The organism is Streptomyces sp. SAI-127 (assembly GCF_029894425.1).
Lineage (GTDB): Bacteria > Actinomycetota > Actinomycetes > Streptomycetales > Streptomycetaceae > Streptomyces.
This window is the reverse complement of the sequence record NZ_JARXYJ010000001.1, coordinates 8,967,889-9,024,168: the sequence shown is the minus strand read 5'-3', so window position 1 is coordinate 9,024,168 and position 56,280 is coordinate 8,967,889. Positions and strand designations below refer to the sequence as shown.

Annotated in this window: 54 protein-coding genes (2 of these 54 cut by a window edge); 32 read left to right on the top strand and 22 right to left on the bottom strand. The window is 70.9% G+C overall.

The genetic code is table 11. The features are described from left to right. The 3 genes from M2157_RS41475 to M2157_RS41465 all read left to right on the top strand — a co-directional run. Positions 1-712, top strand: the 3' portion of a protein-coding gene (locus M2157_RS41475; RefSeq protein ID WP_280867720.1) for an AAA family ATPase. The gene continues 506 nt to the left of window position 1, outside the view; 712 of the gene's 1,218 nt are visible here — the last part of the coding sequence; its start codon lies off the left edge, out of view; it ends in the stop codon at positions 710-712. After that, positions 709-1,971, top strand: coding sequence for a VWA-like domain-containing protein (locus tag M2157_RS41470; protein ID WP_280867719.1), 1,263 nt, complete (start codon positions 709-711; stop codon positions 1,969-1,971). Before M2157_RS41475 ends, M2157_RS41470 begins: the two co-directional genes overlap by 4 nt. Positions 1,972-2,097: 126 nt before the next feature. After that, entirely contained in the window at positions 2,098-2,997 is a 900-nt protein-coding gene (locus M2157_RS41465; RefSeq protein ID WP_280867718.1) for an amidohydrolase family protein, read from the top strand. Here the strand turns inward: M2157_RS41465 and M2157_RS41460 are convergent. Then, entirely contained in the window at positions 2,981-3,415 is a 435-nt protein-coding gene (locus tag M2157_RS41460; RefSeq protein WP_280855984.1) for a GNAT family N-acetyltransferase, read from the bottom strand. The two genes, M2157_RS41465 and M2157_RS41460, sit on opposite strands and share 17 nt — an antisense overlap. 26 nt (positions 3,416-3,441) lie before the next feature. On the opposite strand from M2157_RS41460, the gene M2157_RS41455 reads away from it, so the two are divergent. The 4 genes from M2157_RS41455 (at position 3,442) to M2157_RS41440 (ending at position 6,710) form a co-directional block, all read left to right on the top strand. Beyond that, entirely contained in the window at positions 3,442-3,969 is a 528-nt protein-coding gene (locus M2157_RS41455; RefSeq protein WP_280867717.1) for a CGNR zinc finger domain-containing protein, read from the top strand. Positions 3,970-4,099: 130 nt separating this feature from the next. Beyond that, positions 4,100-5,041, top strand: a complete 942-nt coding sequence (locus M2157_RS41450) for a zinc ABC transporter substrate-binding protein (RefSeq protein WP_280867716.1) — start codon at positions 4,100-4,102, stop codon at positions 5,039-5,041. After that, on the top strand, positions 5,038-5,838 hold the full coding sequence (locus M2157_RS41445; protein WP_280867715.1) for an ATP-binding cassette domain-containing protein: 801 nt from the start codon (positions 5,038-5,040) through the stop codon (positions 5,836-5,838). Before M2157_RS41450 ends, M2157_RS41445 begins: the two co-directional genes overlap by 4 nt. A gap of 14 nt (positions 5,839-5,852) precedes the next feature. Further along, positions 5,853-6,710, top strand: a complete 858-nt coding sequence (locus tag M2157_RS41440) for a metal ABC transporter permease (RefSeq protein ID WP_280868342.1) — start codon at positions 5,853-5,855, stop codon at positions 6,708-6,710. Here M2157_RS41440 and M2157_RS41435 read toward each other — a convergent pair. Beyond that, positions 6,626-7,501: an AraC family transcriptional regulator gene (locus tag M2157_RS41435; protein ID WP_280867714.1), complete on the bottom strand. Its 876-nt coding sequence runs from the start codon at positions 7,499-7,501 to the stop codon at positions 6,626-6,628. The genes M2157_RS41440 and M2157_RS41435 overlap by 85 nt on opposite strands. A gap of 70 nt (positions 7,502-7,571) precedes the next feature. Here M2157_RS41435 and M2157_RS41430 point away from each other — a divergent pair, with 70 nt between their 5' ends. The 5 genes from M2157_RS41430 (at position 7,572) to M2157_RS41410 (ending at position 11,722) form a co-directional block, all read left to right on the top strand. Next, positions 7,572-8,393, top strand: a complete 822-nt coding sequence (locus M2157_RS41430; RefSeq protein WP_280867713.1) for a phytanoyl-CoA dioxygenase family protein — start codon at positions 7,572-7,574, stop codon at positions 8,391-8,393. Further along, positions 8,390-8,677, top strand: coding sequence for a hypothetical protein (locus M2157_RS41425; RefSeq protein ID WP_280855991.1), 288 nt, complete (start codon positions 8,390-8,392; stop codon positions 8,675-8,677). Before M2157_RS41430 ends, M2157_RS41425 begins: the two co-directional genes overlap by 4 nt. A gap of 91 nt (positions 8,678-8,768) precedes the next feature. Then, the gene (locus M2157_RS41420) at positions 8,769-10,526 is read left to right on the top strand and encodes a SpoIIE family protein phosphatase (RefSeq protein WP_280867712.1); all 1,758 of its coding nucleotides are present in this window, start codon (positions 8,769-8,771) and stop codon (positions 10,524-10,526) included. Between the two features lie 267 nt (positions 10,527-10,793). Beyond that, positions 10,794-11,168: a hypothetical protein gene (locus M2157_RS41415; protein ID WP_280855993.1), complete on the top strand. Its 375-nt coding sequence runs from the start codon at positions 10,794-10,796 to the stop codon at positions 11,166-11,168. A 155-nt stretch (positions 11,169-11,323) separates the two neighbouring features. Beyond that, complete coding sequence (locus tag M2157_RS41410) at positions 11,324-11,722, top strand: metalloregulator ArsR/SmtB family transcription factor (protein WP_059207433.1); 399 nt, start codon at positions 11,324-11,326, stop codon at positions 11,720-11,722. Here M2157_RS41410 and M2157_RS41405 read toward each other — a convergent pair. The 3 genes from M2157_RS41405 to M2157_RS41395 are packed head-to-tail and all read right to left on the bottom strand — an operon-like array spanning position 11,688 to position 14,385. Next, a complete protein-coding gene (locus tag M2157_RS41405; protein WP_280867711.1) occupies positions 11,688-12,236 on the bottom strand; it encodes a hypothetical protein in 549 nt (182 codons plus the stop codon). The two genes, M2157_RS41410 and M2157_RS41405, sit on opposite strands and share 35 nt — an antisense overlap. Continuing rightward, entirely contained in the window at positions 12,233-13,693 is a 1,461-nt protein-coding gene (locus M2157_RS41400) for a HAMP domain-containing sensor histidine kinase (RefSeq protein ID WP_280867710.1), read from the bottom strand. Before M2157_RS41400 ends, M2157_RS41405 begins: the two co-directional genes overlap by 4 nt. Further along, on the bottom strand, positions 13,690-14,385 hold the full coding sequence (locus M2157_RS41395; protein ID WP_059207436.1) for a response regulator transcription factor: 696 nt from the start codon (positions 14,383-14,385) through the stop codon (positions 13,690-13,692). Before M2157_RS41395 ends, M2157_RS41400 begins: the two co-directional genes overlap by 4 nt. A gap of 97 nt (positions 14,386-14,482) precedes the next feature. On the opposite strand from M2157_RS41395, the gene M2157_RS41390 reads away from it, so the two are divergent. The 4 genes from M2157_RS41390 to M2157_RS41375 all read left to right on the top strand — a co-directional run bounded on the left by M2157_RS41390 (position 14,483) and on the right by M2157_RS41375 (position 19,728). Continuing rightward, a complete protein-coding gene (locus tag M2157_RS41390; RefSeq protein ID WP_280867709.1) occupies positions 14,483-15,310 on the top strand; it encodes a DUF3152 domain-containing protein in 828 nt (275 codons plus the stop codon). Positions 15,311-15,341: 31 nt separating this feature from the next. Then, a complete protein-coding gene (locus tag M2157_RS41385) occupies positions 15,342-18,302 on the top strand; it encodes a S8 family serine peptidase (protein WP_280867708.1) in 2,961 nt (986 codons plus the stop codon). After that, on the top strand, positions 18,286-18,696 hold the full coding sequence (locus M2157_RS41380) for a hypothetical protein (protein WP_280867707.1): 411 nt from the start codon (positions 18,286-18,288) through the stop codon (positions 18,694-18,696). The genes M2157_RS41385 and M2157_RS41380 overlap by 17 nt, the downstream gene beginning before the upstream one ends. Before the next feature lie 207 nt (positions 18,697-18,903). Then, the gene (locus tag M2157_RS41375) at positions 18,904-19,728 is read left to right on the top strand and encodes an SAM-dependent methyltransferase (RefSeq protein ID WP_280867706.1); all 825 of its coding nucleotides are present in this window, start codon (positions 18,904-18,906) and stop codon (positions 19,726-19,728) included. Positions 19,729-19,747: 19 nt separating this feature from the next. Here M2157_RS41375 and M2157_RS41370 read toward each other — a convergent pair whose 3' ends face one another. Both M2157_RS41370 and M2157_RS41365 read right to left on the bottom strand, forming a co-directional pair. Further along, positions 19,748-20,584, bottom strand: coding sequence for a helix-turn-helix transcriptional regulator (locus M2157_RS41370; RefSeq protein WP_280868341.1), 837 nt, complete (start codon positions 20,582-20,584; stop codon positions 19,748-19,750). Positions 20,585-20,764: 180 nt separating this feature from the next. Next, entirely contained in the window at positions 20,765-22,045 is a 1,281-nt protein-coding gene (locus M2157_RS41365; RefSeq protein WP_280856000.1) for an MFS transporter, read from the bottom strand. Between the two features lie 194 nt (positions 22,046-22,239). Here M2157_RS41365 and M2157_RS41360 point away from each other — a divergent pair, with 194 nt between their 5' ends. Then, positions 22,240-23,139, top strand: a complete 900-nt coding sequence (locus M2157_RS41360) for a S1 family peptidase (protein WP_280867705.1) — start codon at positions 22,240-22,242, stop codon at positions 23,137-23,139. A 31-nt stretch (positions 23,140-23,170) separates the two neighbouring features. Here M2157_RS41360 and M2157_RS41355 read toward each other — a convergent pair whose 3' ends face one another. Continuing rightward, the gene (locus M2157_RS41355; RefSeq protein WP_280867704.1) at positions 23,171-24,610 is read right to left on the bottom strand and encodes a tannase/feruloyl esterase family alpha/beta hydrolase; all 1,440 of its coding nucleotides are present in this window, start codon (positions 24,608-24,610) and stop codon (positions 23,171-23,173) included. A 318-nt stretch (positions 24,611-24,928) separates the two neighbouring features. On the opposite strand from M2157_RS41355, the gene M2157_RS41350 reads away from it, so the two are divergent. Then, entirely contained in the window at positions 24,929-26,416 is a 1,488-nt protein-coding gene (locus M2157_RS41350; protein WP_280867703.1) for a PHB depolymerase family esterase, read from the top strand. Between the two features lie 170 nt (positions 26,417-26,586). Beyond that, a complete protein-coding gene (locus M2157_RS41345; protein WP_280856004.1) occupies positions 26,587-27,261 on the top strand; it encodes a polysaccharide lyase family 7 protein in 675 nt (224 codons plus the stop codon). A gap of 23 nt (positions 27,262-27,284) precedes the next feature. On the opposite strand, the gene M2157_RS41340 is transcribed toward M2157_RS41345, so the two are convergent. Next, complete coding sequence (locus tag M2157_RS41340) at positions 27,285-27,713, bottom strand: secondary thiamine-phosphate synthase enzyme YjbQ (RefSeq protein ID WP_266524271.1); 429 nt, start codon at positions 27,711-27,713, stop codon at positions 27,285-27,287. Positions 27,714-28,043: 330 nt separating this feature from the next. Here M2157_RS41340 and M2157_RS41335 point away from each other — a divergent pair, with 330 nt between their 5' ends. The 4 genes from M2157_RS41335 to M2157_RS41320 all read left to right on the top strand — a co-directional run bounded on the left by M2157_RS41335 (position 28,044) and on the right by M2157_RS41320 (position 31,978). Then, a complete protein-coding gene (locus tag M2157_RS41335; RefSeq protein WP_280867702.1) occupies positions 28,044-28,967 on the top strand; it encodes an ABC transporter permease in 924 nt (307 codons plus the stop codon). Then, on the top strand, positions 28,940-29,758 hold the full coding sequence (locus tag M2157_RS41330) for an ABC transporter ATP-binding protein (RefSeq protein WP_280867701.1): 819 nt from the start codon (positions 28,940-28,942) through the stop codon (positions 29,756-29,758). Before M2157_RS41335 ends, M2157_RS41330 begins: the two co-directional genes overlap by 28 nt. A 44-nt stretch (positions 29,759-29,802) precedes the next feature. Then, a complete protein-coding gene (locus M2157_RS41325) occupies positions 29,803-30,828 on the top strand; it encodes an ABC transporter substrate-binding protein (RefSeq protein WP_280867700.1) in 1,026 nt (341 codons plus the stop codon). 73 nt (positions 30,829-30,901) lie between these two features. Next, complete coding sequence (locus tag M2157_RS41320) at positions 30,902-31,978, top strand: NAD(P)-binding domain-containing protein (RefSeq protein WP_280856008.1); 1,077 nt, start codon at positions 30,902-30,904, stop codon at positions 31,976-31,978. 13 nt (positions 31,979-31,991) lie between these two features. Here M2157_RS41320 and mltG read toward each other — a convergent pair whose 3' ends face one another. Further along, on the bottom strand, positions 31,992-32,840 hold the full coding sequence (gene mltG / locus M2157_RS41315; RefSeq protein WP_280867699.1) for an endolytic transglycosylase MltG: 849 nt from the start codon (positions 32,838-32,840) through the stop codon (positions 31,992-31,994). Between the two features lie 62 nt (positions 32,841-32,902). Beyond that, positions 32,903-34,738: an ABC transporter ATP-binding protein gene (locus tag M2157_RS41310; RefSeq protein WP_280856010.1), complete on the bottom strand. Its 1,836-nt coding sequence runs from the start codon at positions 34,736-34,738 to the stop codon at positions 32,903-32,905. Positions 34,739-34,832: 94 nt separating this feature from the next. Between M2157_RS41310 and M2157_RS41305 the strand changes: the two genes are divergently transcribed. Further along, a complete protein-coding gene (locus M2157_RS41305) occupies positions 34,833-35,270 on the top strand; it encodes a MarR family transcriptional regulator (protein ID WP_280856012.1) in 438 nt (145 codons plus the stop codon). A gap of 65 nt (positions 35,271-35,335) precedes the next feature. Here M2157_RS41305 and M2157_RS41300 read toward each other — a convergent pair whose 3' ends face one another. The 3 genes from M2157_RS41300 to M2157_RS41290 all read right to left on the bottom strand — a co-directional run bounded on the left by M2157_RS41300 (position 35,336) and on the right by M2157_RS41290 (position 39,262). Then, positions 35,336-36,691, bottom strand: coding sequence for a cation:dicarboxylase symporter family transporter (locus M2157_RS41300; protein ID WP_280856013.1), 1,356 nt, complete (start codon positions 36,689-36,691; stop codon positions 35,336-35,338). 169 nt (positions 36,692-36,860) lie between these two features. Further along, positions 36,861-38,480 (bottom strand): peptide-N4-asparagine amidase, encoded by a 1,620-nt coding sequence (locus M2157_RS41295; protein ID WP_280867698.1) that lies wholly within the window; start codon positions 38,478-38,480, stop codon positions 36,861-36,863. Between the two features lie 56 nt (positions 38,481-38,536). Then, positions 38,537-39,262, bottom strand: coding sequence for a L,D-transpeptidase family protein (locus M2157_RS41290; RefSeq protein WP_280867697.1), 726 nt, complete (start codon positions 39,260-39,262; stop codon positions 38,537-38,539). Positions 39,263-39,439: 177 nt separating this feature from the next. Between M2157_RS41290 and M2157_RS41285 the strand changes: the two genes are divergently transcribed. The 4 genes from M2157_RS41285 to M2157_RS41270 all read left to right on the top strand — a co-directional run bounded on the left by M2157_RS41285 (position 39,440) and on the right by M2157_RS41270 (position 44,160). Next, complete coding sequence (locus M2157_RS41285) at positions 39,440-41,242, top strand: ABC transporter ATP-binding protein (protein ID WP_280867696.1); 1,803 nt, start codon at positions 39,440-39,442, stop codon at positions 41,240-41,242. Continuing rightward, complete coding sequence (locus tag M2157_RS41280; RefSeq protein WP_280856017.1) at positions 41,239-43,020, top strand: ABC transporter ATP-binding protein; 1,782 nt, start codon at positions 41,239-41,241, stop codon at positions 43,018-43,020. The genes M2157_RS41285 and M2157_RS41280 overlap by 4 nt, the downstream gene beginning before the upstream one ends. A gap of 330 nt (positions 43,021-43,350) precedes the next feature. Next, positions 43,351-43,821 carry a DUF5709 domain-containing protein gene (locus tag M2157_RS41275; protein WP_280856018.1) on the top strand — a complete coding sequence of 157 codons (471 nt, stop codon included), beginning with the start codon at positions 43,351-43,353 and terminating at the stop codon, positions 43,819-43,821. Between the two features lie 78 nt (positions 43,822-43,899). After that, complete coding sequence (locus M2157_RS41270) at positions 43,900-44,160, top strand: type B 50S ribosomal protein L31 (RefSeq protein ID WP_062051008.1); 261 nt, start codon at positions 43,900-43,902, stop codon at positions 44,158-44,160. Positions 44,161-44,183: 23 nt separating this feature from the next. On the opposite strand, the gene M2157_RS41265 is transcribed toward M2157_RS41270, so the two are convergent. Beyond that, positions 44,184-44,978, bottom strand: coding sequence for a metal-dependent hydrolase (locus M2157_RS41265; RefSeq protein WP_280856019.1), 795 nt, complete (start codon positions 44,976-44,978; stop codon positions 44,184-44,186). A gap of 145 nt (positions 44,979-45,123) precedes the next feature. Between M2157_RS41265 and M2157_RS41260 the strand changes: the two genes are divergently transcribed. Beyond that, positions 45,124-47,637, top strand: coding sequence for a DEAD/DEAH box helicase (locus M2157_RS41260; RefSeq protein ID WP_280867695.1), 2,514 nt, complete (start codon positions 45,124-45,126; stop codon positions 47,635-47,637). Between the two features lie 19 nt (positions 47,638-47,656). After that, a complete protein-coding gene (locus M2157_RS41255) occupies positions 47,657-48,523 on the top strand; it encodes an acyl-CoA thioesterase II (RefSeq protein WP_280867694.1) in 867 nt (288 codons plus the stop codon). Between the two features lies 1 nt (position 48,524). On the opposite strand, the gene M2157_RS41250 is transcribed toward M2157_RS41255, so the two are convergent. Both M2157_RS41250 and M2157_RS41245 read right to left on the bottom strand, forming a co-directional pair. Next, positions 48,525-49,409 carry a DUF6397 family protein gene (locus M2157_RS41250; RefSeq protein ID WP_280867693.1) on the bottom strand — a complete coding sequence of 295 codons (885 nt, stop codon included), beginning with the start codon at positions 49,407-49,409 and terminating at the stop codon, positions 48,525-48,527. 125 nt (positions 49,410-49,534) lie between these two features. Further along, entirely contained in the window at positions 49,535-49,948 is a 414-nt protein-coding gene (locus M2157_RS41245) for a roadblock/LC7 domain-containing protein (protein WP_280856023.1), read from the bottom strand. A gap of 94 nt (positions 49,949-50,042) precedes the next feature. Between M2157_RS41245 and M2157_RS41240 the strand changes: the two genes are divergently transcribed. Further along, positions 50,043-50,471: a PPOX class F420-dependent oxidoreductase gene (locus tag M2157_RS41240; RefSeq protein ID WP_280856024.1), complete on the top strand. Its 429-nt coding sequence runs from the start codon at positions 50,043-50,045 to the stop codon at positions 50,469-50,471. Positions 50,472-50,499: 28 nt separating this feature from the next. Here M2157_RS41240 and M2157_RS41235 read toward each other — a convergent pair whose 3' ends face one another. From M2157_RS41235 to M2157_RS41215, 5 genes are all read right to left on the bottom strand, one after another. Continuing rightward, positions 50,500-51,102, bottom strand: coding sequence for an ATP/GTP-binding protein (locus M2157_RS41235; RefSeq protein ID WP_266524313.1), 603 nt, complete (start codon positions 51,100-51,102; stop codon positions 50,500-50,502). A 198-nt stretch (positions 51,103-51,300) separates the two neighbouring features. Next, complete coding sequence (locus M2157_RS41230; protein WP_266524315.1) at positions 51,301-51,714, bottom strand: DUF742 domain-containing protein; 414 nt, start codon at positions 51,712-51,714, stop codon at positions 51,301-51,303. A 22-nt stretch (positions 51,715-51,736) separates the two neighbouring features. Next, positions 51,737-52,180, bottom strand: a complete 444-nt coding sequence (locus tag M2157_RS41225) for a roadblock/LC7 domain-containing protein (RefSeq protein ID WP_266524850.1) — start codon at positions 52,178-52,180, stop codon at positions 51,737-51,739. Between the two features lie 26 nt (positions 52,181-52,206). Then, positions 52,207-54,732, bottom strand: coding sequence for a nitrate- and nitrite sensing domain-containing protein (locus tag M2157_RS41220; RefSeq protein ID WP_280856026.1), 2,526 nt, complete (start codon positions 54,730-54,732; stop codon positions 52,207-52,209). Between the two features lie 62 nt (positions 54,733-54,794). Then, entirely contained in the window at positions 54,795-55,568 is a 774-nt protein-coding gene (locus M2157_RS41215) for an MHYT domain-containing protein (RefSeq protein WP_280856027.1), read from the bottom strand. A 153-nt stretch (positions 55,569-55,721) separates the two neighbouring features. Between M2157_RS41215 and M2157_RS41210 the strand changes: the two genes are divergently transcribed. After that, a protein-coding gene (locus M2157_RS41210) for a class I SAM-dependent methyltransferase (protein ID WP_280856028.1) crosses the window boundary here: on the top strand, positions 55,722-56,280 show its 5' portion. It continues 41 nt past the right edge of the window; only the first 559 of its 600 coding nucleotides appear in the window; the start codon lies at positions 55,722-55,724; its stop codon lies off the right edge, out of view.

The window sequence follows — 56,280 nt, the reverse complement described above, 5'->3', positions numbered from 1 at the left end:
GGAGCTGAGCCCGCCGCTGGCCAACCGGTTCGTCCATCTCCAGTGGACCCACGACCACGAGACCGTCGTACGCGGGCTCGGCGGGACCTGGCCGCGGGCCACCCTGCCACGGCTCGACCCGCGCAAGCTGCCTCAGGCCGTGGACTTCGCCCGCCGCGCGGTGTGCGGGCTGCTCGCCGCGCGGCCCACGCTCGTGCACCGGCTGCCCACCAACGAGACCGGACGGGGCGGACCCTGGCCGTCGCCGCGGAGCTGGGACATGACCCTGTCCCTGATCGCCTTCGCGACCGCGGCCGGTTCCGCGCGGGACGTTCTCTCCTCGCTGGTCCGGGGCACGGTGGGCGACGGCCCGGGGCTGGAGCTGCTGGCGAGCCTGGACCGGCTGGACCTCCCGGACCCGGAGGACGTGCTCGCCGATCCCGCGGGGGCCGTCCTGCCCGAGCGGGGAGACCTGCGGCAGGCCGTGCTCGACGGTGTGGTGGCTGCCGTACGCGCCCGTCCGGACCGGACCCGCTGGGATTCCGCGTGGGCGGTGCTGGTGCGGGCGCTGGAGACCGGGGCCCCGGACCTGGTGGTCGTGCCCGCGACCACGCTGGCCTCGCTGCGGCAGCAGAACTGGGACGTGCCGGCGGCGATCGAGAGGCTCGCCGGGACGGTGGCGCTGTCCCGGCGGGCAGACCGGGCGGCAGTCGCCTCCAAGGCCCGCCGATGAGCACGAACGCCCCCGAACAGGCGGGACACCTGGACCGCGACAAGCTCTTCGCCGCCCGTCTCCACGCCGCCCGGGCCCGCCCCTATCTGGCCACCGCGCTGTTCGCCCTGCACACCGTCGAGTCGAAGCAGGTGCCGACGATGGCCGTCGACCGGCACTGGCGGTGCTATGTCTCACCGGCGTTCGTGGACCGCATGCCGGTGGAGGAGCTGGCGGGCGTGTGGGTGCACGAGGTGTCCCATCTGCTGCGCGACCACCACGGGCGCGGCGACCGGGTGGCCCGGGAGCGCGGGCTGACCGGTGTCGGGGACCGGCTGCGGATGAACATCGCCGCGGACTGCGAGATCAACGACGACGTGTACGGCGACGGACTGGTCGCGCCCGAAGGCGCCGTCCGGCCCTGGCGGTTGAAGCTGCCCGAGGGGCAGCTGATGGAGGAGTATCTGAGCGGGATCAGCTTCGGGCCGCTCACCCTCGACCTGTCGTGGCTGGACTGCGGTAGCGGTGCCGACGGCCTGGAACGCGAGTGGGACCTGGGCTCCGACGGGGCGGACGGTCTGAGCGAGCAGGAGCGGGACGCGGTCCGCTTCCGGGTGGCACAGGGCATCAAGGCGCATCCGGGGAACACCCCGCAGGGCTGGCGGCGGTGGGCGGAGGAGGCGTTCCATCCGCCGCAGCCGTGGCGGGACCTGCTGGGCGCGGCACTTCGTTCGGCGGTCTCCGGCTCCGGCGCGGGCGACGACTACAGCTACGGCCGTCCGTCGCGGCGCTCGGCGGGCGTGCCCGGCGCGGTGCTGCCGAGCCTGCGGCGCCGGCCGCCGCGGGTCTGCGTGATCATCGACACCTCCGGCTCGGTCAGCGACGGTGAACTGGGCAGCGCGCTCCTGGAGGTCGCCGCGATCTCCCACGCCGTGGGCGGCCGACGTGATCTGGTCAACGTGCTGTCGTGCGACGCGGCGGCCGGGGTCGTGCGTCCGCTGTGCCGGGCCGAGGGCATCCCGCTGATCGGCGGCGGGGGTACGGATCTGCGCACGGGCTTCGAGAAGGCGCTGCGCTCGCGGCCCCGTCCGGACGTCGTCGTGGCCTTGACCGACGGGCAGACACCCTGGCCGAGCGCGCGGCCCTCATGCCGTACGGTGATCGGTCTGTTCCCCCGGCCGGGGAGGGCACGACGCGAGAACCATCCCGAGTACGTGCCGGACTCACCGCCCGCCTGGGCCCGCGTGGTGGAGATCGGCTCGGCGTCAGGAGCTCGGTGAGCCACGGTTCCGAGCAGGCCGGCCGACCTCACGGCCGCCGCGGGGTGGACGTGGAGGTGGTCGGCCACGAGATCATGGGGGCCGGGGAGTCCGGAGCACATCGCGGGCCTGGGTGGGAGGAGCGACATGACCAATGTCGACGTACACCAGCATCTGTGGAGTCCGCAGTTGGTGGCGGCCTTGAGGGCGCGCCGCGAGCCACCGTACTTGGACGGCTGGACGCTGTATCTGGACGGCGAGCCGCCCTACGGCCTCCCGCCCGCCGACCACGACGCGGCCCGGCGCGCGGAACTCGCCGCCACCGACGGGCTCGGCCTCGCGCTCGTCTCCCTCTCGGCGCCGATCGGCGTGGAGTGGCTGCCCGCGGCCGAGGCACGGCCGCTGCTGGACGCCTATCACGAGGGCGCGGCCGCGCTCCCCGCGCCGTTCGGGGCGTGGGCCGCCGCCTGTGTGCGGGACATCGACGCCAGGGCGACGGCGGCCTGTCTCGACCAGGGGTTCGCCGGCCTCCAGCTGCCCGCCGACGCCCTGGCGGACGCGGCCGGTTACGCCCGGTGTGCCCCCCTGCTCGAGCTGCTCGAAGAGCGCGACCTCCCGCTGTTCGTGCACCCGGGGCCCGCGGCCGGTGGCTCCGAGGGGCCGGGTTGGTGGCCCGCGATGGTCCCCTACGTCCAGCAGATGCATGCCGCCTGGTTCGCCTTCCGCGCCTACGGCCGTCCCCGCCATCCGCGGCTGCGGGTCTGCTTCGCGCTGCTGGCCGGGCTCGCCCCGCTGCACGGGGAGCGGTTCGCCGCGCGCGGGGACGGCGGGACGGAGCCGGACCCGTTGGTCTTCGTCGAGACGTCCTCGTACGGGCCGCGTGCCGTCGAGTCCGTGGTGCGCGCGCTGGGCGTGGACGCCGTGGTCCAGGGTTCGGACCGGCCGTACGCGGAGCCGCCGCAGCACCCCGGTCATGGGCTCGGCGGAGCGGCGGCCTACGCCTTCCGTATCGCCAACCCGCGGCGACTGCTCACCGGGAAGGAATGACGGCGCGATGGAGGGGCGCGTTCTCCACGGGAGCGCGCAGTTCCACCCGGGAGACGTCGCGGTCCCGGAACCAGGCGAGCAGGCCGCCGATGACCGTCCGGCTGTGGCCGTGCCGCCGGTGGTCCGGATCGGTGACGACTCCGATGACGTGCCCGGTCCGGCCGCTGTGCAAGCCCGGTCGGGCCGGGTGTCGGTCGATGGCGCCGATGCCACAGGCGGCCAGCCCTTCGTCCTCGGCGTCCACCACCAGTACGCGCACGTCGTCCGCGGTGAGCTGCTCCCACAGCGCCACGGCCAGTGAGTCCAGTTCGTTGCCGTCGAGATCCCCGGATCGCAGGGCCTGCAGACGTACGAGTTCCACGAGGTCGTACTCCACCGCCTGCCGTACGGCGGCTGAGCTTCCGGTGCCTTGTCCCATACCGACCACACTGATGTAATGCCCTTGTGCATCTCAACCCTTACGGCGAGGATCCCGTGAAGCTGGCCGCGGATCTGGCCAACCGGCGTCCGGCCGACGTCACGGAGCTCGCGGACCGCTGCCTCGCCGCCGGGGTGGTGCTGGACGGTCCGGTCACCCCGGCGGACCTGGTCCGCACCGGGGAGGTGCTGGACGCGTGGGAGAAGGTGGTCGACGCCACGGACGAGGAGGAGCGCGCCGAACTGCTCAACCGCATGCTGGCGACGGCCGCCGCGTATCCGCGGATGACCAACCACGTGGGCACGGGGTGGCATCTGCACTACCGCGACGAGGGCCAGTCGCTCGGTGACGTGCTGTACTCCCTGATCTCCGTGGGCACCGCCCTGCACCTGGCGGGACGCGGCATGCACCGCCTGCGGCGCTGCGAGGTGACGGAGTGCGCCATGATCTTCGCCGACACCTCTCGCACCGGCCGGCAGCGCTACTGCTCCCCCCGCTGCGCCAACCGGGACGCGGTCCGCCGCCATCGGGCCCGCACCGCGTCCTCGGACTGAACAGACGAGGTCCGGACCAGGGACGAGTCAATTATTGGCAACGGTTTTCACATACCGGTCGCCAGACCTGTTTACGACAATCATTTCCATCTAGCGTGACGGGGCAATCAGAACCGCGCTTGGAGGATCCATGTCCACGTCCCCGTCATCCCGCCGCTTGGTGCTGCTCGTCGGTGCCTCCGTCACCCTGCTGGCAGGCTGCGGCAGCTCCTCGGACTCCGGGAGCGACGGGAATGCCTCCGCGGCCCCGGCCGCCTCGTCCAAGGTCGCCGTCGTCGCCTCCACCAACGTGTACGGCGACATCGTCTCGCGCATAGGCGCCGACAAGGTCTCCGTCACCTCGGTCATCAGCGACCCCGACCAGGACCCGCACTCCTACGAGGCCAGCACCCAGAACCAGCTGGCCCTGTCGAAGGCGAAGGTCGTCGTCGAGAACGGCGGCGGCTACGACGACTTCGTGGACCGGATGCTCGAGAGCGCCGGCAACTCCTCCGCCGAGGTCATCAACGCGGTGAAGGTCTCCGGCAGGACCGCTCCCAAGGGCGGCGAGCTCAACGAGCACGTCTGGTACGACTTCCCGACGGTCGCGAAGATCGCCGACCGCATCGCGGCCGCCCTGGGCAAGGCCGATCCCGCGAACGCCGCGACGTACACGAAGAACGCCGACGCATTCAAGGCCGAACTGAGGCCGCTGGAGGCCAAGGAGGCGCAGATCAAGAAGGAGCACGGCGGCGAGGCGATCGCCATCACCGAGCCAGTGCCGCTGTACATGACCGGAGCGAGCGGGCTGGTCGACAAGACGCCCGCGGAGTTCAGCGAGGCCATCGAGGAGGGCGACGACGTCTCCCCCAAGGTCCTCCAGGAGACCCTTGCCCTGTTCACCGACAAGCAGGTCAAGGCGCTGGTCTACAACGCGCAGACCTCCGGCCCGCAGACCGAGAAGTCCGAGCAGGCGGCCAAGGCGGCCGGCATCCCGGTGGTCCCGGTGACGGAGACCCTGCCGAGCGGCAAGAACTACCTCGCCTGGATGACCGGCAACGTGGACGCGCTCGCGAACGCACTGGCCAAGTGAGCGCGGTCATCAGCCTGCGCGGGGCCACTCTCTCCTACGGTCCGCGCACGGTCTGGAGCGACCTCGCACTCGACGTGCACCCAGGGGAGTTCCTCGCCGTGCTGGGCCCGAACGGAGCGGGCAAGACCAGCTTCGTCCGGGCCCTGCTCGGCCGGCAGCCGCTGTCCGCAGGGGAGTTGACGGTCCTGGGCCGCTCTCCCCGCGAGGCCGCCCGGCACATCGGTTACGTCCCCCAGCAGGCGGCCCTGTCCGCGCAGGCGATGCTTCGCGCCCGTGACCTCGTGCGCTTCGGCATCGACGGCCACCGCTTCGGACCGCGCCTGCGAACAGCGGCCGTGCGCAGGCGCGTTGAGGAGATCCTCGCCTCGGTGGGTGCCTCGGCGTACGCCGACGTCCCGCTCGGCCTGCTGTCCGGCGGCGAGCGTCAACGTGTCCGCATCGGACAGGCCCTCGCGACCGATCCCCGCATCCTGCTGTGCGACGAGCCGTTGCTCTCCCTGGACCTCCACCACCAGCGCGCCGTCACTGAGTTGGTGGACGCCCGCCGCCGTTCCCACGGCACGGCGGTGGTGTTCGTGACCCACGAGATCAACCCGGTGCTCGGTCTGGTGGACCGGGTGCTGTACCTGGCGCCGGGCGGCCACCGCGTCGGCACCCCCGACGAGGTCCTCACCTCGGCGTCCCTGTCCCGGCTGTACGGCACCCGGGTCGACGTCGTCCGTGTGCACGGCCGGGTCGTGGTGGTCGGCGCCCTCGACGACCATGCGCACCACGTGCCGGAGGAGGTCCACCAGTGAGCGTCTGGCACCAGATGTTCGACTTCGAGAACTACGGCGAACTCCTCGTCCTGGTCCGCAACTCGCTCATCGCCGGCGCGGCCCTCGGCCTGGTCGGCGGCCTGGCCGGGGTGTTCGTCGCGATGCGCGACCTGCCCTTCGCGGTGCACGGCATCAGCGAACTGTCCTTCGCCGGCGCCTCCGGAGCCCTGCTGCTGGGCATGAACATCGTGGCGGGCTCGATCACCGGCTCCCTCCTGGCGGCCGGCGCGATCGGCCTGCTCGGCACGCGCGCGCGTGACCGCAACTCGGTGATCGGCATACTGATGCCGTTCGGACTGGGCCTCGGGGTGCTCTTCCTCGCCCTCTACAAGGGGCGGGCGGCGAACAAGTTCGGCCTGCTCACCGGACAGATCGTCGCCGTGGACACCCCGCAGACGACCTGGCTCCTCGTCACCTCCGCGGTGGTCCTGATCGCCCTCGCGGTGATGTGGCGCCCGCTCACCTTCGCCAGCGCCGACCCCGACGTGGCCGAGGCCCGCGGAGTCCCGGTGCGCGGGCTCTCCTTCGCCTTCATGATCGTGCTCGGCCTGGCGGTCGCCCTGTCCGTGCAGGTCGTGGGCGCGCTGCTGGTGCTCTCCCTGCTGATCACCCCGGCCGCGGCCGCCGCCCGCGTCACCGCGTCACCGGTCCTGCTCCCCCTGCTCAGCGTGGTCTTCGCCATGGCGTCGATCGAGGGCGGCATCCTGCTGGCCCTGGGCAGCAGCATCCCGATCAGCCCGTACGTCACGACGATCTCGTTCATCCTCTACGTCGTCTGCGCCGCGGTCGGCAGATACCGGACCCGGCGCTGGGGCGCCCGGCGTGCGGCCCCGGCGCCGACTCCGGCCTGAGTCACGCTCTGTCCGAGCCCCTCCCGTACGGCCCGCGGCGACGCGCCCAGCTCCTTGCGGCAGGCCTTGTTGAAGGCCTGCAGGTCGGGGATGCCGACGGTCGCCGCGATCGCCGGGATGGCCAGCGTGGAGGCGATGAGCAGGTGCCGGGCGCGTTCCGTGCGACGGCGCCGGATGTAGCCGACGACCGTGTATCCGGTGTCCTCGCGGAACAGCCGGGTCAGATGGGTGTGCGAGACCCCGGCGGCGCGGGCGATGCCGGGGACGCTCAGAGGCCCGGCCAGATGCTCCTCGATGTGGGCGACGGCCGTCCGCAGGGCCGGATGCCGGGAGCCGGGACGGTTCTCGTCGGCGGCGGTCAGGCCGGTCGTGCGCCACAGCACCGTCCACAGTTCGGCTGAGGCCCGGGCCGAGGACTGCGCACTCGCGGCGACCGTCTGCCGCAGCAGCCCGGTCAGCACCGCCGCGTCCGCACCGGCGTCCTGCATCACCGGGACCCGGCGCCGCTCGCCGTCGCCCGGCAGCCGGAAGTGCGCGTACAGGTGCTCGCAGCGCGTGGTGTCGTAGTGGAAGTGCACCTCGGTGTCGGGCGGGACGAGGCTCACGTGCCCCGGGCGGATCGGGTGCCGGGAGCCGCCCAGCTCGAGGGTGCCGGAGTAGCCGTAAAGATGGAGCTGCCACAGCCGTGGAAGCCGGAACACGTCGTGCGGGCCCGCGGAGCCGTGCACGCCGACGCCGGCGTTCTCCACGTGGGGCGGCAGGTCGAGGGTGAGGTCGACGTGCTGGGTCATGGTGGAAAATTACCAGTGGTCGCCGATTACAGCCCACTACTTCCCGGGTGACTGTTCCTACGGTTGCCGTATGCCAACCACACGACAGCTGCTGAGCTCCGCCCGGGTGGCGCGGTTCGTGGCCCACGGTTTCCTGCGCCTGGACGGCATCGTGCCCCGGGAGATGAACGAGGAGGCGCTCGGTGTCTTCGCCGCGGGGTTGCCCTCCGTGCCGTACGGGACTCCCGTACCGAAGGCGTTCCCGGACGGCTCCTTCGCCCGCCGGCTCGTCGAACTGCCCGCCGTCGCGGGGGCGTTGGAGAGTCTGGTGGGCCCGGATCCGACCGTCGACCACCACTTCGTGCACACCCGTGAGCCGCGCGAGGGCAGTGCCCAGCCGCTGCACGCCGACGCCGTCATCGATCTGCGGTCCGACGCCTTCGACGTCCAGCTCATGTACTACCCGCAGGAGGTCACCGCGGAGATGGGCGGCACGCTCATCGTCCCCGGCAGCCATCTGCGCCGCACCAACGAGTCCGACACCGGCCGCTACCAGAACCTGCGCGGCCAGACCCGGCTGACCTGCCCGGCCGGCACGGTCGTACTGCTGCACCACGGCATCTGGCACGGCGGACGGCGCAACGACAGCGACACCGTCCGGCACATGTACAAGATCCGCTTCAACCCGACCGTGCCCCAGGTGCGGCTGTGGGACACGGCGGACTTGGACGCGCCTGCCGTCCGGGAGGAACTGGGGCGCGGTTTCCCCTGGTACGAGCAGGCCACCGGCCGGCTGGAGATCCTCAACCGGGTCAGGTTGTGGCGTGCCCTGTCCGGCGATCCCGCATTCGACATCGAGTACTGGGCCACCCGCATCACCAACCGGCCCGCCGCACAGAGGAGCAAGGCGTGACCCTCTCGAACACCCTGCGCCAGCAGGTCCTCGTCCTGTACCTGGACACCTCCGCGCTCGACTCGCGGGTCCTCGGCTGGGCCCGCTACGACGGCACGGGGGCCACGCGCCCTACGACCGGGGACAGCGACGAGCCGCCGTACGAGACGGGCGTCGCCGCTCTGCAGGACGGCTGGCGGCTCTTCCAGGCCGCGCAGCTCGTCCCGCCGTATCCGGGGACCGAGCACGAGACGTCGTTCCTCAAGCACGAGTTCTTCTTCGAGAAGCTCGTGAACGGCGGATGAGACCCAGCTCACAGCCTCGAAACCGCAAATATGGTCCAATACGCCGTAAGTATGACGAATCGGACTCCGGCCTCTCGAGGAATCACCCCAGATGACCCATCCCCGTCTGTCCGCGCCCTCCGCCCCCTTCCTCCCGTCGGAGACCTTGCGGGAGCTGTCGGAGGCGGTCCGGGTTGCGGGGACGGGGCAGGTGCTGGACGAACTGTGGACGGCCCGCCGGTTCCTGGACGGGACACCGGCGGCCGTCGCGGTCCTGGACGCGGACCTGCGCTATCTGTACCTCAACGACACCCTGGCCCGGCTCAACGGGCTGCCCGTCGAGGAGCACCTCGGCCGTCCCATGCCGGAGGTGATCCCCGGCTCCGGGCCCTCTGCGGAGGTGGCCCGCGAGGTACTCCGTACCGGACGGCCGCAGACGGTCGTCTTCGACGGCCGGCCGCCCGACGACACGGTGGACGTACCGCGCTGGTGGCTCGGCGCCTTCCACCGGCTCGAGGGTGAGGACGGCGAGATCCTCGGTGTCGCCGCCATGGTCATGGAGATCACCGACGGCATCCGGCAGCGCGAGTCACTCACGCGTGCCCAGGAGCGACTCGAACTGCTGGAGGAGACCGCCGCCCGGGTCGGCCGCACGCTCGACGCGGCCGAGGCCTGCCGGGCGCTGACCGACCTGCTGGTCCCGCGGTTCGCCGACTACGCCGCCGTGGACGTGCTCGACCCCGAGGGCACCCGCCGGGCCCCGGCCACCCCCGTCCCGGTGCGGCTGCGGCGCATGGCGGTGGCCGCCGCGCCCGGCACGCCCGAGCCCTTCAACCCTGTGACCAGAAGCGGTGAGGTGATCTTCCACCAGGCCAGTTCGTCGATGTCCCAGGTGCTGACCGGACACAGACCCGTGGTGCTCAACCGGCCCGACGACGACACCGTGCGTCTGCTCGCCCCGACGCGGCGTCGGCTGGAGCGCTACCGGGCCCTGGAGCTGCACTCCGTGGCCTACCTGCCGCTCATGGTCGCCGGCGAACCCGTCGGCGCCGTCATCGTCGGCCGCAGGGCGGACTCCCCCGAGTTCACGCCGGACGACGCCGAGCTTCTGGAACTGCTGACCGCGCGGGCCGCGACGGGCATCGGCCACGCCCTGCGCTACACCCACGAGCACGAGACCGCGCTGGAGATGCAGCGCGCCTTCCTGGCCACCCCGCACATACCGGGTCCGGGCGTGGAGATCGCCAGCCGCTATCTGCCCGCCGGGCGGGGTGCCGAGGTCGGCGGCGACTGGTTCGACGCCGTCGCGCTGCCCGCCGGGCGCACCCTGCTCGTGGTCGGGGACGTCATGGGCCACGGGGTGCGGGCCGCCGCGGCCATGAGCGAGTACCGCTCCCTGCTCCGGGCGCTGGCCCTGCAGGGGCTCCCTCCCGACCGGCTGCTCACCGAGGCGGACCGTACCGCCCACGCGCTCGACCTGGACCGCGTCGCCACGTGTGTGCTGGTCCTCCTGGACCCGGGCGCCGAACTCGCCGTCCTGGCCACCGCCGGCCATGTCCCGCCCCTGCTGGTGAGGCCGGGCACGGCCCCCGAACTCGCGGACCTCCCCGTCGGCCCTCCCCTCGGCACGGGCTTCGGCGGACACGAGAGCCGGCACTGCCCGCTGCCGCCGGGCACCCTGCTGCTGGCCTACACCGACGGGCTCGTGGAGCGGCGCGGCGAGGACATCGACACGGGCCTCGCCACCCTCACCCACGCACCCGTCGCCGCCGGGAACGCGCTGCCGGACATCCTGAACACCGTCCTCGACCGGCTGGCCCCGGCCAACTCGGAGGACGACGTCACGCTTCTGGCGGCGCGCACGCGATAAGGCGGCGCGGCCGGTGACGTATGAGGAGTCCCCGTGTCGCCCAGGCCCTTCGACCGGAGCCCCGGAGTCCGGTTCCGGCGTCATCTTCCGTCCGCTGAAGGCCAGTTGTGGCCCATGGGACTGTCTCTTCGGCATGGCGTTCAGTCAACGAGGGACAGTCCCGAAGACGCCGCGCCCTGCCGCCGCCGTGCGCATACGGTCCCGGCATCCGGCGGACGGACCCGACCCACGGGCCCGCCGCGATCCGCAGGCACAAAGGGAGGCACCGTGGCGAGTGTGGAAGTGTCACTGAAGGAGATGACGGCCGGGACGGAAGGGGCGATGGCGGCCGCGGTGGTCGACTACACCAGCGGAATGGCGCTGGGCACCCTCGGCGGCGGCAAGGACCTGGACATGACGGTCGCGGCGGCAGGCAACACCGACGTCATCCGGGCCAAGGTCCGGACCATGGAGCAGCTGGGGCTCAAGAGCAACATCGAGGACATCCTGATCACGCTCGAGAACCAGTACCACCTCATCCGCCTGGTCACCGGCCGCAACGGCAACGGCCTGTTCCTCTATCTGGTCCTCGACAAGGCCCGCTCGAACCTGGCGATGGCCCGGCACCAACTCAAGCGCGTGGAGGAGCAGTTGGAGATCTAGCGCGCTCTCGGTCAGGGACGCCGCGCGCCCACGATGTGAAGACTTCTTCAAGTCGCCACATCCACATGAGTCGAAACCGTGGCCGCTCGGCGTCCCCGACCAGAAGGATTGACACCGACACCCCGTACCGTCCGGCAGGGAGCGAGCGAGCGCCCATGCACGTCCCCCTCTACCAGGCCAAGGCGGACTTCTTCCGCATGCTCGGCCACCCGGTGCGCATCCGCGTCCTGGAGCTGCTGCAGCACGGGCCCGTGCCCGTCCGCGACCTGCTCGCCGACATCGACATCGAGCCCTCCAGCCTCTCCCAGCAGCTGGCCGTCCTGCGGCGCTCCGGCATCGTCGTCTCCATCCGCGAAGGCTCCACGGTGAGTTACGCCCTGGCCGGAGGCGACGTCGCCGAGCTGCTGCGCGCCGCCCGCCGCATCCTCACGGAGCTCCTGGCGGGCCAGAACCAGCTCCTGAGCCAGCTTCAGCAGGCCGACACCACCGCGGCCGAAGTGTCCGGCGCGGGGAGCCTCCTCACCGGTCGGGGCAGCCCTCGTCCGACGCCGTGACCCGCCGCCCGCCGCCGTCGGTCACTTCGGCGGTGACCGTGGCGTCGGACGGACGCGTGAGGCGGTAGGCGGCGGCGGCCGTGCAGACCATCTGCCGTACCCCGATGTCGCTCAACTTGTCCATGCCCGGGGGGAGCCGGATCGTCATCGCGTCCCCCTTCACCGTCACCGTCGGGGTGTCCGGCGCGGGCGGGTCGGGGTTCCCGGGCTCGTCGGTGGCGGGCGGGAGTGCCATGGCGGTCGGCACGCCCGGTACCTCGGAGGAGAGGCCGTCCAGGCGTCCCTCCCCGGCCAGCGGACCGGCCATCAGCAGGCGTAGCGCCGCTTCGGGGTCACCGGGCCGCGTGGTCGTGCGGCGCGTCGCGACGAGTGCGCCGTTCTCGACGAAGTAGACCGGCGTCATCGGGAGGGTCCCGCTCGCGGGACCGCCGGCCTCCACCACTCCGGTCGCGGGGATCCCGCAGGAGGTGAGCGCGAGGAGCGTCAGCAGCGGGACGCCGCGCAGGGCCTTCATGACGGGTTCTCCTCGGGCGACTCGTCCCGCCACAGCGGAAGTTCTACGGTGAAGACGGCCCCGCCCGCCGGGTGGTTGGCCGCGCGGACGGTGCCGCCGTGGATGCGGACGTTCTCGGCGGTGATGGACAGACCGAGGCCGCTGCCCTCGGAGCGGATCCGGGCGGTGTCCGACTTGTAGAACCGCTCGAAGACATGGGGCAGGACGTCGGGGGGGATGCCGGGGCCGCTGTCCCGTACCTCGATGACGGCCACTGCGTCGCCGCCGCTCAGGCGCACCTGTACCGGGCGGTCGCCGTGCTTGAGCGCGTTGCCGACCAGGTTGGCGACGACCACGTCGAGTCGGCGCGGGTCGACGCGTCCGCGTACCGCGTGCGGCGGCGGCAGCTCGGTTGCCACCGTGTCCGTCCAGCCTCGGGAGGCGAGGGTGCGCCGGATCGACTCGGCGAGGTCGATCTCGTCCAGGTGCAGCACCGCCGCGCCCGCGTCGAACCGGGAGATCTCCATCAAGTCGTCGACGAGACGGGCGAGTTTCACGGTCTCCTCGCTGATGAGCCTGACCGCGGTGGCCGTGTCCGGGTCCAGCCGGGCGGCGTCCTCGTCGAGAACGTCGGTGACGGCGGACATGGCGGCGAGCGGGGTGCGCAGTTCGTGCGAGACGTCGGCTGCGAAGCGGCGGGCCCGGGCCTCCATCTCGCGCAGTTCGGCCACCGACGTCTCCAGGGCGGCGGCCGTCTCGTTGAACGTGTGGGACAGATCGGCGAGTTCGTCGGAGCCGTTGACCGCGAGCCGGGTGTCCAGGCGCCCTTCGGCGATCCTGCGGGTGGCGAACCGCAGCTTCCGCACCGGCACCAGCACCCCGCGGGCGGCGAGGAGCGCGAGCACGACAGCGAGTGCGAGCGCCGCCACCATGGCCCGTTCGACAGCGGTGACCAGGGCGTCGACGTACGCCTGTTCCGTGGTCTGCGGAACGACGAGGAAGACGTGGACCCCGGTGACCGTGGCGGCGGTGTCCCGGCCGCCGAAGAGGATCGACATGCCGACGACGAGGGAGGTGCGCCCCTCGCCGCGCACGCGCTGGAAGACGGTGGCCCGGCTGGATCCGACGGCCTTCCGCAGGGCGGGCGTCACCTCGCTGAAGGGGTCTCCCGGGGCGGAGGAGCCGCTGAGGTCCCCGTAGGTCACCAGCACCCGCCAGCTGCCCTGCGACTCGGTGGCCGCCACGTCCTGCGCGAACTCCCGCAGCGCCGATTCCTCGGGGGGCACGGCGAGTTCGGTGGCATGTTGGTTGAGCTGGGCCCGCAGTTGTCTGATGGTGGCGTCCTGGCTCTGCTGGAGGACTCCGGTGCGCGCCTCGCGGAAGGTCAGGGCCCCGGTCGTGATGGCCGCGACGGCGGCGACGAGCCCGAAGGCCACCACCAGGCGGGCCCGCAGGCCCCGCAGCCGGCGCTTCCTCACGGCGCCGCGAAGCGGTAGCCGAAACCGCGCACGGTGTGGATGTAGCGGGGTGCGCGGGGCGGCTCGGACATCTTGGTGCGCAGTCGTTTGACGCAGGCGTCCACCAGGCGGGCGTCGCCGTGGTAGTCGTGCTCCCAGACGGCTTCGAGGAGTTGCTGACGGCTGAACACCTGGCCCGGCGAGGCGGAAAGGGTGAGCAGGAGCCGTAGCTCGGAAGGGGCGAGGGCGATCGGCTCGCCGTTCAGCGCGACGGTCAGGCCGGCCCGGTCGACGGCCAGGTCGCCGTAGGTGTCGATCTTCGGCAGGCCCTCGGCGCGGGGTGCGCTTCCGGCCGCCCGGCGCAGGACCGCACGTATGCGCGCGTCGAGCACACGGGCAAGGACGGGTTTGACGACGTAGTCGTCGGCGCCCGCCTCCAGGCCGACGACGATGTCCACTTCGTCTCCCCGTGCGGTCGCCATGATGATCGGCAGGGTCTGGTCGACGGCACGTATGCCCCGGCACACGTCCAGGCCGGTCATGCCGGGCAGCATCAGATCGAGGACGACGATGTCCGGCCGGAAGGCCCGCAGCCGGTCCATCCCCTCCTCGCCGGTCGCGGTGGCGGCGACGTCATGGTTCTGGCGGCGCAGGGCCAGGGCCACGCCCTCCCGCACGGCGGGGTCGTCTTCGATCAGCAGTACACGTGACATGCGCACAGTATCCACACGACCATGACCCGGAGGAGGGTTATCGGTTCGTTACCTTCCGGGCCAGGTCCGATCACATGGCGATCACATCGTGATCACCGTGACAGCGCACAAACGAAACCCCGCCGGCCGCCGTCGCCGGAAGCACTCCGAGCGGAGTGTGAAGAGCCAACTGATGGGCGGCCTGGCCGCGTTGGTGGCCTTCGCGGCCGTCGGTGGCGCGGTGGTGGCGTGGCTGCCGTCCGACGCGAGACGCACGTCCGCGGCTCCCTCACCCGTGGCGAGTCCGGAGCCTCGAAGGCCCGCCGAGTCACCGGAACCGGAGGAGTCCGGCGCTCCTCCCAGCCCCTCCACGACTCCCCTCCCCCAGAGCGGTCCGGGGACCTTCGTCACCGCGCCCGGCGGGAGCGGGCGGGTCGGCAAGGGCACGCCCCTGCGCTACCGGGTCGAGGTGGAGAAGGGCATCACGATCTCCCCCGAGGACGTCGCCGCGCAGGTGGAGCGGACCCTGGCCGACCCGCGCGGCTGGACGGCCGACGGCCACTCGGCGTTCCAGCGGGTGTCCAGTGGCCCCACCGACTTCCGGGTCCGCCTCGCCACCCCGGCGACCGTCGACAAGATCTGTGCCGCGGGCGGTCTCGACACCGGTGGCAAGGTCAACTGCAGCGTTGATCACGACGTGATGGTCAACCTCAGACGCTGGGTGCTGGCCACCGAGTTCTATCCGAAGGACGTCGTCGGGTACCGCTCGCTGATCATCAACCACGAGGTGGGCCACTTCCTCGGCCACGGCCATGTGACCTGCCCCGGCAAGGGACAGCCGGCCCCCGCGATGATGCAGCAGATCAAGGGCCTGCTCGGCTGCGTCCCCAATGTCTGGCCGTACGACAGCGACGGCCGTCTCCTCACGGGCCCCTCCGTCCCGTGACGCATTGATCCCCCAACTGTCAGGAGTGCAAATGGAGTTACGCGTACGCCGCAGACATGCGGCCATGGCCGCGGGAGTCGCGTCCGTGACGCTGGTCCTGGCCGGTCTCCCGGCCGGCGCGGGAGCCGTCGACACCGGGGGCAGTCGTACGGCCGCCGCGGTACGGACGGTCACGCTGGTCACCGGCGACCGGGTCCTCGTCGGCCACGAGGGCCGGGTCTCCGGAGTGGAGCGGGCACCGGGCCGAAAGAACGTGCCGTTCTCGATCCGGGAGGTCGCCGGACACACCCGGGTGATTCCCGGCGACGCCGAACTGCTGCTCGCCCAGGGGAAGTTGGACGCGAGGCTGTTCGACGTGACCCAGCTGCTCAAGGACGGTTACGACGACGCGAGCCGGTCCGACGTACCGCTGATCGTCACGTTCAAGGGCCGGAAGGCGCCCTCGATGAGCCCGTTCACCGAGGCCGGGGCCCGGATGGGCCGAACGCTGCCCGTCGTCAACGGCAAGTCGATGCGTTCCGTCAAGAAGCGGACGGCCGACTTCTGGGACACCGTCACCACGGAGGAGTCCGGGGCCGTCGAGAAGGTCTGGCTGGACGGCCGGCGCAAGGCCTCGCTCGACAAGAGCGTCCCGCAGATCGGCGCACCCACCGCGTGGGCCGCCGGGTACGACGGCGCCGGGGTGAAGGTCGCCGTCCTGGACACCGGAGTCGACACCTCCCACCCCGATCTCGCGGACCAGGTGGTCGAGGAGAAGGACTTCTCGGGCTCCGACGGTACCGGCGACAAGTTCGGACACGGTACGCACGTGGCGTCCACCGTGGCCGGCACCGGCGCCAAGTCCGGGGGCAAGTACAAGGGGGTCGCGCCGGGCGCGAAGATCCTCAACGGCAAGGTCCTGGACGACACCGGCTTCGGCTCGGACTCCGGGATCATCGCCGGCATGGAGTGGGCGGTGGCCCAGAAGGCGGACGTCGTCAACCTCAGCCTCGGCGGCACCGACCTGCCGGGCACCGACCCGATGGAGGAGGCCGTGAACCGGCTCTCCGCCGAATCCGACACGCTCTTCGTCGTGGCGGCCGGGAACGAGGGCGAGTTCGGCGAGGGCACGGTCGGCTCGCCCGGCAGCGCGGACGCCGCGCTCACCGTGGGCGCGGTCGACAAGTCCGACGCGCTCGCCGACTTCTCCAGTCGCGGCCCGCGGGTCGGGGACAGCGGCGTCAAACCGGACCTGACCGCGCCCGGTGCCGAGATCACGGCAGCGGCGGCGGCCGGCAGCCTCATCGAGAAGGAGTACCCCTCCGGCGTCCCCGGCTACGCCACCCTCGACGGTACGTCCATGGCGACCCCGCATGTCGCGGGCGCCGCCGCCCTCCTCGCCCAGCAGCATCCCGACTGGAGCCGCGAGCGTCTCAAGGCGGTCCTCACCGGCTCCGCGAAGCCGGGGACGTACAGCTCCTTCCAGCAGGGCACCGGCCGTACCGATCTGGTCCGGGCGCTGGAACAGAACGTCGTCACCGAGCAGGGGCCGCTCGACTTCGGCGAGCAGCAGTGGCCGCACGCCGACGACAAGCCGTCCACCAGGCAGCTCACCTACCGCAACCTCGGCACCGAGCCGGTCACCCTCGACCTGTCCGTCGACGCCTTCGCGGTGGACGGCAAGCCCGCCGCCGAGGGCATGTTCAGCGTGTCCCCGCAGCGGATCACCGTCCCGGCGGGCGGCACCGCGAGCGCCGAGGTCACGGCGGACACCCGCGCGGGGAGCGCCGACGGCAGCTTCGGCGGTTCGGTGCAGGCCACTTCGGCCGACGGCGAGGTCCAGGTGCGGTCCGCCGTTGGTGCGGCGCGCGAGGTGGAGTCGTACAGCCTGACGCTCAAGCACATCGACGAGAACGGCCGGCCGACCGGGGACGCCGCCACCTCCGTCGCCGATTTCGACGGCGACTTCTACGCCGAGTACGCCGACGAGCAGGACGGCGAGCTGACGGTACGGCTGCCCAAGGGCGACTACATCCTCAGCGGGGTCGTCCACCCGGAGACCTCGTCGCCCGCCCACGGCATTCTGGTGGAGCCGAGGTTCCGGCTGGACGGCGACAAGACCGTCACCGTGGACGCCCGGCAGGCGAAGCCGGTGGACATCACCGTGCCGGACCCGACGGCCGAGGGCACGGACGCCACCGTCCTGATCGGCTTCGGGCGCGGCGAGGGCAAGCGTGATGGTTCACTCCAGTACCTGATGCCGAGCTTCAAGGGCTCGCGGTTCGGGCGGCTGGGCGGCGGGGAGCCCGTGGGCGGTCTCAACGCCCTGTACTCCGGCGGCTGGAGCGGCCGGGGCGCGGACGGCGACCGGGTCAACTACCACGCGGCCTGGTTCCGGGAGGGCAGCCTGGACGGCTTCACCGCCAAGGTCGGGCGGAAGCAGTTGGCGAAGGTCGACCTCCAGGTGGGCGAGGCGGTCGACGGCCGACGCGTCCAGGCCGAGGTGAGCCCGCACCTGCCCGACGGCGAACTGGTCTTCGGCTTCACCGACATGCGGGGCGACCTGCCGTTCCGGAGCACCGAGTACATCCTCGACAACGGTGTGAAGTGGTCCATGCGCACCTGGCAGGTCTCGGGCGAGGCCGAGGAGTCGGTGTTCGAGAACTTCCTGATGAGGATGCCGCAGACCTGGAAGGCCGGTCACAGCTACCGGGAGCGCTTCAACGTCGGCGTCTTCGGCCCGGCCCTGCCCGGCACCGGACAGCTCGGACCGGCCAGGGGCTTCCCCGGCGTCGCCCGCACGGGGAACACCGTCAGGGCGTATGTCCCGCTGTTCGGCGACGGCGCCGGACACTGGGGCACCAGCAACACCACAGAGGTGACGACCAGGCTGGAGGCGAAACGGCAAGGAGATCGCCGACGACTACGGCATCCCTCCGACCGACGGGCTCACCGAGTACACGGTTCCGGCAGAGGACACCGCGTACAAGCTGACCGTGGACAACTCCCGTGACCCGGGCGTGTATCCGGTCAGCACCCGGGTCCGTGCGGAGTGGACCTTCCGCTCGGCGAAGACCCCGGAGGACGAGTTCACCGGACTGCCGCTGTCGACGGTCCGCTTCAGCCCCGACCTGACCCTGGCCAGTACGGCGAAGGCGGGCAAGCGCTTCGAGGTGCCCTTCACCGTCGAGGGCGCGGCGGCGGGACAGCGCCCGGCGAAGCTCGCCTTCCAGGTGTCCTACGACGAGGGGAAGACCTGGCAGACGGCCAAGTCCGTGGGCGGCACGCACCTGTCGCTGAAGCACCCGGCGACGGCAGGCTCCGTCTCCCTGCGCGCGGAACTGACGGACCGGGCGGGCAACACCCTGTCCCAGACGATCGAAAGGGCCTACCTGACCACCCCGTAACCCCTGTACGCACCTGCCCGGGACAGCCTCGCAGCTGTCCCGGGCAGTCGTGCTCACCTGGGCGACCGGGACCCAACAGGCGGCGGATCCAGGCCTGTTGGGGCCGATGATTCACATGAGGTGAGCTGCGGGGATTAACGTGGACGTCCACGACCGGTGTTCGAACCGTTCGGCGGGTTTCCCCGTCGCGCACACGCAGGAGCGTTCATGGCTGATCAGGCAGAGAACTCCGAGCAGTCCGAACAGGAGGCCTTGCCCAAGATCGACACCTCTGTGCCGCAGTCGGCCCGGATCTGGAACTACTGGCTGGGCGGCAAGGACAACTACGAGGTCGACCGGGTGGCCGGTGACGCCTTCCGCGAGATCTTCCCCGGCATCGAGACCGGCGCCCGCGCGGCGCGGTACTTCCTCGCCCGCGCCGTCCGTCATCTGGCCGGTGAGGAGGGCATCCGGCAGTTCCTGGACATAGGCACCGGGCTGCCGAACGTCGACAACACCCACCAGATCGCCCAGCGGGTGGCCCCGGAGTCCCGGATCGTCTACGTGGACAACGACCCGCTGGTGCTGGCCCATGCCCGCGCGCTGCTGACCAGCACCTCGGAGGGGGTCACCAACTACGTCGACGCCGACCTGCGCGACCCCGCCACGATCCTGCGGGAGGCCGGGAAGACCCTGGACTTCGACAAGCCCGTCGCCCTCATGCTGATGGGCATCCTCGGCCACATCGAGGACCACGACGAGGCGTGCTCGATCGTGCGGGAGCTGGTGGCCGGGCTGCCCTCCGGCAGCTTCCTCGTGCAGTACGACAGCACCGCCACCAGCGAGGCCTACGTCCAGGCCATCCAGCAGTACAACGAGGGCGGTTCGATCCCCTACATCCTCCGCAGCCCCGAGCAGCTCGCGCGCTACTTCGACGGACTGGAACTGCTCGAACCGGGCGTGGCGTCGTGCTCGCGCTGGCGCCCCGACACCGAGGCGTTGGGCCTTCCCGCGGAGGTGCACCAGTACGGCGGTGTGGCGCGCAAGAGCTGAGACCGCTCCCGGCGTGAGGTCAGGTCTCCTGGAGGATGCGGTGCAGGATCGTGGGCGTCTCGTCCGGTGACTCGGCCTCGACCGCCAGGCGGTTCATGGCGTCCCAATAGCACTCGATCTCGGCGGGACGGTCGGGATAGAGGCCGGTGGCGAGTTGTTCGAGGTAGACGACGTCGGGCAACTCGCTGCCGGGCAGCCGCACGATGGTGATCGGGCCGCCCTCGGCCGAGTGGCCGCCGGAGAGGAACGGCAGGATCTGGACGGAGACCTGCGGGAACCGGCAGATGTCGATGAGATGCCTGAGCTGGGCGCGCATCGTGGAGCTGCCGCCCACGGGCCGCCGTAGCGCCGCCTCGTCGAGCACCGCCCAGAGCCTGGTCGCCGGCTGCCTGTGCAGGATCCGCTGCCGGGACATCCGTAACGCGACACGTCGTTCGATCTCCTCCGGCGACGCGTCCGCGTGGGCCAGCCGGAGGGCGGCACGGGCGTAGTCGGGGGTCTGCAGCAGGACGGGAACACGCTGGACCTCGAAGCAGCGGACGAGACTCGCCGCCTGTTCGGCCGCGAGGTAGTTCTGCATCCAGGCCGGCACCACATCGTTGAAGTACTGCCACCAGGCAGGGGTGTTGGACTCCTCGACCAAGGCCAGCAGGGTGGCGCGTTCGGCCTCGCCCGCCACGCCGTAGAGAGTGAGCAGATCCTCCACGTCCCGCAGCTTGACGCCGTGACGGCCGGCCTCCATACGACTGATCTTCGACCGTGAGCCGCGGATGGCATGCCCGGCATCCTCACGGGAGACCCCCCGCTCCTCCCGCAGCCTGCGCAGCCGCGCGCCCAGCAGCAGCCGCGGCACCATGGGCCCGGCCGACCGCCCGCCCAGGATCACGCTGTCGATCGGTGTTCCTGCGGACCTATGGGCACCCATGGGCACTTCTCCCTGCGGTGGAACGCGACTGTGCACACGTACAGACACTGCGAGTTGCCATCGTAGGGGCTCACGGCCCGGCTCGGATCGGATCGGGACCCGGAAGCGGGCCTACGCGCTGTCGGCCGCCGCGGTGCTCGGGGTCGGACCGCCCCGGGTGCCCGCCGTGCCCGAGCTGCCGAACCGGATGCCCTTGGCCTCCTTGCCGACGGCGCTCAGCACGATCACCACGGCCAGGGCCGGTACCACGGTCCACGCCATCGCCGCCGGGTAGCCGTGCCGTTCGGCGAGGGCTTCCTGGATGGGCAGGTTGAGGGCGGCGATCAGGTTCCCGAGCTGATAGGTGACACCGGGGTAGAAGCCGCGGATCGCGTCCGGGCTCATCTCGGTCAGGTGCGCCGGGATGACACCCCAGGCTCCCTGGACGCACATCTGCATCAGGAAGGAGGAGAGCATCAGCCAGCCCACGGTCGTCGACAGCACGAAGAAGGGCACCACGACCAGACCACCGGCCGCCGCGATCATGATCGTGCGACGGCGCCCCAGCCTCTCGGAGAAGGCACCGAGCAGCGCGCCTCCGATCATGGCGCCGATGTTGTAGACGACGGCGATGGCGATGGAGGTGTCCGGGGACAGACCCAGGCCCTTCTTGACGAAGGTCGGATAGATGTCCTGAGTGCCGTGCGACATCCAGTTGAAGGCGGTCATCAACGCCACGAGGTACACGAAACGCTTCAGCACGGCCGGGTCCCTGAACACCTGGTACGCGGGGGTGCGGTTGAGCTTGACGCTCTTCTCCCACACCTCGCTCTCCTCCACCCGGCTGCGCACCCACAGGGCGACCAGGGCGGGCACCAGGCTGAAGGCGAACAACCCGCGCCAGCCGAAGACGGGTTCGATGACGAAGAACGCCACGGCGGCGAGCAGATATCCCAGCGAGTAGCCGCTCTGCAGGAGGCCCGACCAGAAGCCGCGCCGCTCGGCGGGGATCTTCTCCATCGCGAGAGCCGCGCCCAGGCCCCACTCGCCGCCCATGCCGATGCCGTACAGCAGACGCAGCACCAGCAGCACGGCGTAGTTGGGCGCGAAGGCGCAGGCGAATCCGACGATCGAGTAGAAGACCACGTCGACCATGAGCGGGAGCCGGCGGCCACGGCGGTCCGCCCACATGCCGAAGACGAAGGCCCCGACCGGACGCATCACGAGGGTGGCGGTGGTGAGGAAGGCCATGTCGGTGAGGGAGACATGGAAGTCGTCGGCTATCTCGCTGTAGACCAGGACCACCAGGAAGTAGTCGAACGCGTCCATCGCCCATCCCAGATAGGCGGCGACGAACGCGTTGCGCTGGTCCTTGGTGAGCCCCTTCGCCTGTTCCCGAACGGTATTCAGCATTCCGGCCCTTCCCACGGTTCCGCAGGTGAGGTTAGGTCCGGGCACCAAGACGAACAACGCATGCCGAGCAAAGCGAGAGCCACAATTGTCCCAAGCCGACGGCCCGTTCATCGGCCGAAGGCCGTCTACCCGTACCGGGCGCGGCCGGACACACTGAAGCGTCGGCCGCGGCCCTGCGCCCTCGGGAGGCTTCAGTGATCAGAGCACGCCGAAACGGCACCAGACGTCCACGGCTGATCGCCTCGGTGGTGAGCCTGCTCGTGGCGACCGCTCTCGCGGCGTCCGGCACCAGTGCGGCCGCGGCGCCCGAGACCGACGCGGCACCGGCCTCCGCCGCGGTGTCCGGCGCGGCCTCGGCCGTCGGGTCCCTGGGAATCGCCGGGACGTCCTGGGCCGTCGACGAGCGCACCGGGAAGCTGCGGGTACTCGCCGACTCCGCGGTCGCCGACGCGGACCTGGCCAGAATCCGCCGGGCCACCGGGCAATTCGCGGGCGCCGCGACCCTCGAACGGCTCGACGGTCGGCTGCGCACCCTCCTGTCGGGCGGCGACGGCATCCACACGGCCGGCCGGCGCTGCTCGGCGGGGGTCAACGTGCGCAGCGGCTCCACGTACTACTTCGTCACCGCCGGTCATTGCACCGACGGCATGCCCACCTGGTACACCAGCTCCGCCATGACCACGATGGTCGGCCCCACGACCGGCACCAGTTTCCCCGGCGACGACTTCGGTGTCGTCCGGTACTCCAACCCGGCGGTACCGCACCCCGGCACCATCGGAACCGTCGACGTCACGGGGACCGCGACCGCCTACGTCGGCCAGAGCGTCTGCCGCCGGGGAGCGACCACCGGCGTCCACTGCGGCAGGGTCACCGCGCTGAACGCGAGTGTCAACTACGGGGACGGAACCGTCGTCACGGGCTTGATCCAGACCAACATCTGCGCCGAGCCGGGCGACAGCGGCGGCCCGCTCCACGCCGGCGACAAGGTCCTCGGCATCCTCTCCGGCGGCTCCGGGAACTGTGCCTCGGGAGGGACCACCTACTACCAGCCGATCCAGGAAGTGCTGGCCGCCTACGGGCTGTCCGTGTACTGACGAGGCGTTGGACCCCGGCAGGATCAGCAGGTCAGAGATGGCCGCCATGCCCTCGAGCTCCCAGGGAGCAGCTGTTCACCAGGGTCGCGGTTTCCGCCCCGGCGGGCAGGGCCACGGTCCGGGAGGCGGGCGGCCGCCGGCCTGTGCCGAGCCAGCGTTCGAGAGCCGTGAACGCCGTGCGGTAGCAGGGCGCGAGGGGACGCAGCCGGTCCGGGAACACGTCGGCCAGGGCATCGGTGTGGGTGCCGCCCTCGATGCGGTAGTAGCGGTACAGACCGCCTCGTCCGGCGTCGCGCACCATACGGGCGTAGACATCGGAGTCCTGGCTGATCGGCAGCAGGACGTCCAGGGTGCCGTGCAGGGTGATCAGCGGCTTGCCGATCCGTCCGGTCAGGGCGATTTTCGCCACGGCCCGCCTCACCTCGTCGGGACGCGTCGCGTATTCGTAGTCGGTGTCGCAGGCCGGTGTCCCCGTCGTGCAGTACGGCGTACCCGCCTCTGTCGCCCCGTCGAAACCGGGGTCGAGCTCCTCGCGGTAGATGCGCTGGGTCAGGTCCCAGTAGACCTGGTGGTGATACGGCCAGAGGAACTCCGACCCGGCCGGGAACCCCGCGGCGTGCAGGGCCTCCCGCGCCTCCCGGGCGCGTCCGCCCCCGGCGGCGTACACCGGGTAGTGGCGCAGCGCCTCGGGCAGGAAGTCCAGCAGGGTGGGCCCGTCGGGGCGCCACAAGGTGCCCTCCCAGTCGACTCCGCCGTCATAGAGCTCGGGACGGTTCTCCAATTGCCAGCGCACCAGGTATCCGCCGTTGGACATGCCGGTCACCAGGGTGCGCGAGGGCGGACGGTGGTAGCGCGCGGCGACCGTGACCCGGGCGGCTCGGGTGAGCTGGGTGAGCCGGGCGTTCCACTCGGCGATGGCGTCACCCGGCGTCTTCCCGTCCCGGTAGAAGGCGAGGCCGGTGTTGCCCTTGTCGGTGGCGGCGTACGCATAGCCGCGGGACAGCACCGAGTCGGCGATGGCCCGGTCGTTGGCGTACTGCTCACGGTTGCCGGGGGTGCCGGCGACCACCAGGCCGCCGTTCCACCGGTCGGGCAGCCGGATGACGAACTGCGAGTCGTGTCTCCAGCCGTGGTTGGTGTTCGTGGTGGAGGTGTCGGGGAAGTAGCCGTCGATCTGCATGCCCGGAACTCCGCCGGGGACGGCCAGGTCCTTCTGTGTCAGCCCGGCCCAGTCGGCCGGGTCGGTGTGCCCCGACGCGACCGTGCCGGCCGTGGTCAACTCGGCCAGACACGCCACCTGTTGACGCTCGGCCCCGGGCACGCGCAACTGCGCCTGGTGCGCGCAGTGCCCGCCCGGATTTCCCGATGCGGCGGTGGCGGACGTGGGAGTGAGCACGAGAGCAGCCACGGCGAGGGCCGTGGGAACGCGGTGTTGCCAGGAGCCTGACGGAGAGCTGGGGGACAGACGCATCAGTGTGCCTCCGAGGACGCTGCAGGGATGCGCGGGAGACTAGGGCGCCCCACCCGCCTCAGACATGGGTCGGCCAACCACCGTCGGCCTTACGGCGATGGTGCGGGACACCACCCCGGACCGGGCGGCAGGTCCTGCCCGGCCGAGCGCGAGAGCGATTATGGGCGGCCGTCACACAGCGCTTCCCTCGGTCCTGGCTGTTCAGCCCATGCCAAGGCCGGCGGACGCGCCCCGATGATGCACGGCAACCGACCAACGGGCCCGGCCGTGCATCAGGAGCCCGTGCATCAGGAGCCCGTGTATCAGGAGGCAGTCGTCATGGGACCGTCGCATCCTCCGTTCCGCTTCACGAAGGGCCGCAGCCTCGTCAGAGGCATCCGCCGCCGGGTCGCCGCCGCCGCGGGCACCCTGGCCCTCACAGCCGGCCTGGTCGCCATGGGCCCGCAGGCGTCCGCCGCGGGCCTGACCCAGGTCACCGGCTTCGGCACCAACCCCGGCAACCTGTCCATGTACGCCTATGCGCCGGACGCCCTGCCGTCCGGCGCCCCGCTCGTGGTCGCCCTGCACGGCTGCACCCAGAGCGCGAGCGACTACTACGCCCACTCCGGCTGGCCGAAGTTCGCCGACCGCTACGGCTTCGCGCTGGTCCTCCCCCAGACGAGCAGCGCCAACAACGCCAACTCCTGCTTCAACTGGTTCGAGCCGGGGGACAGTTCGCGCGGTCGGGGCGAGGCACTGTCGATCAGGCAGATGGTCGACAAGGCCGTCTCGCAGTACGGCAGCGACAGCCGGCAGGTCTACGTCACCGGCCTGTCCGCCGGCGGCGGCATGACCGCGAACCTGCTGGCCGCCTACCCCGACGTCTTCGCGGCCGGCGCCATCGACTCCGGTCTGCCCGCGTACTGCGCGACCACCGTCTCCGCGGCGTACACCTGCATGTACAGCCCACCGGACAGGACGCCCGCCCAGTGGGGCGACCTGGTGCGTTCCGCGGCTCCCGCCGGCACCGCATCTTGGCCGCGCGTCGCGATCTGGCAGGGCTCCGCCGACACCACGGTCCGGCCCGCCAACGCCACCGAGCTGCGCGACCAGTGGACCGACGTGTGGGGCATCGGCCAGACGCCTTCGCGCACCGAAAGCCTGAGCGGGGGCACCACGCTGACCGCCTACGACGACACCTCCGGCCGACCCGCGGTCGAGGTCTACTCGATCGCCGGCATGGCGCACGGGCTCGCGGTCGACCCGGGCAGCGGCACCGAGCAGTGCGGCGCCACCGGCACGTACTACCTCGACACCATCTGCTCCAGCTACCACACCCTGCACTTCTGGGGCCTGGACGGCCACGACCAGGGCACCGGCGCCCTGCCCGCGCCCACGGGACTGACGGTCACCGGGACCACCGGCACCACCGCGGCCCTGAGCTGGAACGCGGTGCCGGACGCGGCCTCGTACAGCGTCTACCGAGACGGCAGGAAGGCGGGCACTACCGGGTCGACCGCCTACACCGACACCGGCCTGACCGCAGGCACGACGTACGGCTACACCGTGGCGGCCGTGGACGCGGCAGGCGCGCCGGGCGCGGTCTCCGGCCCGGTGACCGCATCCACCACCGGGTTCACACCCACGTGTCATACGGCGAGCAACTACGACCACACGGTCGCCGGCCGCGCCCATCAGAGCGACGGCCAGACCTATGCCAACGGCTCCGACGAGCCCATGGGCCTGTGGAACACGTTCACCGGGCACACCCTCGAGCAGACCGCGCCCGGCTACTACGTCGTGGCCGACTCCGGCTGCCCGGCCTGATCCCGAACCTGTCGATACATCGGGTGTATCGGGGAACAGGGACCCGCCTGAATCGCTCTGAATCCACCTCCGTGCACACAAGGTGCGGTCGAAGTCATTGACTCCTCCGATGTATTGGTGTTGCCTCCCGACCGGATCGACCTCCACTCCCGGAACGGAAAGGACGCCCGATGAACAGGAGATCCGTCTTACGGACAGCGGCCGGACTGCTGGTCGGCGGCCCCGCACTCGCCCTCCCCCGGCCCGCCGGCGCGACGGTGGCCGCCGACCCGACCGACGGCTGGAGGCAGACGTCGTTCAGCTACAGCTGGCAGAAGCCCTGGAACCTCGATCTGAGCGAGCGTCACAGCTACAGCGGCGGAGTCCACCGGATGTGGGTGTACGCCACCGACGAGCCCTTCGAGGAGGGCAGTTCCACCGACCCGCGCACCGAGATGCGCTGGAAGGCCGACTACAAGACGGGCGATCACATGTGGGACGCCGACGTCTATCTCCCCTCCGGCTCGGACGGCGCCTCCTTCGTGCAGATCCTGCGGAGCGTCCACCCCTCCGGGACTCCGGCCACCGACATCATGCTCAACGTCTACGACACGGGCGGGGGCACCGTGCGCCGCTACGACGGCACGGTCCTCAAGACTGGGGCCTACAACACCTGGTTCAACGTGAAGATCGCCCACCAGGCGAGCACAGGAACGGGCACGATCAAGGTCTGGTTCGACGACGCCCTGGTCCTGACGGTCGCCGACCGGGGCCCGGCCACCCGCTACTTCAAGAACGGCGTCTACAACCACGGCTCGGGGCGCGTGGAGGCCCGTTTCCGCAACATCCAGTACTGGACGCGGTGATCTCGACGGACCGACAGAGCTGATCAGGAACCGGCAAGGAAGGTGACACGCACCTTCCGTTGAGGATTGTCCCTGTTGGTGTCCACCAGGCACACCGACTGCCAAGTCCCCAGCTCCAGCTGCCCGTTCACCACCGGCAGCGTCGCGTGGGGCGGGACGATCGCCGGGAGGACGTGGTCGCGGCCGTGGCCGGGGCTGCCGTGGCGGTGCTGCCAGCGGTCGTCGGCGGGGAGGAGGGTATGCAGGGCGGCGAGGAGGTCGTCGTCGCTGCCGGCACCGGTCTCGATGAGCGCGACGCCGGCTGTCGCGTGCGGGATGAAGACGTTGAGGAGGCCGTCGCGGCCTGCGGCGACCTCCCTCAGGAAGGCCTCACAGTCGCCGGTGAGGTCGACGATCCGCTCCGACGAACCGGAGGCGACGTTCAGGACTCGGGTGGTGAAAGCGTCTGCCATGCCCCCATCCTCACCCCTGAGGCCGGATTCACTCGTCATTCCTGGACCACCCCGCAATACGGCGGGTCCAGTCCGCGAGACGCCATTGACCGTGGACACGCCGAATGGCTAGCTTCGGCCGCATGTTGCGTTCAGTCCTGCTCACCACGCGCGGTCACATCGACCTGCTGCGGGTGGCCTCCGCCGCGTGTCGCCGCGGCTGCTGACGCCTTCCTCCCCACTTTTCCCGCACCCTCGTTCCGCCGACGGGCACGCACGCTGATCCGTGCCGTGTTCAGGCGGCGTCGAGGCGTGCCCCTCTCCGGTCGCTCTCCCCCTCCGTGGAGCATCATGAGCATCAGCCACGCCCCGCCAGGTTCCCCTGAAACCGACATTCCGGAAACCTCCCACCCGGACGCCGCCGAGCCCACTGCCCCCGGCCCCGTTCCCGACCTCGACCTCGACCTCGACCTCGACCTCGAACCGATCGTCCCCAGCTCCTCCCGCCGCACCCGCGTCCCCCGCTGGCTGCGCCGCACCACCGGTCCGGTCCTGCTGCTGGCGCTGTGGCAACTCCTCAGCAGCACCGGCGTGTTGACCGCCGACGTCCTCGCCTCCCCCGGCCGTATCGCCCAGGTCGCGGGTGATCTGATCTCGGACGGTTCGCTGACCTCGGCGATGACGACCTCGTTGCAGCGGGTCGCGGGAGGACTGCTCCTCGGCGCCCTCATCGGCACCGGACTCGCCCTCGTCTCAGGTCTGTTCCGGATCGGCGAGGACATCGTGGACGCCCCGGTGCAGATGCTGCGGACCGTGCCGTTCGTCGGTCTGATCCCGCTGTTCATCATCTGGTTCGGCATCGGCGAGGCCCCGAAGATCGCCATCATCACCCTCGGCGTGACCTTTCCGCTCTACCTCAACGTCTACGCGGGCATCCGTGGCGTGGACGCCCAGCTGATCGAGGCCGGGGAGTCCCTCGGGCTCTCGCGGTGGGGGCTCGTACGGCATGTCATCCTGCCCGGCGCACTGCCCGGCGCCATGACCGGTCTGCGCTACTCGCTCGGCATTTCCTGGCTCGCGCTCGTCTTCGCCGAGCAGGTCAACGCGGACTCCGGCATCGGCTTCCTGATGGTGCAGGCGCGGGACTTCCTGCGCACCGACGTCATCGTGGTCTGCCTGATCGTCTACGCCTTCCTCGGCCTGCTGGCCGACTTCGTCGTCCGCTCCCTCGAAAGGCTGCTGCTGCAATGGCGACCGACGTTCACCGGCCGGTGAACCACCAGGTGACCGAGAAATCCACGGCTGAGAGTTCCCCTGTCGAGGAGTCCAAGCTTGATGCATCCAAGGCGCAGGCACCCCGCCCCGCGCAGGCCGTGCGCGTCGAAGGGCTGACCCGCTCCTTCGACGGCCGTGCCGTCATCGACGATCTCCGACTCGACGTCCGCGCAGGCGAGTTCGTGGCCCTGCTGGGCCGCAGCGGCTGTGGCAAGTCCACCCTGCTGCGTATCCTCGCCGGACTCGACCGGGACATCGAGGGCACCGTCCTGGTTCCGCGCCGCAAGGCCGTCGCCTTCCAGGCACCCCGGCTGATGCCGTGGAAGAAGGTGTGGCGCAACGTCCTGCTCGGCCTGCCGGGCAAGCCCGCGCGCGCCGTCGCCGACCAGGCCCTGGGGGAGGTCGGCCTGAGCCACCGCACGGACGCCTGGCCCAAGACCCTCTCCGGTGGTGAGGCCCAACGCGCCTCGCTTGCACGGGCGTTGGTGCGTGAGCCCGATCTCCTGCTGCTGGACGAGCCGTTCGGCGCGCTCGACGCCCTCACCCGGATCAAGGCCCAGCGTCTGGTCGGGGAGTTGTGGCAGCGGCGCGGCTGCGCGGTGCTGCTCGTGACGCACGACGTCGAGGAGGCCGTGCTGCTCGCCGACCGGGTCCTGGTCATGGACGAGGGCGTCATCGCGCACGAGCAGACGATCGACCTCGACCGGCCGCGCGACATCGCCGATCCCCGGTTCGCGGAAATCCGAGGCCAGCTCCTGGAGCGCCTGGGCGTCGACACCGCAGCCGCCTGAACTCCCCCCTTTCTACAAGTCAAGTTCCACAGAACGGATCCCCCATGCGACGTCGCCTCGCCCCCGCCGCACTGCTCCTCCCCTTCGCCCTTCTGCTCACCGCCTGCGGCGGAAACGCCACCGCCGGCACGGGCTCCGACACCGACGGCAAGGGCTCGCTCACGCTTAACGTCGGTGACCAGAAGGGCGGTTCGGAGGCGATCCTGCGGGCCGCCGGGGAGCTCGACAACCTCGACTACAAGATCAAGTGGTCGACCTTCACCTCCGGCCCGCCGCTTCTGGAGGCCGTCAACGCCAAGGCCGTCGACATCGGCGGCGTCGGCAACACCCCGCCGGTGTTCGCGGCCGGCGCCGACTCGAAGATCACGGTGGTGGCGGCCTGGCACGGTACGTCGAAGGGTGACGCCATCCTCGTACCGAACGACTCCAAGCTGACCGGTCCGGCGCAGCTGAAGGGCAAGTCCGTCGCCGTGGCGCAGGGTTCGTCCGCCAACTACCAACTGGTCGCCTCCCTCAGGAAGGCCGGGCTCGGCCTGGGGGACGTGAAGGTCAAGTACCTCCAGCCGGCCGACGCCCTGGCCGCGTTCACCTCCGGCAAGGTCGACGCGTGGGCGGTGTGGGACCCGTACACCTCGCAGATCCTCCAGGCGAAGCAGGGTCGCGTGCTGACCACCGGGGACGGCGTCACCAACGGCCTCACCTTCCAGGTGGCGGCGCCGAGCGCGCTGAAGGACAAGAAGAAGGTCGCCGCGATCAACGACTACCTGGAGCGGCTGCGACGCGCCTACAAGTGGGTCTACTCCCACGAGCCGGAGTGGGCGAAGGTCTGGGCGAAGGAGACCGGGCTGCCCGAGGACGTGGCGCTGGCCGCGGTGAAGCGCACCTACACCACCCGGGTCGCGGTGGCGGTGGACCAGCGGCTCATCGCCTCCGAACAGGAGATCGCGGACACCTTCACCGGGCTGAAGCTCATCCCCCGCAAGGTCGACTTCGGCGACTTCACGGACGCACGGTTCAACGGCGACCTCCCGCCGTCCACCGCCACGCCCCGCCCCTCGGAGACGGACTGACACGGTCTGACGACGTCACCGGCCCCTGCGGGCGCGCGGGAAGATCCAGGGCCTCCGCACCGTTGGTAGAAAGGTGAACAACTTCCGCGAGGTCGAGGTAGTCGTCATAGGCGCTGGTCAGGCCGGTCTGTCCAGCGCCTATCACCTGCGCCGGACCGGTTTCGAGCCGGAAGGCGACTTCGTGGTGCTGGACCACTCCCCCGCCCCCGGCGGCGCCTGGCAGTTCCGGTGGCCCTCGCTGACGTACGGCAAGGTCCACGGCATGCACGCGCTGCCGGGGATGGAACTCACCGACGCCGATCCGGAACGGCCGTCGGCGGAGGTGATCGCCGAGTACTTCACGGCGTACGAGCGCAGTTTCGACCTTCGGGTACGGCGGCCCGTCGACGTCCGTGCCGTACGCGAGGGCGACGACGGGCGGCTGCTCGTCGAGACCTCGGACGGGACCTGGTCGACACGGGCGCTGATCAACGCCACCGGCACCTGGGACCGGCCGTTCTGGCCGCGCTATCCCGGCCAGGAGACCTTCCGGGGGCGGCAGTTGCACACCGCGCAGTACCCGGGGCCCGAGGCGTTCGCCGGGCTGCGGGTGGTCGTGGTGGGCGGGGGCGCGTCCGGCACCCAGCACCTCATGGAGCTCGCCCCGTATGCGGCCGCCACCACGTGGGTGACCAGGCGTGAGCCCGTCTTCCGCGAGGGCCCCTTCAGCGAGGACGTCGGCCGGGAGGCCGTGGCGCTCGTCGAGGAGCGGGTACGGCAGGGGCTGCCGCCGAAGAGCGTGGTGTCGGTGACCGGGCTTCCGCTCAACGACGCGGTCCGGCAGGCGATCACGGACGGGGTCCTGGACCGGCAGCCGATGTTCGACCGGATCACTCCCGAGGGTGTGGAGTGGAACGACGGGCGGCATCTGGAGGCCGATGTGATCCTCTGGGCGACCGGGTTCCGGGCCGCCATCGATCACCTTGCTCCGCTGAAGCTGCGCGAGCCGGGTGGCGGGATCCGGGTCGAGGGCACGCGCGCGGTCGCCGACCCGCGGGTCCATCTCGTCGGCTACGGCCCGTCGGCGAGCACCATCGGCGCCAACCGCGCGGGCCGTGCGGCCGTGCGCGACATCAGGCGGCTGCTGACGACGGAACCGGTCGCTGCCTGACGCTCCGTCACCGTCACCCCGCCTTGGCCGACTTCTTCTGGTTGTTGTTGAACTCGGCCACGTTGCGCCGGTGTTCCTCGAAGCTGTTCGTGAAGCGGGTGTCCCCCGGCTTGACCGTCACGAAGTACAGCCAGTCCCCCGGGGGCGGGCTGATCGCCGCGCGCATCGCGTCCTCGCCCGGGTTGTCGATCGGGGTCGGCGGCAGACCCATGCGCTGGTACGAGTTGTAGGGGCTTTCGATCTTGAGGTCGGCGCTGGTCGTTCTCAGCGTGGAGCGGTTCAGCGCGTAATTGATGGTGGAGTCCATCTGCAACGGCATCCCGCGCTCCAGGCGGTTGAAGATGACCCTGGCCACCTTCCCCATGTCGGCCCTGGTCGCGGCCTCCGCCTGGATGATGCTCGCGATGGTGACGGCCTGGTAGACGTTCATCGCGTTGCGCTGGGCGCCGGCCGCGACGGGGGCGCCCTTGAACTTCCGGTTCGCGGTGTCGACCATGAACGAGAGCAGCCCCTCGGGCGTCGTCTTCCTCCCGTTGCGCTCCAGCGGATACGTCGCCGGGAAGAGGTAACCCTCCGGGTTGCCCTCCGCTTCGTTGGGCAGCTTGAGGTGCACCTTGGCCACGGACTTCTTGGCGGTGCCCGGGGGCTGGGCGAGGGCCTTGTCCACGGCGTCGTAGATCTGTCCGGCCCGCCAGCCCTCCGGGATCACCAGCGTGGCGGGCTTCCTCTCCCCCTCGCTCTCCAGGCTCAGCAGCGGTACCGCCACGGCGGTGCCTGCCACGACGGCCCCGGTCGCGATGAGGACGAATCGGCCCCGGCGCGTCAGTCGAATCGTGCTCCGTGGCGGAGTGTTCTTGTGCATGCGGGCACGGTAACCCGCATATCGTCATAAACCAGGCATATCTTCGGCTTGTCGGGTTCGGTTCAGCTGGTCGGTTCCAGCTGTGCGTCCCCGTGTGCAGGGTCCAGTCGGGCGTCCCGGCGTACGAGCTCCGCGTACCGTCCGTCCTGTTCCAGCAGTTCCTCGTGCGTACCGCGTTCGGCCACCCGGCCGGAGTCGAGGACCACGATCTGGTCGGCGTCGCGGATGGTGGACAGGCGGTGCGCGATGGTGAGGGTGGTGCGGTTGGCCGAGAGCGCGTCGATGGCCTCCTGCACGGCATGCTCGGTCCGGGTGTCCAGCGCGCTGGTCGCCTCGTCCAGGATGAGCACGGGCGGGTCTCGCAGAATGGTCCGGGCGATCGCCAGGCGCTGCTTCTCACCACCGGAGAACCGGTGGCCGCGCTCGCCGACCACCGTGTCGTACCCGTCCGGCAGCGAGGCGATGTGCTCGTGGATCTGGGCCGCCCGCGCCGCCTGCTCGATCTCCTCGTCGGTCGCGTCCGGTTTGGCGAACCGGAGGTTGTCGGCGACCGTGGCGTGGAAGAGGTACGTCTCCTGGGAGACGACCCCGATGGCGCGCGCCAGGGTGTCGAAGTCGAGGTCGCGGACGTCGACCCCGTCGAGGGTGACCCGGCCGCCCGTCACGTCGTAGAGCCGCGGGACGAGATAGCCGAGCGTGGACTTGCCGGCGCCGGTCGGGCCGACGACCGCGAGACTGCTGCCCGCGGGGACGTCGATGTCGATGCCGCCGAGTATGGGACCGCGCTTGTCATCGTCGTCGTATCGGAACTCCACGTCCTCCAGGCGGACCTCGCCCTTGACGCGGTCGAGGTGGACCGGGTCCTCCCGCTCGGTGATGTCGATCGGCAGGTCGAGGTACTCGAAGATGCGCTGGAAGAGCGCGAGCGAGGTCTGGATCTGGACGCCGGTCGACAGGAGGCTCACGGCCGGACGGAACAGGCCCTGCTGGAGCGAGACGAAGGCGACGATGGTGCCGATGGAGATGTCCGGGCCGCCGGTCTGGAGGGCGAAGCCCGCGGTCCAGTAGATGATGGCGGGCATCGCGGACATGACGATCCCGATGACGGCCATGCGCCAGCGGCCGGCCATGTTCGACCGCACTTCGAGGTCGACCAGCCCCTCGGACTCGTCGGCGAAGGACCGGGTGAGCGAGTCGGAGCGGCCCATGGTGCGGCCGAGCAGGATGCCGCTGACGGAGAGCGACTCGGTGACGGTCGCGGCCATCGCGGCCATCTGCTTCTGGCGCTGAGTGACGATCTTCTTGCGTTCCTTGCCGACCCGGCGGCTGATCCACACGAACACCGGGAGCAGCAGCAGCGAGACGACGGTCAGGCGCCAGTCGAGGGCGATCATCGCGACGATCGTGGCGATGACGCTGGTCAGGTTGGAGACCAGGGACGTGGCGGTCGAGGTGACCGTGGCCTGCATGCCGCCGATGTCGTTGGCGATGCGCGACTGCACCTCGCCGGTGCGGGTGCGGGTGAAGAACGCGAGCGACATGCGCTGCAGGCGGCCGTAGACCGCGGTGCGCAGGTCGTGCATGACGCGCTGGCCGACCGTCGTGGAGATCAGGGTCTGCAGGACGCCGAAGATGCCGGTGAGGACGGCACTGAGGATCATGCCCAGCGCGAGCAGGCTGAGCAGTCCGGTGCGGCCCTCGGGGATGGCCACGTCCAGCGTTTCCTTCAGCAGGAACGGGGTGGCCACGGTGACGAGGGAGGAGGCGCCGACCAGCAGGCCGACCACGGCGAGCTTGGCGCGGTAGGGCTTGAAGAGCCGGAGGATGCGGCGCACCTGACGGGGTTGGTCGGTCGAGGTGCCCGGGGTGGGGGTCCAGTCGATGTGATCGCGGGGCATGGTCTCCTACGGAGGGTGAGGCGATGAGGACCAGCGGAGCCTAGCTCATTGTTACCTATGCTCACAATGAATTAGGTCCTGATATTGTTCCCGCATGAACACGTCCGATTCCGACAGCCTGCTCGCCGAGCAGTTGCTCAGGCTCACGCGCCGGGTGCACCGCATCCAGAAGCGCCAGCTTCATGAGCGCGGTCTCGGCGTGACTCCGGCCCAGTCCCGGTTGCTGCGCACCCTCGCGCACTGGGAGACGCCACCCCGCATGGCCGATCTCGCGGAGCGGCTGGAGGTGGTTCCGCGTGCGGTGACCACGCTCGTCGACGGGCTGGAAGCGAGCGGCAAGGTGCGCCGGGTGCCCGATCCGGCCAATCGCCGGGTGATCCGCATAGAACTGACCGAGGACGGTCTCAAAACCCTTCAGGGCTTGAGGGATGTGCGCCGGGCCGCCGCGGAGGAGATCCTCGCACCGCTGACGGATGAGCAGCGGGACGTACTCGGCGGATTGCTGGACACGCTGATGGACGGGCAGCACTGACGAACAGGCCGCGGCCACCGCTCCGTACGACGGGAGCGGTGGCCGCGGCCTGGTCCGCGGGCGTGTCAACCGACCTCGGAGGCAGGCTCCTTGGCGGGCTCGACCGGCATCGGTTCTTCCGCAACGGTGGGCACGGTCTCGCCGCCCAGCACCTTCTTCGCCCGTTCGATGTCCAGCGCTCCCTCCCAGCGGGAGACCGCGAAGACGGCGACGCAGTTGCCGAGCAGGTTCGTCACGACGCGCATCGAGTCCATGATGCGGTCCACGCCGAGGAGCAGGGCGACGGCCCCGGCGGGGATGGCACCCAGCGAGGACGCCGTGGCGGACAGGGCGAGGAAGGCCGAGCCCGGGATGCCCGCCATGCCCTTGCTGGTCAGCATGAGCACCAGGACCACGGTGATCTGCTGGCTCAGGCTGAGGTCGACGCCCACCGCCTGGGCGATGAACAGCGTGCCGATGGAGAGGTAGAGCGAGGCGCCGTCGAGGTTGAAGGAGTAGCCGGTGGGCAGCACCAGGCCCACCGCGTCGTCGCGGGCGCCGGCCTTGCGCAGCTTCTGCATCACGCGCGGCATGACGGACTCGGTGGACGCGGTGCCGAGCGCGAGGAGCATCTCCTCACGGATGTAGCGCAGGAACTTCCAGAGGCTGAGCCCGGTGACCGCCTTGAGCGCGACGGCGAGCAGCACGATGAACAGCGCGGCGGCCGCGTAGCACAGGACGATCAGCTTGGCGTAGGTCTCGATGACGCCGAGGCCGTACTGGCCGATCAGGACGGCCATCGCGCCGAACACCGCGATCGGCGCGAGGCGCATCACGAAGCCCACGACCGCGAAGATGATCTCCTGGGCCTGCTCGATGGCGGGCAGCACCTGCGGGACCTTGGTGTGGCCGAGGTGCAGCAGCGCGGCGCCGACCAGACAGGCCAGGATGAGCACTTGGAGCAGGGAGTTCTCGGCGAAGGCGCCGATGAAACTGGTGGGCAGCGCGTTGACGATGAACTCGGTCGTCGAGGGAAGGTGCCCGCCGCCCGTCTTGGCGTCGACGGCGGCGGTGTTGAGCGTGGCCGGGTCGACGTGCATCCCCGAGCCGGGCTGGATCACGTTGGCGGCGACCAGACCGATGATCAGCGCGAGGGTGCTGGCGACCTCGAACCAGATCAGCGCCTTGAGCCCGATCCGGCCGAACGCCTTCAGGTCACCGGCCTTGGCGATGCCGACGACGACCACGCAGAACACGAGGGGCGAGATGATCGTCTTGATGAGCCGGGTGAAACCGTCGCCGAGCGGCTGCAGGTCCGAGGCGAAGCCGGGCCACAGCTTTCCGACGAGGACGCCGAGCACGAGCGCGCAGGCGACCTGCGCGAAGAGAGAGGTACGCAGTATGCGTGCGACGCGTCGTGGGGACGGGACGGACGGCGGCACGGGCACTCCTTGAGCGACGGGGGACGCGCAGAAGCATGGGGGATACTTCTGCGATACGGAAAGCGGCTTCCGTGGCGATCACTCTGGAGGGGCCGTTGATCGCGCGCAAGACCGTCGCGTTTCAGCCGCGTAAATCACGCCGCCTGTGACGCATCGCACACAACTCGCCTCAGCAGCCGCTGCGTTCGCCGGTCAGCACCCCCTGGACGGTGGTGAGAGAACGGTCGTAGCAGCCGGCCGAACCGCTGATCCGGTACTGCTCGCTCGTCGTGCCGACCGCGTGCCGCTGGTCGCGCGGGACGTTGATCGTGTACGTGGCGTCGCCCGCGTAGGTGTCGTCGAGCCGAGACCACGCCGTGGGGTGGCCCGCTCGGGTCACCGTGACCTCGGCACGGTCACCGAGGGTCAGCACGGTGCGCAGCCGGTCACCCGCGCCGATGGTGGTGGTGCCGTCCATCGTGTACGTGCGGTGGGCGCGGGTGGTGCGGGCCGGTCCGCGACCGTCGACGGTGACCGACTCGTCGTCCCTCCAGGTCGCCTTGAGCGCGTCGGGGTTCTCGCCGTCGCCCCAGCGGTGGGTGGACGTGTTCGCCAGCGAGCGGCGGACGGTGGTCATGACGCGGCCGTGCGAGGTGTCGACATATCCGGCGACGGTGAGCCGGTGGTCACCCTCGGTGTCCACGCGGTGTTCCGAACCCGGTGTGTACGTCGAGGAGTTGGCGAGGTCGCCGTTCTGGTGCGTGGTGAGCTTCCCGGTGACGTGCGCGCTCTTGGCGTCCTGCCAGACGAGGACGTTCACGGGGGCGCTCCAGCCCGGCTGCCCCTCGGGGACGCCGACGACCGCGACCTCCACGCGGTGCGGGCGCCCGTCGTTGAGGATCCCGGCGAAGGGGGTCAGGTCGTATTCGATCGGCTTGATGTCGAAGGCGCGGGGGCCCGGGACGACGTACCAGAGAAAGGGATTGGACCAGCCACCCGTCCATACGGTCGGGAACGGAGCGGCGATCCCCGCGAGTCGGCCGTCGACCTTGATCTGCACCTCACGGTAGGGGCCGTCGTCGGCCTGGCAGGAGTACGGCGCTGCGGACGGCACCGTCAGGTACCAGTACTCCTCGCAGCCGCCGCCCGAACCGGTGGCGTACACCTCGGCGAGGATGCGCTCGCTGTTGCGCGGGGTGGTGACGGTGTTGTCGTCGAGCGTCAGCACACGGTCCGGCGCCGGGGCCTGTCGCCCCTCGTAGAACGTGAGCGTGACCTTCACGTCGATGATCCCGGTGTACGTGTCGTCGACGACGTTTCCGATGAGCATCTCGACGTCGTGACCGGTACGAAGGGTGTCGCTGTAGCGCGTGACGTCCTTCTCGACGGACCACTGGATACCGTCGGGCGAGGGCTGCGGTGTGGACGTACGGAACACCTCGACCCCGCCGATGTGCAGATACCCGAGCCGGTCGAACTGCCGTCCCCTGACCTTGCCGTCCATGCGCAGCACCACCTTGCTCCAGCGGTCGCCGCAGCCCTCGGGCGGTGTGTAGGTGCCGGTGTACGGGGTGAAATCGCGGAACTGCGCTTCGGCGACCGTGACGTGGCAGGACTTGCCAGAGGGTTTGGCGACGGGTGGTGCCGCGGTGACGGGGTCGTGCCAGTCGGTGCCGAACTCGGCGGGGAGGTCGGCGGATTGGGCCGCCGCGGAGGGATCCTCCGCGGGCTGGGCGGGTGTCGCCCCGAGCAGCGTGCTCGCCAGGAGGGTCGCCCCTGCGAGCATGGACATGACGATCCGTCTCTTCATGGCCGTGTTCTACGGCGAGTCGGGCATCCCCCGCAATGCCGCCTCCCCCGGCGACCTCAGGCCTGCAGGTCCGCCCTGTCCCCCATCACCACCACGGGATGCCGGTCCGGATCGAGCGTGCGCAGCAGATACCGCATCGCCGCCCTGGACACGCTGACACAGGCGGACGTACCACTGCCGTGGTCCATGTGCAGCCAGATGCCGCCGCCCTTGGCGTAACCCTGGGGCCGGGTCTGGTTGTTGGGCGGAGTGCCCTCGATCCGGTTGTAATCGATGGCGATGACGTAGTCGAAGTCGTGCCAGTAGGACCTGGACCACCAGCGTGGGGCCGCGATGGCGGCGGACCTCGTGTACGGCAGCCGGGCCCCGGGGTCCGGAAGCACACCGCCCGCGTCGCTGAGCGTGAACACACCGACGGGGCTGCGTTTGTCGCCCTCGTGGTGGCCGGTGGTCCAGCCCTTCCTGCCGTTGTGCGCGGGCCAGCTGCGGACACGGTCCCAGGCGGAACCGCGCTTGGTGTAGAGCACGACGGTGGCGTCCGCGGAGTCCTTGCCGTCGCCGTAGACCGCGACGACCTGGCGGGAAGCGGCGGGGATGCGGCGCTGGAGGCGGTCGCCGACGCCGGGGACGCGGGTCGGTCCGTCCGCGGGCTTGTCGGCCGCCTTGGTGCGGGTGTTGCCGGTGCCTGCCGGGCCCGGGCCGCCGCACCCTCCCAGGGGGATCAGCAGCGCTCCCAGGAGCATCGTCGTCACCACGGCACGTCGTGCGCCTCCGCCTCGCATCGCTCCATGGTCGCACCGCGGGCAGGGGAAAGCCGATTCCGCGAGCAGCCGGTTCTGTACGGCGCGGCGGAAAACCTGTTGCCTCCGACCACGCTCTGCCGCGACCCTTTCACGGTTTGCAGCCGCCGTGTGCGGCTCCCTCTCACCCCCTGACACGAGCCACTGGACGTCACCGTCATGCAGATCCAAGACCTTCCGTATCCCGACCCGGGTGTGCCCGACGCACGCTCGGGCTCCCGGTTCCTGTGGTGGCTCTTCAGGAACCAACTGGGCGGACAGCTCAAGTCACTTGCCTGGGGACTGCTGCACTTCCTCTCCATCTCCGCGCTGCCCCTCTGCGTCGGCGTGGCCGTCCAGGCGGTCGTCGACCACTCGGGTCGCCGACTCGCCCTCGCCGGCGGCCTGCTGGCGCTGTGCTGCATCGGCAGCGCGCTCGGCGACACCTACCTGCACCGCACCGCGGTCACCAACTGGATCACGGCCGCCGCGCGCGTCCAGCAGCTGCTGGCGCACAAGGCCGCCAACCTGGGCTCGGCGCTGACCCGGCGGGTCGCGGCCGGCGAGGTCGTGGCCGTCTCCACCGGCGACGTCGAGAAGATCGGCTGGTTCGTGGAGGCCTGGTCGCGGTTCACCGCGGCGGCGGTCACCATCGTCGTGGTCTGCGCCGGAATGGTCCTCTACCAGCCGCAGCTCGGCGGGGTGGTCGCCGTGGGCCTGCCGGTCCTGGCCCTCGCGGCGCTGCCGCTGCTGCCCCGGGCGACCCGACGCGCCGACTTCCAGCGCGAGAAGGCCGGCCGCGCCACCGAGCTGGCCTCCGACACCGTCGCCGGTCTGCGGGTGCTGCGCGGCATCGGCGGCGAGGAACTCTTCCTCGACCGCTACCGCAGGGCCTCCCAGGAGGTCCGCCACGCGGCCGTGCGCAGCGCCCGGATGTGGTCACTGATCGCCGCGATCCAGGTACTGCTGCCCGGACTGCTGCTGATCGCCGTCGTCTGGTACGGCGTCCACCTGGCCCGTCAGGGCCGCGTCGAGATCGGCGAACTGGTCGCCGTCTACAGCTCGGTCATGATCCTGTCCTATCCGCTGCGGCACTTCGAGGAGATCGCCATGGCGTACTCCTTCTCCCGGCCCTCGGCGACGCGGGCCGCCCGGGTGCTGTCGCTGGAGCGGGCCATGTCCGCCGAAGGTTCGCGGGACAGGGCCGGGGACGGGGACTCCCTGCCGGCCGGGGATCTGTACGACCCGGCCACCGGTCTGCTCGCCCCTTCCGGCCGGCTCACCGCGGTGGTGTGCGGCGACCCGGACGCGGCGGGGCTGCTGGCCGAGCGCCTCGGCGGGCACCCTTCGGAAGAGGGCACGTCGGTGGTGCTGGGCGGGGTGCCGCTGGACGAGTTGCCGCTCGGATCGGCGCGCACCGCCGTCCTGGTCCAGGACAAGGACCCGGTTCTGCTCTCGGGGACCCTGCGCGAACTGCTCGACGTGCCCGCCTCGGGTGCTGTCGGCGCCGAGGAGGCGCTCGCGGCAGCGCAGTGCGCGGACGTGCTGACCGCCCTGGTCCAGGGGTCCTTGGGCGCCGAGGACCCCATGGACGCGCGCATCACCGAACGCGGGCGGTCCCTGTCGGGCGGCCAGCGCCAGCGGCTCGCCCTGGCCCGTTCCCTGTTCACCGACCCGGAGGTGCTCGTCCTGGACGAGCCGACCTCCGCCGTCGACTCGCACACCGAGGCACGGATCGCACAGGGAGTGCGGGACCTTCGGGCCGGGCGCACGACCGTGGTGTTCACCTCCTCGCCGCTGCTGCTGGACCACGCCGACCGCGTGGTGCTCGTACACGAGGGCGAGGTCGCGGCCGTCGGCGTGCACCGCGAACTGGTGCGCAAGGAACCGCGGTACCGGGCGGTCGTCACCCGCGAGACGGACGAAGAGGCCGCCCTCAACGACGTACTGAACGAACTGGAAGAGATCGAGGAGACCGCATGATCGGCGTGGCGCCACCGGCCTACGATCCGGCGGCACCGACGACGGCGAACACCCTGCCCGTCGGAGCCACCGCGACCGTACGCGCCTACGTGGCCGAACTGTTCCACCGGCACCGCCGCGCCTTCGCGCTCCTCGTCGGCGTCAACACCGTCTCGGTCGTGGCCTCGATGGTCGGGCCCTGGCTGCTCGGTGACCTCGTCGAGCGGGTGTCGGACGGGGCGAAGGAACTCCATCTGGAGCTGACGGCCGGGCTGTTCGTGATCGCCCTGATCATCCAGGCCGTGTTCGTACGAGAGGTGCGACTGCGCGGTTCGATGCTCGGCGAGCGCATGCTGGCCGACCTGCGCGAGGACTTCCTCGTACGGTCGGTCGGCCTGCCGCCGGGCGTCCTGGAGCGGGCCGGGACCGGTGACCTGCTGTCCCGGATCACGACGGACATCGACCGGCTCGGCAACGCGATGCGCGAGGCCGTGCCACAGCTGGCGATCGGCGTGGTGTGGGCGGCCCTGCTCCTCGGCGGGCTCGTGATCACCGCGCCGCCGCTGGCCGCCGCCGTGCTGCTCGCCCTGCCGGTGCTGGTGGCCGGCTGCCGCTGGTACTTCAAGCGGGCGCCGTCCGCCTACCGCTCGGAGGCCGCCGGGTACGCCGCCGTGGCCGCCGCGCTCGCGGAGACCGTGGACGCCGGACGCACCGTCGAGGCGCATCGGCTGAGCGCCCGCCGCATCGAGCTGTCGGAACGCCGGATCAAGGAGTGGACCGCCTGGGAGCGCTACACCCTGTGGCTGCGGTCGGTCCTCTTCCCGTGCATCAACGTCAGCCACGTGATGATCCTTTCGTCGGTGCTGATGGTCGGCGGGGTGTTCGTGCTCCAGGGCTGGATCGGGGTCGGCCAGCTGACGACGGGGGCGCTGATCGCGCAGATGCTCGTCGACCCGGTCGGGCTGATCCTGCGCTGGTACGACGAGCTCCAGGTGGCCCAGGTGTCGCTGGCCCGGCTGGTCGGGGTCCGGGACATCGAGCCTTCCAGTGGAGACGCCGGGCTCGCTCCCGACGGGCGGGACGTGCACGCGGACCGGGTGCACTTCGGCTACGTGGAGGGCGTGGACGTCTTGCGCAAGGTGTCCCTGGAGGTCGCCCCCGGCACGAGGCTGGCGCTGGTCGGCCCCTCGGGTGCCGGCAAGTCCACCCTGGGCCGTCTCCTGGCCGGGATCTACGCGCCCCGGGACGGCCGGATCACCCTCGGCGGCGCGGAACTGTCCCGGATGCCCGCCGAACGCGTCCGTGAGCACGTGGCCCTCGTCAACCAGGAGCACCACGTCTTCGTGGGCTCCCTGCGCGACAACCTCCTGCTCGCCCGGACGGACGCGACGGACGCCGAGCTCTGGGCGGCCCTCGGGGCGGTCGACGCGGACGGATGGGCGGGTGCGCTCGACGACGGTCTGGACACCGAGGTCGGCTCGGGCGGCCTGACCGTCACCCCGGCCCAGGCCCAGCAGGTCGCGCTGGCCCGGCTGGTGCTGGCCGACCCGCACACCCTGGTCCTGGACGAGGCGACGTCGTTGCTGGACCCCCGGGCCGCACGCCACCTGGAACGCTCCCTGGCCCGCGTCCTCGACGGCCGCACCGTGGTCGCCATCGCCCACCGCCTGCACACCGCCCACGACGCGGACGTCATCGCCGTCGTCGAGAACGGCCGCATCAGCGAACTGGGCAGCCATGACGAGCTCGTCGCGGCGGACGGGGCGTATGCGGCGCTGTGGAGGTCGTGGCACGGGTGAGGGGTGTGGGGGTGGGGTGAGGGGTGTGCCGGTGTGCGGGTGGGGGTGGGGTGCGGGTGCCGGGGACGAACGGTCCGACCCACACCCCGCCCCCTCCGACCACCCGCCCGACCCCACCCAGCCCCGCTCCACCGACCGCTCCGGCCGGCGCAGCGGCCCCGTGGCGTTGCGCCGTCCCGAAAGGGAGTGGAAGGCTGGACAGCAGCACCGGCTCTGGGAGCGCCCGCGGACGGCACGGTTCGACGGCGGGCGCGGCAAGTGCCCCGTGAGTCCGTGGCCCGCCCCGGGCCGCGGGAGGACCGGGTCCGTCCCCTTCACCTGGAGGTACCCGTGGACAGCTCCGACGGATGGGGAGACGACGTCTACCAGCCCGACGGCTCCGAGATCCAGGACGACGCGGGTCTGCTCGACGCGGAGGACACCCTGGAGGACGACGGAGTCGACGACCCCCTCGACCGTGGCTGGTCCCCGCCGGAGAGACCGTGGGCGGTGGAGCACAGCGGTGTGACGGCCGCGGAGCGCCGGCAGGGCGAGACGCTGGACCAACGGCTCGCGGAGGAGAGGCCCGACCTCGCGCCGGCCGACGGTGACGGCATCGGCGACTGCGACGGCTCCGACGGCGAGCTCCTGGACAACGAGGTCGGCGCGATGCGCTCCGGCCGTCTCGTGGCCCCCGACGAAGGGGCCCACGAGGACGAGGAGAGCGCGCTGATCGCCACGGACGTGGGCATCGACGGTGCCGCTGCGTCCGCGGAGGAGGCCGCGATGCACATCGTCGACGAGGAGCCCCTGTCCGGCTGACCACCGCGGCCCAGCCACCGGTCCCGCACCGCCCACCGCAGTGCCCACGCCCCGTCCCGCACCGCCGAAGGAGCAGCCATGCAGCAGGACAAGCAGCCCGACTACCACCCGGTCGTCTTCCGTGACCGCTCGGCCGGCTACGCGTTCCTGACCCGGTCCACCGCCACCAGCGACCGGACCATCGAGTGGGACGACGGCGAGACCTACCCGGTGGTGGACGTGGAGATCTCCTCCGAGAGCCACCCCTTCTACACCGGCAAGGCGCGGACGGTGGACTCCGAGGGACGTGTGGCCGCCTTCGAGAGGCGGTACGGAGGCGGGACCGGTCAGGGCAGCTGACGGAGGGATCCGGCGCCCCGGCCTCAGATGAAGTTGAGCGCCGCCGCGCAGCCCACTCCCCCGAGGAGCATGAACACCGGCATCAGCACCTTCAGCTCGACCCAACTGCCCGCCCGGAACCGCATGAACTTCGGCGGGCCGATCGGGTACCAGCGCTTGCGGCCCACCGGGATCGGCCACAGGACCGGGCAGCCGGAGACCGTCAGCGCGTCCCCGATGTCGTGCACGAGCGCGCCCAGCACGACCGGCAGCCCCAGCCACAGGTACTCCTGGCCCGGCTGCGTGAACAGCCAGTCCGAGCCGTTGCCCGGCTTGTCCAGTACACCCGCTATGATCCACGCGCTGGTCGCGGCCAGCAGCCAGACCAGGACGTCGGCGCTGGAGCCCCGGGTCGCCCGCCACAGCAGGCCTTCGATGGCCAGCACCATGTGCACGAACAGGATCGCCAGCACCGCCCAGCGGCCGCCCGTGATCGCCGCCACCGAAGAGCCCGCGCCGATCATCACGGCCCACAGCCAGGTGTGGGTGAGCGTGCGGTGTCCACCGGAACGACGCGGGTCGCCCTGCTTCTTGGTGGCCTTGTAGACGGCGTACGAGAGTTTGTCGACGATCTCGCACAGGCCCCGCGAGACCGGCCCGAAGGCCCGCGAGATCGTGGCCGCCTTGTGGTCGAGGTCGGGAGCGAGCGCGGCGCCCGCGCAGATCAGGGCTCCGGCCAGCAGTACGGGCCACGGCATGGTGTGCCCCGTGGCGGCGGCGGCCGCGCCTACGCCCAGCCAGGCCGCGGCGCCCGACAGCGAGTGTGCTGGTCCCATCATCGGCGTTGCCCGCCCCATTCCTCGTGTGCCACTGTCCAGTTGACCGGCTGCGCTGACGCTCCGTCGGTGACACAGCGTACTGGTCGTGATCTTCCCCCTCGCATCCGATTCCCCCATCGGGCATCCGGGCAGGCAAGATGGGTGGGTGACCCTCATCGATCAGCTGCCGCCGACCGCCGACCCCGATGCCCTCTACGAAGCCTTCGAGTCGTGGGCCGAGGAGCGGGGGCTGACGCTCTACCCCCATCAGGAGGAGGCGCTGATCGAGGTGGTCTCCGGCGCGAACGTGATCGTGTCGACGCCCACCGGCTCCGGCAAGAGCATGATCGCGGCGGGTGCGCACTTCGCCGCGCTCGCCCGTGACGAGGTCACCTTCTACACCGCGCCCATCAAGGCGCTCGTGTCGGAGAAGTTCTTCGAGCTGTGCAAGATGTTCGGCACGGAGAACGTCGGCATGCTGACCGGCGACGCATCCGTCAACGCCGACGCTCCCGTCATCTGCTGCACCGCCGAGGTGCTCGCCTCGATCGCGCTGCGCGACGGCAAGGGCGCGGACGTCGGCCAGGTCGTCATGGACGAGTTCCACTTCTACGCCGAGGCGGACCGCGGCTGGGCCTGGCAGATTCCGATCCTGGAGCTGCCCCAGGCTCAGTTCATCCTGATGTCGGCCACACTCGGCGACGTCTCGATGTTCGAGGAGGACCTGACCCGGCGCACCAACCGGCCGACGTCGGTGGTCCGCTCGGCGACCCGCCCCGTGCCGCTCTCCTACGAGTACAAGCTCAGCCCGCTCACCGAGACCCTCACGGAGCTCCTGGAGACCAAGCAGGCGCCCGTCTACATCGTGCACTTCACGCAGGCGCAGGCGGTGGAGCGGGCGCAGGCGCTGATGAGCATCAACATGTGCTCGCGCGAGGAGAAGGACCAGATCGCCGACCTGATCGGCAACTTCCGCTTCACCACCAAGTTCGGCCGCAACCTCTCCCGTTACGTACGGCACGGCATCGGGGTCCATCACGCCGGCATGCTGCCCAAGTACCGGCGGCTGGTGGAGAAGCTCGCCCAGGCCGGTCTGCTGAAGGTCATCTGCGGCACGGACACGCTCGGCGTCGGCGTCAACGTACCCATCCGCACCGTGCTGTTCACGGCGCTGACCAAGTACGACGGCAACCGCGTCCGCACCCTGCGCGCTCGCGAGTTCCACCAGATCGCGGGCCGCGCGGGCCGGGCCGGCTTCGACACGGCGGGCTTCGTCGTCGCCCAGGCACCCGAGCACGTCGTCGAGAACGAGAAGGCGCTCGCCAAGGCCGGCGACGACCCGAAGAAGCGCCGCAAGGTCGTCCGCAAGAAGGCACCCGAGGGCTTCGTCGGCTGGACGGACAACACCTTCGAGAAGCTGATCGCCTCCGAACCGGAGCCGCTGACGTCCCGCTTCCGCGTCACGCACACGATGCTGCTGTCGGTGATCGCCCGTCCGGGCAACGCCTTCGAGGCGATGCGGCATCTCCTGGAGGACAACCACGAGCCGCGCAAGCAGCAGCTGAAGCACATCCGGCGGGCGATCGCGATCTACCGCTCGCTGCTGGACGGCGGCATCGTCGAGAAGCTCGACGAGCCCGACGCCAGTGGCCGCATCGTCCGCCTCACGGTGGACCTCCAGCAGGACTTCGCGCTCAACCAGCCGCTGTCCACCTTCGCGCTCGCCGCGTTCGAGCTGCTCGACCCCGAGTCGCCGTCCTACGCCCTGGACATGGTTTCCGTCGTGGAGTCCACGCTGGACGACCCCCGCCAGATCCTCGTCGCCCAGCTGAACAAGGCGAAGGGCGAGGCCGTGGCCGCGATGAAGGCGGACGGCGTCGAGTACGAGGAGCGCATGGAACGCCTCCAGGACATCACCTACCCGAAGCCCCTGGAGGAGCTCCTCTTCCACGCGTACGACACCTACCGCAAGAGCCACCCCTGGGTCGGCGACCATCCCCTCTCCCCGAAGTCCGTCATCCGTGACATGTACGAACGGGCCATGTCCTTCACGGAGCTGGTGTCCTTCTACGAGCTGGCGCGCACCGAGGGCATTGTCCTGCGCTACCTCGCAAGTGCCTACAAGACGCTCGACCACAACATCCCGGACGACCTCAAGTCCGAGGATCTGCAGGACCTGATCGAGTGGCTCGGCGAGACGGTCCGCCAGGTCGACTCCAGTCTCCTGGACGAGTGGGAGCAGCTCGCCAACCCCGAGGAGATGACCGCCGAGGAGGCCCAGGAGCGGGCCGACGAGGTCAAGCCGGTCACCACCAACTCGCGCGCCTTCCGCGTCCTGGTCCGCAACGCCCTGTTCCGCCGCGTCGAACTCGCCGCCCTCGACCAGGTCGAGGAGCTCGGCGAGATGGACGCCGAGGCCGGCTGGGACGCCGACGCGTGGGGCGAGGCCATGGACAAGTACTGGGACGAGTACGACGACCTCGGCACCGGACCCGACGCCCGCGGTCCCAAACTGCTGCAGATCGAGGAGGAGCCGCAGAACCGGCTGTGGCGCGTACGGCAGACTTTCGCCGACCCGAACGGCGACCATGACTGGGGCATCAGCGCGGAGATCGACCTCACCGCCTCCGACGCGGAGGGCCGCGCGGTCGTCCGGGTCACCGATGTCGGCCAGCTGTGAGCACAGGAGAATCCCACCCATGACGAACCCGGCCGAGAGGCTCGTCGACCTGCTCGACCTGGAGCAGATCGAGGTCAACATCTTCCGTGGCCGAAGCCCGCACGAGTCCCTCCAGCGGGTCTTCGGCGGCCAGGTGGCGGGCCAGGCGCTGGTCGCCGCCGCCCGCACCACGGACGGCGACCGCCCGGTGCACTCGCTGCACGCGTACTTCCTGCGCCCGGGCCGGCCCGGCGTACCGATCGTGTACCAGGTCGAGCGGGTGCGGGACGGACGGTCGTTCACGACGCGCCGGGTCACCGCCGTGCAGCAGGGCCGCACGATCTTCAATCTCACCGCCTCCTTTCACAAGCCTGAGGAAGGTGCCTTCGAGCACCAGCTGCCGCCTACTCGCAAGGTCCCGCCTCCGGAGTCCCTGCCGACGGTCGGCGACGAGATCCGGGAGCATCTGGGCGAACTGCCCGAGCAGTTGGAGCGGATGGCGCGCCGCCAGCCCTTCGACATCCGGTATGTGGACCGGCTGCGCTGGAGCGCCGAGGAGGTCAAGGACGCCGAGCCGCGCAGCGCGGTGTGGATGCGCGCGGTCGGGCCGCTCGGGGACGACCCGGTCGTGCACACCTGCGCGCTGACCTACGCGAGCGACATGACTCTCCTGGACGCCGTCCGCCTCCCGGTCCAGCCCCTGTGGGGTCCGCGGAGCTTCGACATCGCGTCGCTGGATCACGCCATGTGGTTCCACCGGCCGTTCCGCGCGGACGAGTGGTTCCTGTACGACCAGGAGTCGCCGATCGCGACGGGCGGACGGGGTCTGGCTCGTGGCCGGATCTACGACCTGGAGGGACGTCTGCTGGTGTCGGTCGTCCAGGAAGGGTTGTTCCGGCCGCTGTAGGTCAGGAGCTTCTGCGCCGGAGCCGGCCCAGCAGGCCGCGGGTCGGCTCCTCCTGGGGCGTCGACGAGTCCTGCGGCTGGGTGGAGGCTGTCCGCCGGGCCGTGGGGCGCGGCGCGGGCCGGAACCTCCGTGCGTCCTCCAGGGCGCGGGCCAGGTCGGTCCTGAGCCATTCGATCTCGTCCGGGTGGTCAGCCGTCATGATCTTCTCGATGAGGTGCGCGGCGGGCGATCCCTGCGCGCCCTGGGCCGGTGGTCCCGGCCGGAAGCGGCCCAGATGGGATCGCTCGTAGGGGTCGGGGACGAGCTCCGCGATCTGGACGGGGTCGAGGAAGGCGGCCAGGGCTCCGGCGCTCTCCCAGGGGTCTTCGGCGAGCCGCAGGAGGAATCCGCGGTGGCGCCCCCGCCAGTTACGGGCCCGCAGGTCCACGCCCGCGTCCAGCATGTCGCGCAGCCCTTCGGGCATACGGCGTGCGGTCAGCAGCGGGGTGTTCTCCTCGACTGCCGTGAACTCCTCGAGTTCTTCGGCGAGATACAGCCACACCACGGCGCGGTACCGGTTGAGGTAAAAGCGCACCGGCGAGAACAGGCCCAGGCGGGCCAGGCGGGTGAACCTGCCCGCAGGGACGTCCATGACCTTCGCGCCCTCGGTGGTGCCCACGACCCGCACGCGCTGAAGCAGCGAGTCGGGAAAGCCGTCCGTCGCCCGCAGCCGGTCGATCTCGGAGCGGGTGACGCGTCGGCCCCCGCCTCCTTCGTCGGGCACGGTCCGGATCTGCCCGAGGTGCACCGCGAGGTCGAACTCGCTTCGCTTGAGGCCCAGTTCCCGGGCGGCTCGGCTGGGTGTGTGCGGCTGGTGATGGCGTTGGGTGATCAGGCTGCCCGACATGGTCGCTCTCCCCGTGGAGTCATCGCTCACGCTGTGTGCGCTCGCCGTGACAAAAACCGTAGCCGGTGGGGCGAGATGCGTGGCGAGCCTGTGGATAACTCCTGGTGGACCCAAGAACATGCAGGTCAGAAGTCCGGCGCCGGACTCCGCTCGGGTCGGCGGGCGTCCACGTCGAGGTGCTCGCCGACCCGGTTGACGAGCAACGTCATCTCGTAGGCGATCTGGCCGATGTCGGCGTCCGAGCCGCTGAGCACGCACAGACAGCTGCCGGTGCCCGCCGCGGTGACGAAGAGCACCGCGTCGTCGAACTCGATCATCGTCTGCCGTACTTTGCCCGCGCCGAAGTGGCGTCCCGAGCCCTTGGCCAGGCTGTGCAGTCCGGACGAGACGGCGGCGAGATGTTCCGCGTCCTCGCGGCGCAGCCCCGTGCTGGCGCCCGTGACCAGCCCGTCGTTGGACAGCACCAGCGCGTGCCGAACATGGTCGACGCGCTCGGTCAGATCGTCCAGCAGCCAGCCGAGCCCCTGCTTCTCCGGCATGTGTCCCGTCTCCCCGTGTGACGTCTCCTCCTGCCCGGAGGATCTCCACACAAGCCTTCCCCACGGCCGTCAACGGGGCAAGGAGAATGGGGACATGGCACAGAAGATGACCGATGAGGAATGGCGGGAGTTCGTCTCGCACGGCACCCGCACCGGCAAGTTGTCGACCGTCAGGGCCGACGGGAGCCCGCATGTGGCACCGATCTGGTTCGTGCTCGACGGTGACGACGTGGTGTTCAACACCGGAAAGGCCACCGTGAAGGGGCGCAACCTGGCACGGGACGGGCGTGTCGCCCTGTGTGTGGACGACGACCGGCCGCCCTTCGACTACGTGGTGCTCCAGGGCCGGGCCCGGATCTCGGAGGATCTCGACGAGGTCAGGCACTGGGCCGGGCGGATCGGGGCGCGGTACATGGGCGAGGAACGGGCCGAGGAGTTCGGCGCCCGCAACGGCGTTCCGGGAGAACTCCTCGTCCGCGTGCGGATCGACAGGGTGCTGGCACAGAAGGCCGTCGCGGAGTGACGTGCCGGTGAGCGGCCCTCCGTCCTGATCAGCCCACCGAGTCGAGCAGCCGGGCGGTGTGCATCCGCCCGGCGTACTCGACCAGTCGGATCAGCACCTCCTTGCCCGAGTCACGGTCCCGTGCGTCGCACAGCACCACGGGCGTGCCCTGATCGAGGTCGAGGGCGCGCGAGACGTCGTGGGCGCCGTAGGTCCGGGCACCGGCGAAGCAGTTGACGGCCACCACGAAGGGGATGTGCCGGTGCTCGAAGTAGTCCACGGCCGGGAAGCAGTCCTCCAGGCGCCGGGTGTCCGCGAGGACGACGGCGCCCAGGGCCCCTTGCGACAGCTCGTCCCACAGGAACCAGAAGCGGTCCTGCCCCGGGGTGCCGAAGAGGTAGAGGGACAGGCCGGAGCGGATGGTGATGCGTCCGAAGTCCATGGCCACCGTGGTGGTGACCTTCTGGTCCACGCCGTCGGTGTCGTCCACCAACTGGCCTGCCTCGCTGAGCAGTTCCTCCGTGCGCAGCGGCCTGATCTCGCTGACGGCGCCCACCAGGGTGGTCTTGCCCACGCCGAACCCGCCGGCGACCAGTATCTTCAGCGCGAGGGCGGTCGTGTCGCCCTGGGCGTCGGAGTTCTCGGAGACCATCGATCACTTCTCTCGGGAGGGCCGGCAACGGGCGGCTACGTCGGTACGGGGTCGCGAAGGCAGCATCATGACAACTGGAGTTCCGCTGCGAGTGGTTGGACCGCTTATTGCCCGTTGCGAACGACTCGTGCCCGATCGGTGTCGGAAAGGGTGCACGAGTCGGTGCCGTACCGGACCGCGGTGGTTCTGAACGTTCATCTACAGCGCCCGGAGCCCTTCGATCACTTCGCGCAGAATCCGTTCGTCGGGCAGCTGCGCGGGCGGCACCGGGCGGCTGACCGTGACACAGCCGAGTTCCAGGAGGTCTCCCAGGAGCACCCTGACCACGCCCACGGGCAGGTCGGCGCCCGCGGAGAGTTCCGCCACCGACTGCGTCTCCGTGCGGCACAGGTCGATGAGGGCACGGTGTTCGGGCCCGAGCGCCGTGTCGTCGCCGGCTCCGGGCGCGCCCAGGTCCAGGGTGACAAGGGCGATCAGGTCGAAACGCACCCCGCTGGGGCCGGGTTTGGTGCGTCCGCCCGTCATCGCGTAGGGGCGGACGAGGGGCCCGGCCTCGCCGTCGTACCACTGGCTGCCCGGTTCGTACGGGACGCCCTCCATGTCCTCGGTCATCTGAGCCGACCGCCCTTCCCTCTCATCCTGCCGCGGGTGGCCGCGCGCCGACGCGCGGTGGCGTGTAGAGGTGCTCGCCGACCCGCTTGACCAGCCGTGCCATCTCGTAGGCGACCAGTCCTATGTCCGCGGTCACAGCGGTGAGGACGGCGAGACAGGAGCCGTCTCCCGCGGCGGCCACGAACAGGAAGCCGTCGTCCATCTCGACCATGGTCTGGCGCACTCCCCCGGCGCCGAAGTGCCGGCCCGCCCCCTTGGCCAGGCTGTGGAAGCCGGAGGAGACCGCGGCGAGGTGTTCCGCGTCCTCGCGGCGCAGGTCCGTCGAGGCCCCCACGGCGAGACCGTCGTTGGAGAGCACCACGGCATGCCGTACCTCGCTCACCCGCAGCACCAAGTCGTCCAGCAGCCAGTCGAGTTCGCCGGACCTTCCCCACTCCCGGCTTCGCTCGCGCGGGGGGACTCCCATGTCGGCCCTCGTACTCGGGTCCTGGATCATCCTCGGTCTCCTTCGCTGCTGTCTCTGCCCGCTGGGGAATCAGGGGTGGCACCACGGCCGGGACGCCTGCCGCCGCCGCGCGCCCAGCCGTCCCGGTATGCCGCCATCCGGTCCCGGACCATCTCGGGTGTACGGCCGTCGTCGTCCCGGCCGGCGGCTGCCGGGACCGGTTCCTCGGAGCGCTGTTCGCGCAACTGGGGAGCGAGGTGCGCCTGCCGTACCCGGCGGGGGAGGTCGTCGGACTCCTCCGGCTCGTCGGGCGGGCGGTGCAGACGCAGGGTGGTGACTCCGGAGGGCGGTGTACCGGTCGTTCCCCGGTCCGCCGAGGCCGTCAGGGGAGCCACCAGGGCGGGCCGCTCGGCCGGGGCGGGGACGGACTCCTGGTCCCGTTCGGCGGCGGCCACGCGCGCGTACTCGCGTTCCGTGAGCCGTTCCCGGTCCGCGGCCTCGGCGGGGGAACGTTCCGCCGCCTTGATGTGCAGCAGCGCCGTGGGCAGCAGGACGACCGCGGTGGTACCGCCGTAGGGCGAGGTGCGCAGGTGCACCTTGATGCCGTGCCGGGCCGCGAGCCTGCTGACCACGAACAGACCGAGCCGGTCGCTGTCGAACAGGTCGAGCGCCTCGGACTGCTCGATGCGCCGGTTGGCCTCCGCGAGGGTCTCCTTGCCCATGCCCAGACCGCGGTCCTCGACCTCGACCGCGTAGCCGTTGCCGACGGGCTCGCCGGTGACCCGCACACGCGTGTGGGGCGGTGAGAACTGGGCGGCGTTCTCGATGATCTCGGCCAGCAGGTGGGTGAGGTCGGCGACCGCCGCGCCGACGACGGAGGCGTCGGGCAGCTGACGCACCTCCACGCGCGCGTAGTCCTCGACCTCGGAGACGGCCGCGCGGACCACGTTGGTCAGCGACACCGGCATGCGCCAGGCGCGGCCGGGTGCCGCTCCGGAGAGGATGATCAGACTCTCGGCGTGGCGACGCATGCGGGTGGTGAGGTGGTCGAGCCGGAAGAGGTCGCTCAGTTCGTTCGGGTCGTCGGAGCGGCGCTCCATGCTGTCGAGCAGGCTCAGCTGGCGGTGGACGAGGACCTGGCTGCGGCGGGCGAGGTTGACGAAGACCCCGGAGATGCCGCTGGCGAGTTCGGCGCGCTCCACGGCGGCCCGCAGTGCCGCGCGGTGCACGGTGGTCAGGGCCTCGGCGACCTGACCGGCCTCGTCCTCCGCGGGCGGCCCTGGCGGGGCCTCGGACTGGATGTCGATCTCGTCGCCGGCCCGCAGCCTCCCCATGGCCTCGGGCAGCTTGCGGCGGGCGATCTCGAGGGCGCTGTTGCGCAGGCTCACCAGCTCGACGACGAGTCCGCGCCCGATACGCACGGAGATGACGAGCGACGCGGCGACGGCCATCAGCCCGAGCAGGACCGCGGCGCCGGCCGGGGTGAGCAGCCCCCGGGTGAACGGGTCGGCGCGGTGGGCGACACCGCTGCCCGCCGCCTGTTCGACGGTCCGCATGCCGCGCTGCACACGCGTGTGTGCCGCCTGCCAGGTGGCCTCCGGCGTCGACTCGACGGCCCGGGCGCCGGGGGCGGCCGCGAGTGTCCGGTCCTCGGCGGCGGTCACGGTGGCGTACGCGCCGCTGTCGGCGACCTTCTGCCAGGCGGCGCGGTCGGAGCCGCGCAGGTCGGCCACGGCGCCCTCGGTGAGCGCCCGGCGGGTGTCGACGGCTCCGGTGAACAGCCGCAGCCGCTCACCGGCGAGAACGCCCGCGAGGCGCCCGCTGGCCAGCACGACGTCCTCCTGGGCCAGCGACTCGCCGGCGCGGGAGAACTCGAGCAGCACGCGCGCGTCGGAGCCGAGGTCGGCGTCCTGGATGCCGGTGAGGGCGCCGCCCACCGCGAAGGCACCGGCGATGGTCCTGGTGTAGCGGCCGTACGTCTCGTCCCATCCGGCGCTGCGGTCCAGAACGGCGGCGCGCACGGAGCGCAGTTGTTCGGCACCGGTCACGAAGATTTCGAGCCGCTGGGCGACACCGGCGGGCAGTTCCTCGCTGTCGGCGACCGTGTTGCCGTCACCGAGCCGCAGCCGTGCCACTGCCTGGTCGGTGCGCTCGGCGAGCTTGCGGAGGTCGTCGCTCTGCGCGGCGGACGGGTCGGTGGCATAGCGGACCGCGGCGGCACGCTCCGCCTGGAGCGCGGTCACGGCGTCGGTGACGGGAGAGCGGACGGTGTCGTCCACGCGCTGCAACTGGCGCAGCCGGGCCACGTCCTGGGCGGTGGTGACCGTGGCGTACGCCCAGAGCGCGAGCAGCGAGACGACGGGCACCATGAGCAGGCAGACGATCTTGGCGCGGACCGTGCGGGGGCGTATCCGCCAGTGCCCCGCGCGCACGGGTATGTCCTCCGGCAGGGTGCCCGCCGGGTCGTCCGGGTTTTCTTCGGCCGGTCGTCCGGCATGTGCGCGTCGCCCGCGCGCGGGTGTCTGGAACGGCGTCTCGGCGCCGGCTGTGGGGGTCCTACGCGGTGTACGCATGGCCTCCTCGATCGGGAGTGGTTCGGGGGCGTGTCGTCGGGCCGTGCGGCCCGGATCCGCCGCTAGGAGGGGATGCTCTCGACCGCGCGCTGAGCCGAGGCGGTTGCCTCGCGCTCTCCTGTCGTGGGCGACAGGGCGACGAAGGCCGAGGTCAGGAACAGGTAGGAGCCGAGGCCGACGGCGAGCGGGAAGATGAACTGCATCGCCGTGGCCCCGGGCAGGACGGCGCCGGAGGGGGAGACCCGCACACTCACCGCGAACATCCCGGTGTAGTGCATGCTGCTGACCGCGGCGCCCATGATGAGGGAGGCGATGGTGACGGCGACGGGCGACTTGATGTTGAGCGCCGCCCACAGGGCCGCCGTCGCCGCGACGACGGCGATGAGGACGGAGAGTCCGACCAGCACCGGGTCGTAGTCGACGCCGCCGTGCAACCGTACGGCCGCCATGCCCAGGTAGTGCATGCTCGCCACGCCCAGGCCGGTGGTGAGCCCGCCCAGGAAGAGCGAGCGGACCCGGTCACGGCCGTAGCCGACCGCGAAGACCCCCGCAGAGACGACGACCATCGCGACCAGGAGGCTCGCGATGGTCAGGGGTACGTCGTAGCGGATGTCGGTACCGCTGACGCTGAAGCCGAGCATGGCCACGAAGTGCATGGTCCAGATGCCGGTGCCGATGGCCGAGGCCGCGGTGATGAGCCAGTTGCGGCGCGAACGCCCGGTGGCGCCGAGCGCGCGGACGGTACAGCGCAGGCCGAGCGCGGCGCCGATACAGGCCATGACGTACGAGAGCGTGGGCGTCAGCCAGCCCAGGGCAGCGTGGTCCAGGTGTCCCATGGCCAAGGGACGCTAGTGGGGGCAGGGGCGCACAAAGAGGGCGCATTTCGAAAGGTGTTGCAATATGACGCAGAGATGCATCTGAACGATCGCGTCACGCTCGAACGTGTGCACACAAACCCCCATCCGTGTCGGTGAGAGATCATGCGGAACATGAGCGACGACCACACACATGTCCAGGAGTTCTTCTCGGCCCGTGCCGCCGACTGGGACAGCCGGTTCCCGGATGACGGTCCGGCCTACGCCGCCGCGGTCGCGGAGCTCGGGCTGCGCGTGGGCGACCGCGTGCTCGACGCGGGCTGCGGCACCGGACGAGCCCTGCCGCCCCTGCGTGCGGCCGTGGGGCCCTCGGGAGTGGTCGTGGGGGCCGATCTGACCCCGGCCATGCTGGAGGCCGCCGTACGGGCCGGGCGGGATCGGGACGGGCGGCTCCTGCTCGCCGACGTGGCCGCGCTGCCGCTCCGCTCCCGGTCGCTCGACGCCGTCTTCGGAGCGGGCCTGATCTCCCATCTGCCCCGACCGGCCGAGAATCTGCGCGAGTTGGCCCGGGTGGTACGGCCGGGCGGCGTCCTGGCGCTGTTCCACCCGATCGGCAGGGCGGCGCTCGCCGCACGCCAGGGGCGCCGGATCACCCCGCAGGACCTGCGCGCGGAGTCCAACCTCCGTCCCCTGCTGGCCGGTTCGGGGTGGCGGATGACGTCGTACGCCGACG

Coding starts and splice junctions, on each gene's coding strand:
- M2157_RS41365 (WP_280856000.1), bottom strand. CDS start 22,045: ATGCTGAATACCGTTCGGGAACAGGCGAAGGGGCTCACCAAGGACCAG.
- M2157_RS41435 (WP_280867714.1), bottom strand. CDS start 7,501: ATGACCCAGCACGTCGACCTCACCCTCGACCTGCCGCCCCACGTGGAG.
- M2157_RS41230 (WP_266524315.1), bottom strand. CDS start 51,714: ATGACCGAGGACATGGAGGGCGTCCCGTACGAACCGGGCAGCCAGTGG.
- M2157_RS41335 (WP_280867702.1), top strand. CDS start 28,044: ATGAGCATCAGCCACGCCCCGCCAGGTTCCCCTGAAACCGACATTCCG.
- M2157_RS41280 (WP_280856017.1), top strand. CDS start 41,239: ATGATCGGCGTGGCGCCACCGGCCTACGATCCGGCGGCACCGACGACG.
- M2157_RS41305 (WP_280856012.1), top strand. CDS start 34,833: ATGAACACGTCCGATTCCGACAGCCTGCTCGCCGAGCAGTTGCTCAGG.
- M2157_RS41285 (WP_280867696.1), top strand. CDS start 39,440: ATGCAGATCCAAGACCTTCCGTATCCCGACCCGGGTGTGCCCGACGCA.
- M2157_RS41430 (WP_280867713.1), top strand. CDS start 7,572: ATGCCAACCACACGACAGCTGCTGAGCTCCGCCCGGGTGGCGCGGTTC.
- M2157_RS41465 (WP_280867718.1), top strand. CDS start 2,098: ATGACCAATGTCGACGTACACCAGCATCTGTGGAGTCCGCAGTTGGTG.
- M2157_RS41370 (WP_280868341.1), bottom strand. CDS start 20,584: ATGGTGCCGCGGCTGCTGCTGGGCGCGCGGCTGCGCAGGCTGCGGGAG.
- M2157_RS41375 (WP_280867706.1), top strand. CDS start 18,904: ATGGCTGATCAGGCAGAGAACTCCGAGCAGTCCGAACAGGAGGCCTTG.
- M2157_RS41410 (WP_059207433.1), top strand. CDS start 11,324: ATGCACGTCCCCCTCTACCAGGCCAAGGCGGACTTCTTCCGCATGCTC.
- M2157_RS41420 (WP_280867712.1), top strand. CDS start 8,769: ATGACCCATCCCCGTCTGTCCGCGCCCTCCGCCCCCTTCCTCCCGTCG.
- M2157_RS41385 (WP_280867708.1), top strand. CDS start 15,342: ATGGAGTTACGCGTACGCCGCAGACATGCGGCCATGGCCGCGGGAGTC.
- M2157_RS41245 (WP_280856023.1), bottom strand. CDS start 49,948: ATGCCGGAGAAGCAGGGGCTCGGCTGGCTGCTGGACGATCTGACCGAG.
- M2157_RS41290 (WP_280867697.1), bottom strand. CDS start 39,262: ATGCGAGGCGGAGGCGCACGACGTGCCGTGGTGACGACGATGCTCCTG.
- M2157_RS41225 (WP_266524850.1), bottom strand. CDS start 52,180: ATGGGAGTCCCCCCGCGCGAGCGAAGCCGGGAGTGGGGAAGGTCCGGC.
- M2157_RS41340 (WP_266524271.1), bottom strand. CDS start 27,713: ATGGCAGACGCTTTCACCACCCGAGTCCTGAACGTCGCCTCCGGTTCG.
- M2157_RS41440 (WP_280868342.1), top strand. CDS start 5,853: ATGTTCGACTTCGAGAACTACGGCGAACTCCTCGTCCTGGTCCGCAAC.
- M2157_RS41345 (WP_280856004.1), top strand. CDS start 26,587: ATGAACAGGAGATCCGTCTTACGGACAGCGGCCGGACTGCTGGTCGGC.
- M2157_RS41395 (WP_059207436.1), bottom strand. CDS start 14,385: ATGTCACGTGTACTGCTGATCGAAGACGACCCCGCCGTGCGGGAGGGC.
- M2157_RS41310 (WP_280856010.1), bottom strand. CDS start 34,738: ATGCCCCGCGATCACATCGACTGGACCCCCACCCCGGGCACCTCGACC.
- M2157_RS41405 (WP_280867711.1), bottom strand. CDS start 12,236: ATGAAGGCCCTGCGCGGCGTCCCGCTGCTGACGCTCCTCGCGCTCACC.
- M2157_RS41450 (WP_280867716.1), top strand. CDS start 4,100: ATGTCCACGTCCCCGTCATCCCGCCGCTTGGTGCTGCTCGTCGGTGCC.
- M2157_RS41295 (WP_280867698.1), bottom strand. CDS start 38,480: ATGAAGAGACGGATCGTCATGTCCATGCTCGCAGGGGCGACCCTCCTG.
- M2157_RS41270 (WP_062051008.1), top strand. CDS start 43,900: ATGCAGCAGGACAAGCAGCCCGACTACCACCCGGTCGTCTTCCGTGAC.
- M2157_RS41250 (WP_280867693.1), bottom strand. CDS start 49,409: ATGTCGGGCAGCCTGATCACCCAACGCCATCACCAGCCGCACACACCC.
- M2157_RS41235 (WP_266524313.1), bottom strand. CDS start 51,102: ATGGTCTCCGAGAACTCCGACGCCCAGGGCGACACGACCGCCCTCGCG.
- M2157_RS41220 (WP_280856026.1), bottom strand. CDS start 54,732: ATGCGTACACCGCGTAGGACCCCCACAGCCGGCGCCGAGACGCCGTTC.
- M2157_RS41240 (WP_280856024.1), top strand. CDS start 50,043: ATGGCACAGAAGATGACCGATGAGGAATGGCGGGAGTTCGTCTCGCAC.
- M2157_RS41325 (WP_280867700.1), top strand. CDS start 29,803: ATGCGACGTCGCCTCGCCCCCGCCGCACTGCTCCTCCCCTTCGCCCTT.
- M2157_RS41460 (WP_280855984.1), bottom strand. CDS start 3,415: ATGGGACAAGGCACCGGAAGCTCAGCCGCCGTACGGCAGGCGGTGGAG.
- M2157_RS41355 (WP_280867704.1), bottom strand. CDS start 24,610: ATGCGTCTGTCCCCCAGCTCTCCGTCAGGCTCCTGGCAACACCGCGTT.
- M2157_RS41350 (WP_280867703.1), top strand. CDS start 24,929: ATGGGACCGTCGCATCCTCCGTTCCGCTTCACGAAGGGCCGCAGCCTC.
- M2157_RS41265 (WP_280856019.1), bottom strand. CDS start 44,978: ATGATGGGACCAGCACACTCGCTGTCGGGCGCCGCGGCCTGGCTGGGC.
- M2157_RS41470 (WP_280867719.1), top strand. CDS start 709: ATGAGCACGAACGCCCCCGAACAGGCGGGACACCTGGACCGCGACAAG.
- M2157_RS41330 (WP_280867701.1), top strand. CDS start 28,940: ATGGCGACCGACGTTCACCGGCCGGTGAACCACCAGGTGACCGAGAAA.
- M2157_RS41255 (WP_280867694.1), top strand. CDS start 47,657: ATGACGAACCCGGCCGAGAGGCTCGTCGACCTGCTCGACCTGGAGCAG.
- M2157_RS41215 (WP_280856027.1), bottom strand. CDS start 55,568: ATGGGACACCTGGACCACGCTGCCCTGGGCTGGCTGACGCCCACGCTC.
- mltG (WP_280867699.1), bottom strand. CDS start 32,840: ATGCACAAGAACACTCCGCCACGGAGCACGATTCGACTGACGCGCCGG.